The organism is Rhodococcus sp. 5A-K4 (assembly GCF_046097995.1).
In the GTDB taxonomy this organism is placed as follows: domain Bacteria; phylum Actinomycetota; class Actinomycetes; order Mycobacteriales; family Mycobacteriaceae; genus Rhodococcus_F; species Rhodococcus_F erythropolis.
In genome coordinates this window covers 1-57671 of sequence record NZ_JBJURM010000027.1, presented here as the reverse complement: position 1 = coordinate 57671, position 57671 = coordinate 1, and the positions used below count along the sequence as shown (strand labels likewise).

54 protein-coding genes and 1 tRNA gene (1 of these 55 running past the window's edge) are annotated in these 57671 nt (G+C 62.1%); 41 read left to right on the top strand and 14 right to left on the bottom strand.

Annotation, left to right across the window (positions count from 1 at the left end; translation table 11 throughout):
* The 18 genes in view from ACKAMS_RS27155 to ACKAMS_RS27070 are tightly spaced (at most 58 nt apart) and all read left to right on the top strand, a layout consistent with a single transcriptional unit that may run on beyond the window.
* On the top strand, nucleotides 1-279 hold the 3' portion of the coding sequence (locus ACKAMS_RS27155) for a cytochrome P450 (RefSeq protein ID WP_317832673.1). 927 nt of this gene lie to the left of the window's left edge; the window shows 279 of its 1206 coding nt (coding positions 928-1206); its start codon lies off the left edge, out of view; it ends in the stop codon at nucleotides 277-279.
* Nucleotides 279-1085 carry an SDR family oxidoreductase gene (locus ACKAMS_RS27150; RefSeq protein WP_317832675.1) on the top strand — a complete coding sequence of 269 codons (807 nt, stop codon included), beginning with the start codon at nucleotides 279-281 and terminating at the stop codon, nucleotides 1083-1085. The genes ACKAMS_RS27155 and ACKAMS_RS27150 overlap by 1 nt, the downstream gene beginning before the upstream one ends.
* A complete protein-coding gene (locus tag ACKAMS_RS27145) occupies nucleotides 1082-2476 on the top strand; it encodes a cytochrome P450 (RefSeq protein WP_019748680.1) in 1395 nt (464 codons plus the stop codon). The genes ACKAMS_RS27150 and ACKAMS_RS27145 overlap by 4 nt, the downstream gene beginning before the upstream one ends.
* Nucleotides 2477-2478: 2 nt before the next feature.
* A complete protein-coding gene (locus ACKAMS_RS27140; protein ID WP_020907945.1) occupies nucleotides 2479-2670 on the top strand; it encodes a ferredoxin in 192 nt (63 codons plus the stop codon).
* Between the two features lie 58 nt (nucleotides 2671-2728).
* Complete coding sequence (locus ACKAMS_RS27135) at nucleotides 2729-3280, top strand: hypothetical protein (RefSeq protein ID WP_020907944.1); 552 nt, start codon at nucleotides 2729-2731, stop codon at nucleotides 3278-3280.
* 5 nt (nucleotides 3281-3285) lie between these two features.
* A complete protein-coding gene (locus tag ACKAMS_RS27130) occupies nucleotides 3286-4533 on the top strand; it encodes a hypothetical protein (RefSeq protein ID WP_408989829.1) in 1248 nt (415 codons plus the stop codon).
* A gap of 26 nt (nucleotides 4534-4559) precedes the next feature.
* Complete coding sequence (locus ACKAMS_RS27125; RefSeq protein WP_408989828.1) at nucleotides 4560-6197, top strand: acyl-CoA synthetase; 1638 nt, start codon at nucleotides 4560-4562, stop codon at nucleotides 6195-6197.
* Nucleotides 6198-6250: 53 nt separating this feature from the next.
* Nucleotides 6251-7504 (top strand): cytochrome P450, encoded by a 1254-nt coding sequence (locus tag ACKAMS_RS27120; protein ID WP_408989827.1) that lies wholly within the window; start codon nucleotides 6251-6253, stop codon nucleotides 7502-7504.
* A 34-nt stretch (nucleotides 7505-7538) separates the two neighbouring features.
* Complete coding sequence (locus ACKAMS_RS27115) at nucleotides 7539-8279, top strand: ABC transporter permease (protein ID WP_021344419.1); 741 nt, start codon at nucleotides 7539-7541, stop codon at nucleotides 8277-8279.
* A complete protein-coding gene (locus ACKAMS_RS27110; RefSeq protein ID WP_003944051.1) occupies nucleotides 8276-9148 on the top strand; it encodes an ABC transporter permease in 873 nt (290 codons plus the stop codon). The genes ACKAMS_RS27115 and ACKAMS_RS27110 overlap by 4 nt, the downstream gene beginning before the upstream one ends.
* 9 nt (nucleotides 9149-9157) lie before the next feature.
* Complete coding sequence (locus ACKAMS_RS27105; protein ID WP_408989826.1) at nucleotides 9158-10327, top strand: MCE family protein; 1170 nt, start codon at nucleotides 9158-9160, stop codon at nucleotides 10325-10327.
* Nucleotides 10324-11346, top strand: coding sequence for an MCE family protein (locus ACKAMS_RS27100; protein WP_408989825.1), 1023 nt, complete (start codon nucleotides 10324-10326; stop codon nucleotides 11344-11346). Before ACKAMS_RS27105 ends, ACKAMS_RS27100 begins: the two co-directional genes overlap by 4 nt.
* Nucleotides 11343-12365, top strand: coding sequence for an MCE family protein (locus ACKAMS_RS27095; protein ID WP_408989824.1), 1023 nt, complete (start codon nucleotides 11343-11345; stop codon nucleotides 12363-12365). Before ACKAMS_RS27100 ends, ACKAMS_RS27095 begins: the two co-directional genes overlap by 4 nt.
* Nucleotides 12365-13627, top strand: a complete 1263-nt coding sequence (locus ACKAMS_RS27090) for an MCE family protein (RefSeq protein WP_211917814.1) — start codon at nucleotides 12365-12367, stop codon at nucleotides 13625-13627. Before ACKAMS_RS27095 ends, ACKAMS_RS27090 begins: the two co-directional genes overlap by 1 nt.
* Nucleotides 13624-14805 (top strand): MCE family protein, encoded by a 1182-nt coding sequence (locus ACKAMS_RS27085; RefSeq protein WP_408989823.1) that lies wholly within the window; start codon nucleotides 13624-13626, stop codon nucleotides 14803-14805. The genes ACKAMS_RS27090 and ACKAMS_RS27085 overlap by 4 nt, the downstream gene beginning before the upstream one ends.
* The gene (locus ACKAMS_RS27080) at nucleotides 14802-16121 is read left to right on the top strand and encodes an MCE family protein (RefSeq protein WP_408989822.1); all 1320 of its coding nucleotides are present in this window, start codon (nucleotides 14802-14804) and stop codon (nucleotides 16119-16121) included. Before ACKAMS_RS27085 ends, ACKAMS_RS27080 begins: the two co-directional genes overlap by 4 nt.
* Entirely contained in the window at nucleotides 16088-16624 is a 537-nt protein-coding gene (locus tag ACKAMS_RS27075; RefSeq protein WP_257209742.1) for a hypothetical protein, read from the top strand. The genes ACKAMS_RS27080 and ACKAMS_RS27075 overlap by 34 nt, the downstream gene beginning before the upstream one ends.
* Nucleotides 16621-17088, top strand: coding sequence for a hypothetical protein (locus tag ACKAMS_RS27070; protein ID WP_408989821.1), 468 nt, complete (start codon nucleotides 16621-16623; stop codon nucleotides 17086-17088). Before ACKAMS_RS27075 ends, ACKAMS_RS27070 begins: the two co-directional genes overlap by 4 nt.
* Here the strand turns inward: ACKAMS_RS27070 and ACKAMS_RS27065 are convergent.
* On the bottom strand, nucleotides 17085-17675 hold the full coding sequence (locus ACKAMS_RS27065; protein WP_003943994.1) for a TetR/AcrR family transcriptional regulator: 591 nt from the start codon (nucleotides 17673-17675) through the stop codon (nucleotides 17085-17087). The genes ACKAMS_RS27070 and ACKAMS_RS27065 overlap by 4 nt on opposite strands.
* 243 nt (nucleotides 17676-17918) lie before the next feature.
* On the opposite strand from ACKAMS_RS27065, the gene ACKAMS_RS27060 reads away from it, so the two are divergent.
* Complete coding sequence (locus ACKAMS_RS27060; protein WP_084325643.1) at nucleotides 17919-19457, top strand: FAD-binding protein; 1539 nt, start codon at nucleotides 17919-17921, stop codon at nucleotides 19455-19457.
* A gap of 29 nt (nucleotides 19458-19486) precedes the next feature.
* On the opposite strand, the gene ACKAMS_RS27055 is transcribed toward ACKAMS_RS27060, so the two are convergent.
* Nucleotides 19487-19996, bottom strand: a complete 510-nt coding sequence (locus tag ACKAMS_RS27055; RefSeq protein ID WP_408989820.1) for a MarR family winged helix-turn-helix transcriptional regulator — start codon at nucleotides 19994-19996, stop codon at nucleotides 19487-19489.
* Nucleotides 19997-20171: 175 nt separating this feature from the next.
* On the opposite strand from ACKAMS_RS27055, the gene ACKAMS_RS27050 reads away from it, so the two are divergent.
* Complete coding sequence (locus ACKAMS_RS27050) at nucleotides 20172-20954, top strand: dioxygenase (RefSeq protein WP_408989819.1); 783 nt, start codon at nucleotides 20172-20174, stop codon at nucleotides 20952-20954.
* Between the two features lie 39 nt (nucleotides 20955-20993).
* On the opposite strand, the gene ACKAMS_RS27045 is transcribed toward ACKAMS_RS27050, so the two are convergent.
* The gene (locus ACKAMS_RS27045) at nucleotides 20994-21452 is read right to left on the bottom strand and encodes a peroxiredoxin (RefSeq protein WP_020907928.1); all 459 of its coding nucleotides are present in this window, start codon (nucleotides 21450-21452) and stop codon (nucleotides 20994-20996) included.
* A 57-nt stretch (nucleotides 21453-21509) separates the two neighbouring features.
* Here ACKAMS_RS27045 and ACKAMS_RS27040 point away from each other — a divergent pair, with 57 nt between their 5' ends.
* The 12 genes from ACKAMS_RS27040 to ACKAMS_RS26985 all read left to right on the top strand — a co-directional run bounded on the left by ACKAMS_RS27040 (nucleotide 21510) and on the right by ACKAMS_RS26985 (nucleotide 37946).
* Nucleotides 21510-23096 (top strand): anthranilate synthase component I, encoded by a 1587-nt coding sequence (locus ACKAMS_RS27040; protein ID WP_019748660.1) that lies wholly within the window; start codon nucleotides 21510-21512, stop codon nucleotides 23094-23096.
* Entirely contained in the window at nucleotides 23093-23800 is a 708-nt protein-coding gene (locus ACKAMS_RS27035; protein ID WP_019748659.1) for a TIGR02234 family membrane protein, read from the top strand. Before ACKAMS_RS27040 ends, ACKAMS_RS27035 begins: the two co-directional genes overlap by 4 nt.
* Before the next feature lie 125 nt (nucleotides 23801-23925).
* On the top strand, nucleotides 23926-24735 hold the full coding sequence (gene trpC, locus ACKAMS_RS27030) for an indole-3-glycerol phosphate synthase TrpC (RefSeq protein WP_003944016.1): 810 nt from the start codon (nucleotides 23926-23928) through the stop codon (nucleotides 24733-24735).
* A 74-nt stretch (nucleotides 24736-24809) separates the two neighbouring features.
* Complete coding sequence (trpB, locus tag ACKAMS_RS27025; RefSeq protein WP_019748657.1) at nucleotides 24810-26159, top strand: tryptophan synthase subunit beta; 1350 nt, start codon at nucleotides 24810-24812, stop codon at nucleotides 26157-26159.
* Entirely contained in the window at nucleotides 26156-26959 is an 804-nt protein-coding gene (trpA, locus tag ACKAMS_RS27020) for a tryptophan synthase subunit alpha (RefSeq protein WP_003944010.1), read from the top strand. Before trpB ends, trpA begins: the two co-directional genes overlap by 4 nt.
* Entirely contained in the window at nucleotides 26956-28029 is a 1074-nt protein-coding gene (gene lgt, locus ACKAMS_RS27015; protein ID WP_408989818.1) for a prolipoprotein diacylglyceryl transferase, read from the top strand. The genes trpA and lgt overlap by 4 nt, the downstream gene beginning before the upstream one ends.
* Nucleotides 28026-28451, top strand: a complete 426-nt coding sequence (locus ACKAMS_RS27010) for a TM2 domain-containing protein (RefSeq protein ID WP_408989817.1) — start codon at nucleotides 28026-28028, stop codon at nucleotides 28449-28451. Before lgt ends, ACKAMS_RS27010 begins: the two co-directional genes overlap by 4 nt.
* Nucleotides 28452-28578: 127 nt before the next feature.
* Nucleotides 28579-29457 carry an NINE protein gene (locus tag ACKAMS_RS27005; RefSeq protein WP_408989832.1) on the top strand — a complete coding sequence of 293 codons (879 nt, stop codon included), beginning with the start codon at nucleotides 28579-28581 and terminating at the stop codon, nucleotides 29455-29457.
* A gap of 132 nt (nucleotides 29458-29589) precedes the next feature.
* A complete protein-coding gene (gene gltB / locus ACKAMS_RS27000) occupies nucleotides 29590-34068 on the top strand; it encodes a glutamate synthase large subunit (protein ID WP_408989816.1) in 4479 nt (1492 codons plus the stop codon).
* A complete protein-coding gene (locus tag ACKAMS_RS26995; RefSeq protein ID WP_408989815.1) occupies nucleotides 34061-35563 on the top strand; it encodes a glutamate synthase subunit beta in 1503 nt (500 codons plus the stop codon). The genes gltB and ACKAMS_RS26995 overlap by 8 nt, the downstream gene beginning before the upstream one ends.
* A gap of 82 nt (nucleotides 35564-35645) precedes the next feature.
* Nucleotides 35646-37064, top strand: coding sequence for a pyruvate kinase (gene pyk / locus ACKAMS_RS26990; protein ID WP_003944038.1), 1419 nt, complete (start codon nucleotides 35646-35648; stop codon nucleotides 37062-37064).
* The gene (locus tag ACKAMS_RS26985) at nucleotides 37065-37946 is read left to right on the top strand and encodes an acyl-CoA thioesterase II (RefSeq protein WP_019748651.1); all 882 of its coding nucleotides are present in this window, start codon (nucleotides 37065-37067) and stop codon (nucleotides 37944-37946) included.
* A 33-nt stretch (nucleotides 37947-37979) separates the two neighbouring features.
* Here the strand turns inward: ACKAMS_RS26985 and ACKAMS_RS26980 are convergent, their stop codons facing one another.
* Complete coding sequence (locus tag ACKAMS_RS26980; protein WP_003944006.1) at nucleotides 37980-38483, bottom strand: SRPBCC domain-containing protein; 504 nt, start codon at nucleotides 38481-38483, stop codon at nucleotides 37980-37982.
* A 278-nt stretch (nucleotides 38484-38761) separates the two neighbouring features.
* Between ACKAMS_RS26980 and ACKAMS_RS26975 the strand changes: the two genes are divergently transcribed.
* Entirely contained in the window at nucleotides 38762-39694 is a 933-nt protein-coding gene (locus ACKAMS_RS26975) for a bifunctional 5,10-methylenetetrahydrofolate dehydrogenase/5,10-methenyltetrahydrofolate cyclohydrolase (RefSeq protein ID WP_408989814.1), read from the top strand.
* A 169-nt stretch (nucleotides 39695-39863) separates the two neighbouring features.
* On the opposite strand, the gene ACKAMS_RS26970 is transcribed toward ACKAMS_RS26975, so the two are convergent.
* Complete coding sequence (locus tag ACKAMS_RS26970; RefSeq protein ID WP_408989813.1) at nucleotides 39864-40496, bottom strand: hypothetical protein; 633 nt, start codon at nucleotides 40494-40496, stop codon at nucleotides 39864-39866.
* A 75-nt stretch (nucleotides 40497-40571) separates the two neighbouring features.
* Nucleotides 40572-40648 (bottom strand) — tRNA-Leu (locus ACKAMS_RS26965).
* Nucleotides 40649-40755: 107 nt separating this feature from the next.
* Here ACKAMS_RS26965 and ACKAMS_RS26960 point away from each other — a divergent pair.
* On the top strand, nucleotides 40756-41373 hold the full coding sequence (locus tag ACKAMS_RS26960; protein ID WP_003944029.1) for an ANTAR domain-containing response regulator: 618 nt from the start codon (nucleotides 40756-40758) through the stop codon (nucleotides 41371-41373).
* 218 nt (nucleotides 41374-41591) lie between these two features.
* Complete coding sequence (locus ACKAMS_RS26955; RefSeq protein ID WP_003944031.1) at nucleotides 41592-42923, top strand: ABC transporter substrate-binding protein; 1332 nt, start codon at nucleotides 41592-41594, stop codon at nucleotides 42921-42923.
* 56 nt (nucleotides 42924-42979) lie between these two features.
* Here ACKAMS_RS26955 and ACKAMS_RS26950 read toward each other — a convergent pair whose 3' ends face one another.
* The 4 genes from ACKAMS_RS26950 to ACKAMS_RS26935 are packed head-to-tail and all read right to left on the bottom strand — an operon-like array spanning nucleotide 42980 to nucleotide 47127.
* Entirely contained in the window at nucleotides 42980-43786 is an 807-nt protein-coding gene (locus tag ACKAMS_RS26950; protein ID WP_007728720.1) for an ABC transporter ATP-binding protein, read from the bottom strand.
* The gene (locus ACKAMS_RS26945; RefSeq protein ID WP_020907906.1) at nucleotides 43783-44811 is read right to left on the bottom strand and encodes an ABC transporter ATP-binding protein; all 1029 of its coding nucleotides are present in this window, start codon (nucleotides 44809-44811) and stop codon (nucleotides 43783-43785) included. Before ACKAMS_RS26945 ends, ACKAMS_RS26950 begins: the two co-directional genes overlap by 4 nt.
* A complete protein-coding gene (locus ACKAMS_RS26940) occupies nucleotides 44804-45793 on the bottom strand; it encodes a branched-chain amino acid ABC transporter permease (protein ID WP_003944088.1) in 990 nt (329 codons plus the stop codon). Before ACKAMS_RS26940 ends, ACKAMS_RS26945 begins: the two co-directional genes overlap by 8 nt.
* 5 nt (nucleotides 45794-45798) lie before the next feature.
* On the bottom strand, nucleotides 45799-47127 hold the full coding sequence (locus ACKAMS_RS26935; RefSeq protein WP_408989831.1) for an ABC transporter permease subunit: 1329 nt from the start codon (nucleotides 47125-47127) through the stop codon (nucleotides 45799-45801).
* Between the two features lie 303 nt (nucleotides 47128-47430).
* Between ACKAMS_RS26935 and polA the strand changes: the two genes are divergently transcribed.
* Complete coding sequence (polA, locus tag ACKAMS_RS26930) at nucleotides 47431-50178, top strand: DNA polymerase I (protein ID WP_019748643.1); 2748 nt, start codon at nucleotides 47431-47433, stop codon at nucleotides 50176-50178.
* 74 nt (nucleotides 50179-50252) lie between these two features.
* Here polA and trxA read toward each other — a convergent pair whose 3' ends face one another.
* Both trxA and ACKAMS_RS26920 read right to left on the bottom strand, forming a co-directional pair.
* Nucleotides 50253-50624, bottom strand: coding sequence for a thioredoxin (gene trxA / locus ACKAMS_RS26925; RefSeq protein ID WP_003944106.1), 372 nt, complete (start codon nucleotides 50622-50624; stop codon nucleotides 50253-50255).
* A 74-nt stretch (nucleotides 50625-50698) separates the two neighbouring features.
* Nucleotides 50699-51694, bottom strand: a complete 996-nt coding sequence (locus ACKAMS_RS26920; protein ID WP_020969741.1) for a helix-turn-helix domain-containing protein — start codon at nucleotides 51692-51694, stop codon at nucleotides 50699-50701.
* Between the two features lie 213 nt (nucleotides 51695-51907).
* Between ACKAMS_RS26920 and ACKAMS_RS26915 the strand changes: the two genes are divergently transcribed.
* Nucleotides 51908-52837, top strand: coding sequence for a DMT family transporter (locus ACKAMS_RS26915; RefSeq protein ID WP_408989812.1), 930 nt, complete (start codon nucleotides 51908-51910; stop codon nucleotides 52835-52837).
* Here the strand turns inward: ACKAMS_RS26915 and ACKAMS_RS26910 are convergent.
* Nucleotides 52782-53357: a 2'-5' RNA ligase family protein gene (locus ACKAMS_RS26910; protein ID WP_223257901.1), complete on the bottom strand. Its 576-nt coding sequence runs from the start codon at nucleotides 53355-53357 to the stop codon at nucleotides 52782-52784. The genes ACKAMS_RS26915 and ACKAMS_RS26910 overlap by 56 nt on opposite strands.
* Between ACKAMS_RS26910 and ACKAMS_RS26905 the strand changes: the two genes are divergently transcribed.
* From ACKAMS_RS26905 to ACKAMS_RS26890, 4 genes are all read left to right on the top strand, one after another.
* Nucleotides 53323-54420 (top strand): isocitrate/isopropylmalate dehydrogenase family protein, encoded by a 1098-nt coding sequence (locus tag ACKAMS_RS26905; RefSeq protein WP_408989811.1) that lies wholly within the window; start codon nucleotides 53323-53325, stop codon nucleotides 54418-54420. The two genes, ACKAMS_RS26910 and ACKAMS_RS26905, sit on opposite strands and share 35 nt — an antisense overlap.
* A gap of 206 nt (nucleotides 54421-54626) precedes the next feature.
* Nucleotides 54627-55499, top strand: a complete 873-nt coding sequence (locus ACKAMS_RS26900) for an ABC transporter substrate-binding protein (protein ID WP_029255466.1) — start codon at nucleotides 54627-54629, stop codon at nucleotides 55497-55499.
* A complete protein-coding gene (locus ACKAMS_RS26895) occupies nucleotides 55499-56455 on the top strand; it encodes an amino acid ABC transporter permease (protein WP_081329090.1) in 957 nt (318 codons plus the stop codon). The genes ACKAMS_RS26900 and ACKAMS_RS26895 overlap by 1 nt, the downstream gene beginning before the upstream one ends.
* Entirely contained in the window at nucleotides 56452-57213 is a 762-nt protein-coding gene (locus ACKAMS_RS26890) for an amino acid ABC transporter ATP-binding protein (RefSeq protein ID WP_019748634.1), read from the top strand. The genes ACKAMS_RS26895 and ACKAMS_RS26890 overlap by 4 nt, the downstream gene beginning before the upstream one ends.
* Before the next feature lie 3 nt (nucleotides 57214-57216).
* Here the strand turns inward: ACKAMS_RS26890 and ACKAMS_RS26885 are convergent.
* Nucleotides 57217-57671: class I SAM-dependent methyltransferase (locus ACKAMS_RS26885; protein ID WP_408989810.1), on the bottom strand; the 455-nt coding region annotated here is incomplete at its 5' end.

The following is a 57671-nucleotide window of genomic DNA, read 5'->3' as shown; positions in this document are numbered from 1 at the left end:
CTGCTCCTGATCGGATCGGCCAACCGAGACGCCGACGTCTTCGAGGATGCCGACAGCTTCCAGATCGGCCGGAGTTCGTCGGGAAAACTCGCGAGTTTCGGTGGTGGCGTGCACTTCTGTCTCGGTGCCCACCTTGCCAAGCTCGAAGCCAAGATCGCCCTCGCAGAGTTCGGGCGTCGGGTCAGCGACTACGAAGTCGACGAGTCCGGAATCGAGCGTGTTCATTCGACAAACGTCCGGGGCTTTGCGGCCCTGCCGGTGAAAGTGCAGGTGCGCTGATGCCTCGTTTCGAACCCAATCCAGTTTGCCGGCCGGCATTGATCAGTGGTGCATCGTCGGGAATCGGCACCGCTACTGCGTATGCCCTGGCCGAACTCGGCCATCCGGTTGCGCTCGGTGCGCGTCGAGTCACCGAATGCGAAGCCATCGCCGAGAAGATCCGCAGCAATGGTGGTGAAGCGTTTGCCCACTTCCTCGACGTCACGGACGGTGATTCGGTCGACGGATTCGTCTCGGCCGCAGAGGCAGTCCACGGTCCCACCGAAATGGTCGTCTCCGGTGCCGGTGACCTCGAATTCGGGGCTGCGGACGAGATGGATCCAGAGGCGTTTTCACGGCAGATCCAAGTCCACCTCGTTGGTGCGCAGCGATTGGCGCATCGCGTACTCCCCGGCATGAGGCAACGACAGCGCGGTGACTTCGTACTGATCGGCTCGGATTGTGCCGAGCGCCAGCGTCCACTCATGGGTGCTTACGACGCGGCCAAGGCCGGGCTCGAAGCAATGGGGCGCCAGATGCGAATGGAGCTCGAAGGAACAGGCATTCGTGCGTCGATCGTGCGACCCGGGCCGACACTGACCGGCATGGGGATGGACACGACGCCGGAGATCATCGGACCGGTTGGGGAATCGTGGAGTAAGTGGGGGTTCGCCCGCCATGGTTACTTTCTGCGCGCCTCGGACATCGCCAATGCCATCGTCGCCGTTGTGTCGGCGCCGCGAGGAGCACACATCGTGCTCGTCGAAGTTCAGCCCGAGGCACCACTGGACAAACTTCCCACTGCGAACTCACAGGAGACGACATGACGCACGGAGTGCAGGAGACGTCGCGAACACTGCCCGAGCCACCGCGGGTGTCCGGCGGGGATCTCCCGCACGGGCATCTCGAGGAACTGCGAACCGACCCGATAGCGCTCATGCGCCGGGTGCGTGAGGAATGTGGTGACGTCGGCGCCTTTCAACTTGCCGACCGCACAGTGATCCTGCTGTCCGGAGCTGAGGCAAACGAGTTCTTCTTCCGCTCCACCGACGAGGATCTCGACCAACAAGCTGCGTACCCCTTCATGAAGCCGATATTCGGTGAAGGCGTCGTCTTCGATGCCAGCCCGGAGCGGCGCAAAGAGATGCTGCACAACTCGGCTCTGCGCGGCGAACAGATGCGTGGGCACGCCGCCACGATCGGCCGCGAGGTCGAGGCGATGGTCGCGCAGTGGGGAGACGAAGGCGAGATCGATCTGCTCGACTTCTTCGCCGAGCTGACCATCTACACCTCGTCGGCGTGCCTGATCGGCAAGAAGTTCCGCGACGAACTGGACGATAGCTTCGCCAAGCTGTATCACGAACTCGAACAGGGAACGGATGCATTGGCTTTCGTGGATCCGTACGCGCCGATCGAGAGTTTCCGCCGCCGCGACGAGGCCAGGTTGGCGTTGGTCGCTCTGGTACAGGACATCATGAACGGGCGCATCGCGAATCCTCCGCAGGGCAAGGAGGACCGCGACATGTTGGACGTGTTGGTCTCGGTCAAGGACGAGAACGGCGACCTCCGGTTCAGTGCCGACGAGATCACCGGCATCTTCATCTCGATGATGTTCGCCGGCCACCACACGACTTCCGGCACGGCAGCGTGGTCGCTGATCGAGATGTTGCGGCATCCCGACACCATGACGGACGTCGTCGACGAACTCGACAATCTGTACTCCGACGGCGCCGACATCAGTTTTCATGCCCTGCGCCAGATTCCGGTTCTCGAGGCTGTGGTCAAGGAAACCCTTCGACTGCATCCGCCGTTGATCATCCTGTTGCGGGTGGCACGTGGAGATTTCGAAGTGGGCGGCTTCGAGATCCGAGAGGGCCATCTTGTCGCCGCGACGCCCGCGATCTCCAATCGAATCGCCGAGGACTTCCCCCGACCGGACACCTTCGATCCCGGGAGGTACATCGACCCGAATCAAGAGGACATCGTCAACCGCTGGACGTGGATTCCGTTCGGAGCCGGCCGGCATCGCTGCGTCGGCGCTGCATTCGCCCAGATGCAGCTCAAAGCGATCTTCTCGATCCTGCTGCGGGACTTCGAGTTCGAGATGGCGCAGCCGTCGGAGTCCTACCGAAACGACCACAGCAAGATGGTCGTCCAGTTGCAGCAGCCGTGCGCGGTGAGGTACCGGCGCAGAACACGTCCCGGGCGTGAGGGGTGATCATGCACGTCGAAGTCGACCTCGACCTGTGCCAAGGCCATGCGGCGTGTGAGCTCGAGGCACCGGAGATCTTTGTCGTCCCGAAGCGGGGGAAGGTCAGTCTTCTGGACTCGGACCCACCCGAGTCGCTCCGCGGTGAAGCTGAGATGGCGGTCAGGTACTGCCCGACCGGCGCCCTGAGAATTGTCGACTGATTACAGCGGATTGTCGATTGATTGCAGCGAATTCAAGTACTCGAGGGAGGAAGTTCAGATGACGGGTTTCGACCGCGCAGAGCTCGACGAGATGGTCCAACGCTGGATCGAGGCGAACAAGAAGGCCGAAGCCGCCGGTGATTGGAAACCGTTGGCGGACATGTACACCGAGGACGCCACGTACGGGTGGAACTACGGTCCCAAGCAGGATTTCATGGCGGTGGGGCGCGAGGAGATTCGCGAAGTCGCGCTCGGCCTCGAGATGAAGGGCCTCGAAGGCTGGGAGTACCCGTATCAAGACTTTGTGATCGACGAACGTAGTGGAAACGTGATCGGCTTGTGGAAGCAGATTTCCGATGCCAAGCGTGAGGACGGGAGCAACTACTCCGTCTACGGTATCGGCGGTAGTTGGTTCCGCTACGGCGGGGACTTCCAATGGTCCTGGCAGCGTGACTTCTTCGACTTCGGGAACGTGTCGGCACTGTTCATGGAGATGATCGGCAACAACGCTCTCTCGAAGGGGATGCAGGGCCGGATCCAGCGATCGATCTCAGGCGACCCGCTACCGGGCTGGTATCCGGTGGGCACCGCGCCGGTCCCGCTGTGGTGAGTCCGATGACGGTGCGCGATTCCTTCGAGACACTCTCGCAGCGCGACCTTGCCGTGTTGGTGCCCGAGTTGCTCCTGTGCGGGCAGCTGATCGATCGCTCGGGCATGGCGCATCTGATCGTCGAATTCGGACGCGAGGGTATGGCGCAGGTGGCCGTCGAGGAGTGGGAATCGGCCAGCCCCTGGTACACCCGCCGCATGCAGAAGGCTCTCGGATACGAGGGCGACGACGTCGTGACGATCTTCAAAGGGTTACAACTCGACATCGGCGCTCCGCCACAGTTCATGGACTTTCGATACCGGGTCGACGATCCGCTGCACGGTGAATTCTGGCTCGATCATTGCGGAGCACTCATGGACGTCGAGCCGTTGGGCGATGAGTTCGTGACCTCGATGTGTCACGACATCGAGGATCCGACTTTCGATGCGACGGCCATCGCGACCAACCCGCACGCCCAGATCCGTCCGATTCACCGACCACCGCGCAGGCCTGCGGACCGACATCCGCACTGTGCCTGGACCGTTTCCATCGACCCGTCGCACACGCCTCCCGTGATGACCGCGCACACCGAGCAGATCGGACGCACCGCCGCGGTGACGGTCGAGCTGAGCCCGATCGATCACGGTGGGGACGGTAAGGCGGACTACTCGGGTCCGTTGTTGTCCGACCTGAGATTTTCCGACTTCTCGCGATCGGCCTTGGTTCGTATCGCAGAGGAGATCTGCGTGCAGCATCATCTGTTGGCGTTGGGCTTTCTGGCAGCGGTTCGCCGCCGTGCCGACGAAGACAAGGCGCGCGAGATCACGCGAAAGCAATTGACCGGAATCGCGGGAGTTGCGGCACAGCGTATTCGAGATGCGCTCGGGCTTCCTTCGACTCTGGAATCGTTGGCATTGGTCCTGTCCGTGCATCCCTTGCTGAATCCGAAGCAGTATGTGGAGAGTGAGATCCGACGGGACGGCGGTGCTCTGGAGCTGTGGATCTCGCGAGACGCTCTTGTCGACCGCGACGGCGGTTGGCCGACCTTGCTCGGCAGCGAGCACCTCGATCCCCTCCAGGCTTTGGTCCGCGGCGTGAATCCGCACTTCACCGTGAGAGTGGTGGCCGAAGATGCCGCGGGGCTCCTTCTGGCCGTCGACATCACCGAAGCTCCCGCTCCGGAATGCGTCGAAGTCGCCATTACGAAGGTCAGTACCGGCGCGGCATTCGTATTCGAAGATCGCGGAATCCCTTTGCCTCTCTTCGTCGTCTGACCGGCCGAACCCGAAGGACTCAACCTATGGCGTACACGTTTGCAGACCTGTTCGAGCATTCCGTCGATGTGATGCCCGATCGCCTCTCGCTGATCGTTTCCGGCGAGGAGGTGACATACCGTGAGCTCGACGAGCGGGCCAACCGATTGGCGCATTACTTCCAGTCCGTCGGGTTGGGTGTCGGTTCGCACATCGGTATTCAACTGCACAACTCGATCGAGGCGATGGTTGCTGTCCTCGCGGCCTTCAAGATCCGCGGCGTTCCCGTCACGGTGAACTACCGCTACACGAGCGACGAATTGGTTTACCTGTACGAGAATGCGGATCTCACGGCGTTGGTTTTCCATCGTGGTTTCGCTGAGCGGGTCGCCGAGGCGTTGGTGTCCGCGCCGCGGGTCAAGTACGTGATCGAGGCGGCGGACGAACTCGCTCTCGGGAACGAACCGTCGATTCCGGGGGCAGTGGCGTACGAGGATGCGCTCGGCAACCAATCCCCGCTGCGCGTAGGTGAACATGCTTTTCCCGAGCGTTCCGGCGATGACGTCTACGTTCTCTACACCGGCGGAACAACCGGACGACCGAAAGGCGTCGTCTGGCGGCAGGAAGACATCTGGCGCGTGTTGGCCGGCGGTTACGACTTCTATTCGGGTGAGCCGATCGCCGACGAGTACCAGCAGTCGCGCGGTGGCGCCGCGGCAGCCGAACCGATGCGGTGGTGCATGCTTCCACCGCTGATCCACACCTCGGCACTGATGCCGACGTTCAACGCTCTGTTCTCCGGAAACACTGTCATCTTCGAACCGAAGTTCGATGCGGCACAGGTCTGGAAAGTCGTCGCCGAATATCGCCCGCAGGTCATGGTCATCACCGGCGACGCCATGGGCCGTCCACTGGTCGAAGCCCATCACGAATTGCAACCGGATGCGTCGAGCCTGGCCGTGCTCGCCTCCGGCGCTGCGCTCTTCTCCGGATCGGTCAAAGACGCGTTCTTCGACGTCTTTCCGAATCTGATGATCTCCGATTCGGTTGGATCGTCCGAAACAGGCTTCGGCGGAATCGGATTCGCAACCAAAGGGCTCGAGCAGCGTGGCGGACCCAAAGTGGGCGCCAACAGATTCACGGTCGTCGTCGACGACGACAACCGTGTGTTGGAGCCGGGTTCGGGGGCCGAAGGATGGTTGGCGAAACTCGGCAACGTCCCACTGGGCTACTACAACGATCCGGTGAAGTCGGCGGAGATATTCCGAGAGGTGAACGGCGCGCGGGCAGTGGTGACCGGAGACCGAGCGCGGATCGAGGACGACGGCTCGGTCACTCTCCTCGGCCGGGGAAACATGGTGGTCAACACCGGCGGTGAGAAAGTCTTCGTGGAAGAGGTCGAAGCCGTGGTGAAGGCCCATCCCGACATCTACGACGCAACAGTGATCGGCATTGCCGACGAGCGGTGGGGCAATCGGGTGGCGGCGGTGCTCCGCGTCCGCGATGGTGTGGAACCGGATTTCGATTCCATCGAAAAACACACCCGCACTCAGCTTGCCGGCTACAAGATTCCGCGTTCCTTCTGGATCGCCGACGAGGTCGTTCGAGCGCCGAGCGGCAAGCCGGACTACCGCTGGGCCAAGGAGTTCTCACAGAACAGCGACCCGGTCCACCGGATCGACTAGCGCTCACACGCAACACCCGGCACCCGGCACCCATCCGTAAAGGAGCATCTGCAATGCCTGAGATCGACCTTCCCGACGGGTTCGACGTGACCGACCCGCATCTGTACGGCGAGCGCGTCCCGCTTGCCGAGTTCGCCGAACTACGACGATGCGCTCCGGTCTGGTGGAACGCCCAGGAACCGGGTACCGGCGGATTTCACGACGGTGGTTGTTGGGTTGTCTCCCGCCACGCAGACGTCCGCGACGTCTCGTTGCGCAGCGAGGAGTTCTCGAGCAACGTCAACGGCTGCATTCCGCGGCATGAAGACAACATCTCGGCGGAGGAGTTGGAGGCGACAAAACACGTCCTCATCAACATGGACGCCCCTGAGCACACACAGCTGCGCAAGTTGGTGGCGCGCTTGTTCACTCCGCGGTCGGTGGAAGCGATGCGGGCCGGGCTGGAAGCGCGGGCAGAAGACATAGCGTCGGCTGCCGTGGCGGAAGGTAGCGGTGATTTTGTCAGCCAGGTCGCCAGCGAGTTACCGATGCAGGCGATCTCGGAGCTGATCGGTGTACCGCAGGACGGGCGCCGTCAGCTGTACGAATGGTCGAATCAGATGACGGGATACGACGACGAGTCGCTCGCCGGCGAGTCGCGGATGGCGTCGGCGCAGATCCTGGGCTACGCCTATCAACTGGCCGAGGCGAGACGGGAGGAACCGCTCGACGACATCATCTCGCGCTTGGTGCATGCCGACATCGACGGGCAGAAACTCACCCCGGAACAGTTCGGTTTCTTCGTCATCATGTTGGCTGTCGCGGGCAACGAAACGACGCGCAACGCAACGACACTCGGCATGATGGCATTTCTCGAGCATCCGGATCAGTGGGAACTGTACAAGCGTGAGCGTCCGCGCACCGCCGCGGACGAGATCATCCGCTGGGCTTCGCCACTGACGTCCATGCAACGAACAGCAGTGGTGGACACACAGATTGCCGGCACGGCGATTGCGAAGGGGCAGCGTGTCGTACTGCTCTACGGCTCGGCGAACTTCGACGAAACCGTCTTCGAGAACCCCGACGTCTTCGACATCACCCGAGACCCGAACCCGCACCTCGCGTTCGGAGGAACCGGACCGCACTACTGCGTCGGCGCCAACCTGGCCAGAATGGAGGTCGATCTGATCTTCGGCAAGATCGCCGATCACATGCCCGACATCAGCAAGCTCGGCGATCCGAGCAGGCTCTCGTCCGGTTGGCTCAACGGGATCAAGGAATTCAAGGTCGACTACGGCAACTCCACGTCATGTCCTTCGGGGCATTGACGTGTACAGCGGAAGAGTTGCACTTGCGGGCCCGATGCGCGAACTCGGCCAGTTCTACCGGATGGGCGCCGATGTCGCAGTGGGCTTGTTCCGCACCCGCTTTCAGGTGCAGGAGTTTCTCGAGCAGAGTTGGATGATCGCCCGGGTGTCGATCGTGCCGACAGTGTTGGTAGCCGTGCCGTTCACGGTCCTGGTGAGTTTCACCCTCAACATCCTTCTCCGCGAGATCGGTGCCGCCGACCTCAGCGGCGCCGGGGCCGCGCTCGGTGCCGTGACTCAGGTCGGTCCGGTGGTGACGGTGCTGATCGTGGCAGGTGCGGGCGCGACAGCCATCGCCGCCGATCTGGGATCGAGAACGATTCGTGAAGAGATCGACGCCATGGAGGTGCTCGGGATCGATCCGATCAATCGGTTGGTGATTCCGCGTGTGGTCGCGTCGACCGTGGTGGCTTTGCTGCTCAACGGACTCGTCTGCGTCATCGGCATCGCCGGCGGTTACGCCTTCTCGGTGTTTCTCCAGGGCGTGAACCCTGGCGCCTTCGTCGAGGGAATCACGTTGCTGACCGGCCTGCCCGAGGTGGCGTTGTCGATGGTCAAAGCTGCACTGTTCGGGATGCTGGCGGGATTGGTGGCCTGCTATCGCGGACTGTCGGTACGGGGTGGGCCGAAAGGCGTGGGGGAGGCCGTCAACGAAACGGTGGTGTACGCATTCATGGCGTTGTTCGTCGTCAACACCATCGTCACCGCGGTCGGCATCCGATTGACGGCGGGGTGATCGAGGTGACGCTGTCGGATTCGCTGGCACAAATCGGCAAGTTCGGACGCACGCGGGCGCGGGTGGCTCGAACGTCACGCTCGATCGACGACGTCGGGCGACAAGCTGTCTTCTTCGCGCGCGCCATCGCTCACATCCCGTGGGCAATTCGCAAACACCCGAAAGAAGTGTTGAGGCTGGTAGCCGAGATCAGCATGGGCACCGGAGCTTTGGCAGTGATCGGCGGCACGGTTGCGGTCGTAGGATTTCTGACTCTAGCCTCGGGCGGCACCATTGCGATCCAAGGTTTCAGCTCGCTGGGAAATATCGGAGTCGAAGCGCTCACCGGATTCTTCTCCGCCTTCATCAACGTTCGTATCGCTGCGCCGGTCATCGCGGGAATCGGCCTGTCGGCCACGATCGGAGCAGGTTCGACCGCGCAGATCGGTGCCATGCGCATCAGTGAGGAAATCGACGCCCTCGAATCGATGGCGATCAGTTCGGTCCCGTACGTCGTCAGCACCCGCGTCACCGCAGGGATGATCGCGATCTTGCCGCTGTACTCACTGGCGCTCGTAGGATCATTTCTGGCCGGACGATTCACCACGGTCGTGCTGTTCGGTCAATCCTCCGGTCTTTACGACCACTACTTCACGACGTTCCTCGATCCGGTCGACGTCGCATGGTCCTTCGTTCAAGTGCTCGTGATGGCACTACTTGTGATGCTGATCCACACGTACTACGGATACAACGCGTCCGGGGGACCGTCGGGCGTGGGAACTGCAGTGGGCCGCGGGGTTCGGCTCTCGCTGATCTGCGTCGTGGCGGTGACCCTGCTCGTCTCACTCGCGCTCTACGGCGGTTCCGGCAACTTCAATCTGTCCGGTTAGGGGTACTGCGTGCACAGATACGGCTACAAGTTGGCTGCTCTGGGCTTGGCTGCGGCGATCGTCGGGGTCATCGCTTTGTCGGTCGCGTCTTTCAACCAGGTGTTTGTCGCTCGCGTCCCGATCACGGTGATCGCGGAGCGCGCGGGGCTCGTGATGGATCCGGGCGCGCGGGTGAAGATGGCCGGGGCGACCGTGGGCTCGGTGGAGTCCATCACGCCGACTGACGACGCTACCGCACAACTGTCGTTGTCGATCGATCCCGAAGCGCTCGAATCTATTCCGTCAAACGTGGATGTGGCGATCACGTCGAACACGGCCTTCGGCGCGAAGTTCGTCAGCCTGTCCTCGCCGGAGCAGCCGAGCAGCGCGCGACTTGCCGCCGGGGCGACGATCGACGCGTCCCGGGTGACCGTCGAGCTGAACACGGTGTTCGAGAAACTCACCACCGTGCTCCGGACGGTGGACCCGGGCAAGCTCGATTCGACATTGGGTGCCCTCTCGACTGCTCTGCAAGGACGCGGCGAACGGCTCGGGGTCGCACTCGAACAAGCAGATTCCTCGTTGCTCGAATTCAACACTGCACGTGAGGCTCTCGATCATGTGTTGACGGATTTACCAGCCGTCACACAGACCTACCGCGACGCTGTTCTCGACTTGATGGACACCCTCGACTCGCTCACGACGACGGGAACCACTGTTCTCGACGAGCAGCAGAATCTTGATCTCCTCTTGCTCAACGTGATCGGGGTCGCCCGCACCGGAGAAGATGTACTGGGAGCCAACGCCGACGGTATCGACACCGTTCTGTCGTTACTGCGGCCGACCACCGCACTGCTCGAGGAATACTCCCCGGTGATTCCCTGCATGTTCCACGGACTGCAGGAGAGCAAGAAGATCGGCGACGGTGCCTACAACGGACAACCAGGAATCAAGATGTCGATCGGTCTGATCGCCGGAACCGAACCGTACCGATATCCCGACGACCTTCCGAAGGTCGCGGCAACAGGTGGCCCGCAGTGTATGGGTCTTCCACTGCGCGACCCGAACGTCAATGCTCCGTACCTGGTGACCGATACCGGGGTGAATCCGTTTGCGCCCGAGCGTCAGCCGAACGGTGGGCAACCGATGAACACGGTCCCGGATCTGATGAGCTACCTGTTCGGGACGGAGATCCGATGAAAGTTCGTGGGTACACCGTCAAGTTCGGAATTTTTGTTCTGGTGATGATCCTCGTCAACGCCGGGCTGATCCTCGTGTTCGGCCAGATGCGAGGTGGCGACGCGAGGTCGTACTCGGCGGAGTTCGTCAACGCCTCCGGGCTCAGAGCCGGCGACAAGGTGCGCATTGCGGGTGTGCCGGTCGGTTCTGTCGGCTCCGTCGAATTCGGTGGGAATCACCGTGCCCACGTGAGTTTCAGTGTGGATACGGGTGACACCGTGACTGTATCGACCAGAGCCGCTGTTCGATATCAGGATCTGGTGGGTAATCGATACCTCGAACTGCTCGACGATCCGGGGATCGCGGAACCGCAGCCACAGGGCGAGAGCATTCCCGTCGATCGCACCGCGCCGGCACTCGACCTCGATGCGCTACTCGGTGGTTTCAAGCCGCTGTTTCAAGCCCTGGACCCGGAGCAGGTCAACGCGTTGTCGATGTCCTTGCTCGAGGTGTTTCAAGGCCAGTCCGGAACTGTGGCATCGGTGCTGGCGCACACCGGATCGATCACGAACACTCTCGCGGACCGCGACCAACTGATCGGTCGAGTGATCGGCAACCTCGACGGTGTGCTCAGTGAATTGCGCAGCCGCGGTGGTCAGTTCAGTGACACTCTCGATCACCTACAACAGCTGGTCAGCGGGCTCGCGGCGGACAGGGAGATGATCGGGACTGCCGTCGAGAGTGTGAACACCGCATCAGGCACCTTCGCCGATCTCCTCGCCGGAATTCGCCCGGACATCGCGGGAAACCTGTCGAAGCTGGACGCAAGCCTGAATCCGCTGATCGAGCAACAAAGTGAGCTCGATCGGATTCTCGCGTCCATGCCCTCGAACTACAAGCAGCTGATCCGAGTCGGCTCGTACGGGTCGTTCTTCAACTTCTATCTGTGCGGAATCGCATTGAAGGTCGACGGTGCCGACGGTACGCCGCTCACTGTCGACCTGGTGGATCAGACGACCGGAAGGTGCGCACCACGATGAGAGAGATGGCACCGAGCCAGGCCGTACGCGTGGGGGTCGTGGGATTGGTCGTCACGGCCGCCGTCGTATTGGCATCGCTCCAGTATCAGAATCTGCAGTTCCTGAAATCGGGTGTCGGGTACAGCGCGGTGTTCGCCGACGCCAGCGGTCTCGCGCCGGGAGACGAAGTCAACGCCGCCGGAGTGAAGATCGGAACGGTGGACCGGATCGAGGTCGAGCACGGACTCGCGCGCGTGGATTTCACACTGGAAGGCTCGATCGGTTTGGGAGAAAGCACGTCGGCAGCCGTCACCACGATGTCGTTGCTCGGCAAGCGAGCGGTATCGCTCGATCTGGACGGTCCGGGAAGGATCGCGGTCGGCGGCGAGATCCCGGTCGAGCGAACAAGATCGGCGTACTCGCTGACCGACGTGCTCGGTGACCTCACCACGACGGTCGAGGACATCGATCTCGACCAGCTCTCCGAATCGCTCGACGCAGTGGGGCAGGTGATGTCCGACAGTGCGCCGAACCTGAGGCCGGCGCTGGACGGTGTCGCACGGATCTCCGACAGCGTCAATAGACGCGACGACATGTTGCGCACCTTGCTGTCCGATGCAAACGACGTCGCCGGGACGCTGGCCGAGCGTGGACCACAGGTCAACGCGCTACTCGTCGACGGCAACGCCTTGTTGGGAGAACTGGATCGGCGACAGGCGGCGCTGGGGGAAGTGATCACGAACATCTCGGCGTTGTCGACCCAGCTGAGCGGACTCGTCCACGACAACGAGGCGCAATTGCAACCGGTCCTCGGCAAACTCGACACGGTTGTCGGCATTCTGCAGAACAACAAGGACAACCTCTCTCAGGGAATCGACGGTCTCGGTACGTACGTGGGCACGCTCGGCGACACCGTGGCCAGCGGTCCCTTCTATTACGCCTACGTCCAGAACCTGGTACCGGCGCAATACACCCAACCGTTGATCAACGCGATGTTCGGGCTACCACCTGCGCCGCTACCGATTCCGGAGGTTCGATGATGGGTGCCTTACGAGTTCGCAAACCGGTGAACTGGCGTCGAATCGCCGTCGTCGGTGGAAGCGTCGTCGGCGCGGCGATCGTCGTCTTGTCGGGATACCTTGCGGTGCAACATCTGCGCTACTACAACGTGACCGCCTACTTCACCTCGACGACCGGCCTGTATGTCGGTGACGACGTTCGTGTCGTGGGAGTCGACGTCGGCCGCGTCACCGAGATCGCCCCACAGGGAGATCGAATGCGCGTCGAACTGAAATTGGCGCGCGAGGTTCCCGTCGCCGAGGACGCGAAAGCGGTGATCGTTGCCCAGTCGCTGGTCTCGGCCCGCTTCGTGCAGTTGACGCCGGCGGTGACTGACGGCGCCGACGCACTGAATGACGGTGCGGAGATCGGGCTCGACCGAACAGCCGTCCCGGTCGAGTGGGACCAGATCAAGGAACAGCTGGGCCGGGCTGCCGATGCTTTGGGTCCCGACGGGGACGATCGCGGTCCCGCCGCCAACTTCCTCGACGGTGCCGGATCCGCACTGGCCGGCAACGGGGAAGCGCTGGGGCGCTCGGTGACCGAACTCTCGGAGGCTATGAGCACACTCGACGAAGGCGGAGCCGATCTGTTCGGCACCATCCGCGGCCTGCAGACCTTCACGACCGCACTCGCCGCAAGCGACGAACAGATCGTTCAGTTCCAAGGACGACTGGCAAATGTCTCGAGTGTGCTCGCCGAGAGCCGGACGCAATTGGCTCCGGCTCTCGCCGATCTGGACGCCGCCGTCGTCGACGTACAGCGGTTTGTCGAACAGAACCGAACCGGCTTGACGGAGCAGATCGCGAAGTTGGCCGACGTGTCCCAGGTATTGGTCGACAAGCGCGCAGGTCTCGAGAAGGTACTGCATCTGGCTCCGACAGCGTTGTCGAACTACTACAACGTCTACCGGCCGGCCCAAGGAGCGATGGTGGGTGTGCCCGCATTCCAGAACGTCGGCAACCCGATCGACTTGATCTGCGGCGGAATCGCCGGCCTGGCCAACGACACCTCGAAGAAGGGCGCGGATTTGTGCATCGAATACCTCGGCCCGTTGCTCAACACGATCAAGGCGAACTACCCGGACCTGAGCATCAACCCGACCCGGGCGCTCGGCGCTCTTCCGGACCAACTGGTGTACAGCGAGCCTGATCTGGAACCGACTGGCGCCTTGAGCTTTCCGACGGTACGGGTGGCGTCTGATCTGACCGGCTTGCTCATGCCGTCGACAGGATCACGATGACTGGCCGCCGGTGGGGAACAGTGTGTGTGGCGGCGAGCGCCGTGCTCGTTCTGACGGGTTGTCAATGGAGCGGGCTGAATTCGGTGTCGCTGCCGGGCGCGGCCGGCCGCGGTGAGGGAAGTTTCTCGGTCGTGATCGAGATGCCGGACGTCACGTCGATCAGTCCCAACTCTCCGGTCATGGTCAACGATGTGACAGTCGGAAGTATCAGTGCGATCGAGACCGACAACTGGCACGCACGGGTGACGGTTGCGCTCGACGGTTCGGTGTCGCTGCCCGCCAACGCGACTGCCAAGATCGGCCAAACCAGTCTGCTCGGATCCAAACACGTCGCGCTCGCGCCGCCCACCGAGGTGGCGCCGGAAGGGCGGTTGTCGGAGGGATCCGTGATTCCCCTTGCATCGGCCAGTGTCTATCCCACCACCGAGGAAGCGTTGACGGCACTGTCCTTGGTGCTCAACGGCGGTGGGCTGGCCCAGATTCACAGCATCACCACGGAACTGAACACTGCTCTCGGCGGGCGGACCGATGCGGCGCGCGACCTGCTGAGCCAGATGGACACCGTGACCGAGACACTCGACCGTCAACGCGAGGCGATAGTCACGACCATGGAGAATCTCGACGTGTTCGCCGGCGAGATCACGGCTCAGCGAGACGTTCTCGGTGAGGCGTTGGAGACCCTTGATCCGGCCTTGGCGGAACTGAGCGCCCAACGCGTCGACCTGACCACCGCCCTCGATGCGGTCGGCAGGTTCGGGGACGTCGGTACCGATCTGGTCGACCGGACCCGCGACGATTTGAAAGCCAATTTGAGCGCCTTGGAATCGACGCTGCAGAAGGTGGTCGAAACAGGACCGGACCTGATCAACAATTTGGGCAATCTGAGTACCTTCCCCTTCCCTCAGACGACCATCGACGACGGAATGCGCGGTGATTACACCAATTTGTGGGCGCTGATCGACCTCACGAGTAATCGCCTTCAGTCAGGTCTGGGCTTCGGTACTCCGTTCGGGGCGCCGCAAACTCCGGTGGAGAACGGAATACTGGTCGATCCTTTGACCGCGCCTCTGGGTACCGGGCGGGCCGCCCCAAATGACACCGGGCGGGCCGCCCCAAGTGACACCGGGCGGACCGACCCAAGTAGCACAGGGCGGACCGCCCAGGACGGTGGACGATGATTCTCACGAAGTTGGTGCGAAGGCAATTGACGATCTTCGCGATCCTGGCGGTGATAGGCATGAGCGCAGCGGCTATCTCGTACCTGAGAGTTCCGACCATGCTCGGCATCGGGCGCTATTCGGTGACAGTCGAACTGCCCGACGCCGGCGGCCTGTATCGGAACGCGAACGTGACCTATCGCGGCGACACCATCGGTCAGGTCAGGTCGGTGCGTCTCACTCCGGGAGTGGTACGCGCCGAATTATCTTTGGAGAGTGCGGTTCCCGTTCCCTCCAGCGGACTCACAGTAGCGGTGCGAAGCGTGTCGGCAATCGGTGAGCAATACGTCGACATGCAACCGAGCACCGTGGACGGACCCTTTCTGGCCGACGGAGACGTGATCGGCCCCGAAGCTGTCACGATCCCGACCGAGATCGGACCGGTCCTCGATCAGGCGCAGGCGATGCTCGCATCCGTACCGCAGGACAAGTTGCGATCGGTGATCGACGAGTCAGCGGCAGCTTTCGGAGGCAGGGGAGAGGATCTGGCTCGTCTGCTGGATTCGACCACTTCGTTCGTCGATCAGATGTCCGCTGCCACAACGCCGGCTACGACGCTCGTACAGCAGTTGGATCCGCTCCTGCAGACACAGGTGGTGACGGGCGATCAGATTCGCCAGTGGGCGTCCAGTGTCGCTCAGCTCAGTGGACAGTTGGAGGTCGCCGACGGGTCCGTGCGCAATATCCTCGAGACCGGACCGGGCTTCGCGACTGAAGCCGACCTGCTGTTTCAAGGCCTCAAACCCACTTTGCCTGTGCTGCTTGCCAATTTCACCAGCACCGCTCAGGTGGCTTTGACGTACAACGCCGGGTTGGAACAGGTGCTCGTCATCTTGCCGCCACTGGTCGCGGCACAGGAAACCGTCGTACAACGCGGGCAGGTGGACGGCGCCGCGAACGTCAACTTCCATCTCCAAGCGCAGGACCCTGCGGCGTGCTCGACCGGTTACCTTCCTGCCGATCAGCGACGGGACCCGACCCAGACGAGTGTGCCGGACACCCCGGCTGATCTGTACTGCAAAGTGCCACAGAACTCGGTCTTCGCCGTTCGTGGATCTCGGAACATTCCCTGCATGGAGGTACCGGGCAAACGAGCACCGAGCCCGGAGATCTGCCGGAGCCCCGAAGCGTACGTGCCGTCGGGGACGAATGCGCCCGGCGAGTTGTACACCGGGCCTGACGGAGTCGACTATCAACACACGGAGTTGACTCCGACTGACTCCGGTCCGGGGGAGGGTGAGCCGTGGCAACAGTTGCTGACGCCGACGAATCGCTGAGAGGTGAGGTGCTGGATCCGGTCGGAGGGAAGCGCGGTGTACTCACTGCCCTGGTCTGGATTGCACTCGCGGCTCTGAGCGTCGTTGTCGTCTTCGGTTGTCTGGCAGTTCGATCGGACCGCGCGCGAGAGTCCCAGCGTCAAGGGTTCGTCGACGGTGCTGTCGCAGGAACCCTTGCTCTGATCGACGTTCACTCTGCCACGCTCGACGAGGATCTCGCGGAGCTGAAGTCGCTGACTACGGGAACTTTTGCAGACGAACTGAAGTCCGGTGAATCTGCGTTCGTCGCATCGATCCGTGATTTCGCCGTCGATTCCGACGGTCGTGTCGACACCGCAGCCCTGGCATCGGAATCCGGAACCTCGGGGGTGGTACTGATCGCGGCATCGGCTCAGGTCGGCAATTCGGCGGGAGAATCTTCGGCGCGAACCTACCGTCTTCGCGTCGGTGTCGAAGAGGTCGACGGTCGGGTACTGATGTCGAGTGTGGAGTTCGTCCCGTGAAGCGCGTGGTCTTGGCGTTTGCAGCGCTGATCTTGGTGGGAGTCGGCGGGACTCTGCTCTGGAGTCACCACCGTTCGGCAGCCGCTGAAACCGCACGTGTAGAGGTGATCGGTGTGGCGCCGATGCTCGTCGAGAATCTCTTGACCTACAACAGCGACACGGTGGACGAGGATCTTGCACATGCTGCCGAGGGCGCAAGTGGAACATTTCAGGACCGCTTCGCTGAATTCGGATCGAAAACCGTTGCACCCCAGTCGAAGGAGCAAGGAATCAGCACGAAGGCGCGAGTAGTCGACGTGGGAGTGCTCTCCGCTGCTGCAGACCGAGCGGAATTGCTCCTGTTCGTCGATCAGATCACGACGAGTATCGCGCGGCCGGCACCAGCGTCGACGTCGAGCCGAGTCGAGGTGACACTCGATCGAGTCGACGGCACATGGTTGGTGAGTGCCATGACTCCCGTCTAGTGAAGGTTGTCGCGGCCCGCCATGATCAGCCTGGCAGTGACTTCGAGCCGGTCTGCGATCTGCGAATAGGACTCGTATCCCATGCCGGCTCGGACAAGCGCTCCGGACCAGGAGATTTCGAGTGCTTCGAGTACGTCGGGATCGTATGACGGCCCCAGCGCCTCGATGAGCCGCTCGCGGATGTTCTTGCCGATACGTCCCCGAAGGTGTTCGACGTCGGGATCGTTGCCCATCATCGCCGTGGTCACGGCCGCGGCCAGCTCCGGTTCGTCGGAAACGAGGAGTGCGACGCTTCGAAGGACCGAGCAGACCTGCGCTTCTCGTTCCGCCTCGGGGGAGGGTTCGTGAGGTACCGCGTCGAGTCGGCGCCAGAACAGTTCTGCCACAAGGTGACTCTTGGACGAAAAATAGGTGTATGCCGTGGCTGCTGCGACACCGGCTTCCGCTGCCACCATTCGCACAGTCAGATCGGCAAACCCTTTGTCGCGCAGGACCGTGATCGCTGCCGCGGTCAATCGATCGACGGTTTCGGCTTGCTGCTGTGTGAGCCGTCGACGAGTGGACTCGAACTTGGTCTTACCAGACATGTGTCCAGACACTACGGGATCAGACCCGTGCGGGCAAAGTGTGCGCTATCACCGCTCGTTCTCGCTCTCCGCTCGGTGTCATGTCTCGCTCCCGCTCGGCGTCATGTCTCGCTCCCGCTCGGCGTCATGTCTCGCTCCCGCTCGGTGGGACAGAATTTCGATCCCCCGCGATCGCTAAGTCCATGTGTTAGAACGATTTCTAGAACACGTTCGGAAATGTGCCCAGGATCGGAGAGGCTGATTATGACGAAGTGGGACGAGACATGCGACGTACTCGCTGTGGGATCGGGCGGCGGACTCGCCGGCGCGTACACGGCAGCACGCGAAGGCCTCGACGTCATTGTGATCGAAGCGACCGACAAGTACGGCGGAACAACGGCGTACTCGGGCGGCGGCGGAATGTGGTTCCCGTGCAACGCCGTTCTTCGCCGGGGCGGGGACGACGACACCATCGAAGATGCGCTGGAGTACTACCGTTCGGTGGTGGGTGATCGGACACCTGCCGACGTCCAGGAGGCATACGTTCGAGGCGGCGCCGGGTTGATCGACTATCTCGAAGAGGACTCGAATTTCGAGTTCCAGATACTGCCGTGGCCCGACTACTTCGGGGAAAAACCCAAGGCTCGCGCGAGCGGTCGACACATCGTTCCCAAGCCGATGAACGCTAAGAAGCTTGGTGTGCTTCGTGATTCACTTCGATCGCCGCTCGCGACGGAGCGGTTGGGTGAAGAGTTGCCGGCGTACCTCGTCGGCGGGCAGTCGTTGATCGGTCGATTCTTGCTGGCACTTTCGACATTCGCCAACGCCGCCATGCACCTGAACACCACCCTCGAAGAATTGGTCGTCGAGGACGGATCGGTCGTCGGCGCGGTCGTCGAACAAGGTGGTCGGCGTCGAACCATCCGAGCCCGCAGAGGAGTGATTCTGGCCGCGGGCGGATTCGAACAGAACGAGACCCTGCGTGCCGAATTCGGTGTTCCCGGCTCGGCGCTCGACACGATGGGTTGTCCCGGCAATCTCGGCAAGGCGCATCAGGCGGCCATCGCCGTGGGCGCCGATACCGACCTCATGGGGGAGGCCTGGTGGTCGCCGGGGCTCACCCATCCGGATGGCCGCTCCGCGTTTGCGCTGTGGTTCACCGGCGGAATCTTCGTGGACGACAACGGTCGTCGATTCGTCAACGAGTCTGCGCCGTACGACCGCTTGGGTCGCTCCGTCATCGAACACATGCTGGCACGAGAAGTAACCACACCGTATTGGATGATCTACGACAACAGGGAAGGTGCAGTGCCGCCGGTGAAGGCGCCCAACGTGCCCATGGCGCAGACGGAGCAGTATGTGGATGCGGGGTTGTGGAAGAGTGCCCAGACGCTCGAAGACCTCGCCGCCCAGATCGATGTTCCCGCAGCGGAACTGGTGCAGACCGTGAAGCGATTCAACGAGTCTGCGGCGACCGGCGTCGACACGGACTTCGGCCGAGGAGACACTGCGTACGACCGTGCCTTTTCGGAGGGGGCTTCACCGCTCGTACCGATCGACCAAGGACCGTTTCACGCGGCCGCTTTCGGTATCTCCGACCTCGGGACCAAAGGTGGTCTACGTACCGACGCAACCGGGCGGGTGCTCAAAGCCGACGGTACGGCGATTGCCGGGTTGTACGCGGCGGGGAACACGATGGCAGCGGCCAGCGGGACTACGTATCCCGGAGGTGGAAACCCGATCGGAGCGAGCATGCTGTTCAGTCACCTGGCTGCACTCGACCTCACGAAGCCGCCGTCGTAAGGATCGGGCCGCTCGTGTCGGGAAAGGGGTCAGGCCTTGCCGAGTCCGGCGGCGATTCCCTTGTCCAGTTGGCTGAGCATTGCAGTCCCCAAGGACGAAAGCTGGGCGACCTGGCGATCATCGAGGCCCTCGAAGAGGAGACCTTGAACCGAGGCGACGTGTGGCGGCGCGGCCGCGACGACCTTTGTCATTCCTTTGTCGGTGAGTACTGCGTTGGAGCCGCGGCTGCCGCGAATGACTTCCCGTTTCACCCAGCCGGCTTTCTCCATCTTCGTGACGACGTGCGAGAGGCGGGACAGGGAAGCGTTCGCGCGCTGGGCCAGTACCGACAACTGGAGCTTGTGGTCGGGGGCGTCCGAGAGTGCGGCGAGCACGAAGTATTCGAAGTGGGTGAGTGCCGAATCGCGTTGCAGTTGAGTGTCGAGTGCGGCAGGCAACCGTGTCACGAGAGCGATCAGTGTCAGCCAGGCTTCCTGCTGCTCGGCTGTGAGCCACTTCGTCTGAGACTGCGCGTCGGGCTGCGCGGTCGGTTCACTCATCGGTGACTTCTCCTTCGGGTCGAGCATTCTTCGTGCACGGAGCGTGCTGGTGTACAGCGTCTCAGACGCATGTCCAGAAGAATATTGCGGGGAATAGTTGCGGGACGCAAGTGTTGAGTCCTATATTAGGTTGAACCTTCAACTTAACGACGAATGTCTATCCCGAGGAGCCCATATGTCCACCACAACCATGCCTGCGCTGTATCTCAGCCACGGTGCTCCGCCGCTGGTGGACAGCGCGTTGTGGGTCGACCAATTGGGGGCGTGGGCCGGCGATCTTCCGCGGCCGACGGCAATCCTCGTCGTCTCGGCGCACTGGGAATCAGCACCGCTGACGATCGGTTCGACGACCACGGGCACCCCGCTCATCTACGACTTCGGTGGTTTTCCCGAGAGGTTCTACCGCGCGAAGTACAACTCTCCCGGCGCTCCGGAACTCGCAGCTCAGGTCGCCGCGTTGATGCCGGACAACGAACGAGTGGTTCAGCAGCCGAATCGAGGACTGGATCACGGTGCCTACGTGCCGCTCACGGTGATGTACCCGGACGCAGACATCCCGGTACTGCAAATTTCGCTGCCAACCCTCGATCCCGAGCGTTTGCTCCATCTCGGAGAACGCCTACGGTCACTCCGTGAGCAAGGTGTGCTGATCGTGGGATCCGGATTCACCACGCACGGGCTGCCGTTCCTGCGCGATCCGTCACCGGAGGCGCAGGCCCCGGGATGGTCGGCGGAATTCGACGCGTGGGCAGGGGAGAGGTTCGCTGCCGGAGACGTCGATTCGTTGATCGACTTCCGCGCCCAAGCTCCCGGGATGCCGTACGCGCATCCGACCATCGAGCACTTCGCCCCGTTGTTCGTCACGCTCGGTGCGTCGTCCGATCCGGAGCAGGTGCCCACCCAGGTGATCGACGGATTCTGGATGGGACTTGCGAAGCGCTCGATTCAGGTCGCCTAGAGAATCAGGTTGCTCAGAGAATCATTTCGCCCAGGTGAGTCAGCTTCGATTGCGAAGGAACTCGAGTGCCTGGTCGCCGTGCGTGTTGGCGCGAAGTTCACTCGAGATGACTTTGAGAACGGTGCGGTCGGTGTCGATCACGAAGGTCGAGCGTTTGACCGGAGCCAGCTTGCCCAGGAGTCCGCGCTTGACGCCGAACTGTTCGGCTACCTTGCCGTCGGTGTCGGCGAGCAGGGGGTAGTCGAAGGATTGTGCGGTGGCAAAGGTGGACTGAGCTTCGACCGTATCGGTGCTGATACCTGCCCGCGAAGCGCCCACCGCGGCGAATTCGCTGCCCAGGTCACGGAAGTGGCACGCCTCGGCGGTGCACACCGGCGTCGAGGCTGCCGGGTAGAAGAAGAGGACCAAGGGGCCGTTCGCGAGCAGGCTCGTCAGCGAGCGCGGAGTTCCGTCCTGGTCGGGCAGCGAGAAATCGGGGGCGAGTTGGCCTGGTTTCATTCGGCCGAGGTTACCCGCGCACGACGACCGTGTGGGGGAGCCTGGGATGATGGAGGCATGCACGGCGAGCCCACCTCCATGTCCGCACGGTCGTCCGACACCGCGATCGTCGGTGACGCGTCCGATTCCACCACCACTCGGGAGCAGTTCCGTGCCCTCGCAGCTGAGCACCGGGTCGTTCCGGTCACTCGGAAAGTGTTGGCGGACTCCGAAACTCCGCTCTCGGCGTACGAGAAGTTGGCCGGCAATCGTCCAGGCACCTTCTTGCTCGAGTCGGCCGAGAACGGTCGTTCGTGGTCGCGGTGGTCGTTCATCGGCGTCGGGAGTCCGGCTGCACTGACCGTCGTGGACGGAGAGGCGGCTTGGTACGGCAATGTTCCGGCCGGTGCTCCGGCCGGCGGTGACCCGATCGATGCACTCGGTGCCACCCTCGAACTACTTCGTTCGGAGCGACTTCCCGACCTACCCCCGCTGACCGGCGGAATGGTCGGGTTCCTCGGTTACGACGCGGTGCGGCGCCTCGAGAGATTGGGTGACTCCGCGGTCGACGACCTGCAGATACCCGAGATGGTCATGCTGCTTGCTGCCGACATCGCCGCTGTCGATCACCACGAAGGGGCGATCACCCTCATCGCCAATGCGGTCAACTGGGACGGCACCGACGAGCGTGTCGACACGGCGTACGACGACGCGGTCGCCAGGTTGGACGCGATGACTCGCGCTCTCGCGGCGCCGGCGAAATCGACGGTGTCGACATTCTCGAAAGCGACTCCGAACTACCGTCGTCAACGCACCACCGAGAGCTTCGGTGTCGACGTCAAAAAGTTGATCGGCGACATCGAAGCGGGCGAGGCATTCCAGGTAGTTCTCTCGCAGCGATTCGAGATCGATTGCACTGCAGCACCGATCGACGTGTACCGGATGCTGCGCGCGTCGAACCCCAGCCCGTACATGTATCTGCTCAACGTGCCGAACGGTGACGGAGAGACGGCGTTTTCGATCGTCGGTTCGAGCCCTGAAGCACTGGTCACCGTCGCCGAGGGCGTCGCGACGACACACCCGATCGCTGGAACCAGATGGCGCGGTGCCACAGAGGAGGACGACATCCTGCTCGAGAAGGACCTCCTCGCCGACGAGAAGGAAAACTCCGAGCACCTCATGCTCGTCGATCTGGGGCGAAACGATCTGGGTCGTGTCTGTCGCCCGGGCACGGTGAAGGTGCACGACTACCGGCACATCGAGCGGTACAGCCACGTGATGCATCTCGTATCGACCGTCACCGGTCATCTGGCCGAGGGAAAGCACGCTCTCGACGCGGTCACCGCATGCTTCCCCGCTGGAACCCTGTCAGGGGCACCCAAGGTGCGTGCGATGCAGCTGATCGAAGAACTCGAGCCCACCAGGCGGGGTATCTACGGCGGCATCGTCGGCTACCTCGACTTCGCCGGCGACGCCGACACCGCGATCGCGATCCGAACGGCATTGATCAAGGACGGGATCGGATATGTCCAGGCGGGCGCCGGCGTCGTCGCCGACTCCGATCCGGTCTACGAGGACACCGAGGCCCGCAACAAGGCGATGGCAGTGCTGAGCGCCATCGCGTCGGCGCACACCCTGCGCACCATCGGAGGTGACGATCAGTGAGTGAGAACGAGTCGATTGCAGCGGAGCAGCCTACAAGGGCTTCTCGTGGCACCGCTGTGCCGAGGACGCTTTTGCTTGCACTGTCGGCAGCAGCTCTGTGGGGCAGCTCACGAATGACGTGGGTTCATCTGACCTCGAGCGACGGCAAGACGCTGGAGCGGACGACGGACCTCGACGGCAGCACCTGGGCGGCGGCGATGACTCCGCTCGCGCTCGCGCTTCTGGCGGCGATCGCGGCGTCGTTCGCGGTGCGAGGTTGGGCGCTTCGTGTGGTCGGACTGTTGGTGGCACTCGTCGCCGTCGCGGTAGCGGTTCCGGCGGTGCAGTTGTTGGTGTCCGGAGCCTCTGCGGACCGAGCGGTGGAGTTGGCCGAGTTGTCCGGTCACCCGGAAGATCTCTCGACGACTGTTTCGGTACTGCCTGCCTTGCTTGCGTTGCTCGGAGCGGTGGCGGCGCTCGGCGCAGCAGTACTTCTGATGCGCAAACCTCCAGTGCGAGGCGGGTTGTCGTCGAAGTACGACAACCCGGCCGCGCGCCGCGAAGCTGCAGCCAAGCTCGGTCAGGGAGACACGCCCGCGTCGGACGAGCCTGTGACACAACGGATGTTGTGGGACGCGCTCGATGCCGGAGAGGACCCGACAGTGGCTGACGGGGACGACGGAGCTGGGGGAGGCAACGGTGCGAAACCGGGGTCGTCGCACTGAGTAAGACTGAACCCTCACCTGCGTGGGTACCCCGGCGGAGTAGCAAAATTTCGTCCCACTAGGCTGAGACCACCCTGATGACGTATCTCACATCGGGCTCTTGCCCAGAAAGGATTCGGGCCACGATGACCGTACTCGACTCGATTCTCGACGGGGTGCGCGCTGATGTCGCCGCCCGCGAAGCCGTACTCGACTTCGCTGCAGTCAAGGCTGCTGCGGCCGCTGCACCGCCTGCACTCGATGCTGCAGCAGCACTTCTGGAATCGAGCATCGGCGTCATCGCCGAGGTCAAGCGAGCGAGCCCCTCAAAGGGTGCGCTGGCCGACATTGCCGATCCCGCAGAGCTTGCCGCGGCTTACCAAGCCGGTGGCGCACGCATCATCAGTGTTCTCACCGAAGAGCGCCGTTTTCACGGCTCGTTGGCCGACCTCGACGCAGTCCGTAAAGCGGTCACCATTCCGGTGCTGCGCAAGGACTTCATCGTGGGGCCGTACCAGATTCACGAAGCTCGCGCTCACGGCGCCGACGTCATCTTGCTGATCGTCGCGGCACTCGAACAGCAGGCGCTCGCCTCGCTGATCGATCGCACCGAATCTCTGGGAATGACTGCCCTCGTCGAGGTGCACACCGAGGAAGAAGCCAACCGCGCGCTCGAAGCCGGCGCCAAGGTGATCGGTGTCAACGCGCGCAATCTCAAAACCCTCGAGGTGGACAAGAACACCTTCGGTCGCATTGCTCCCGGTCTGCCGACCGAGACGATCAAGATCGCCGAATCGGGTGTTCGCGGAACTGCCGATCTGTTGGCGTACGCCGGTGCGGGCGCCGACGCAGTGCTCGTCGGTGAAGGCCTCGTGACCAGCGGCGACCCTCGCAAGGCCGTCGCAGATCTGGTCAATGCCGGTGCACACCCGTCCTGCCCCAAACCGTCTCGATAAAGCGCTTCACCCGCCCGGCGTGCTTTGATGCACCCGGGCGGTGACCAGCGACACCGTTGGGGCAGACTGGTGGGGTGACTTCACGTACTCAGGAACCAGGCTCCGGTGCAGTATTCAAGGGCGGCAATCTGCCGCCGGCCAGCGCGGGACTCACCGAGCGCTCTCACGACCCGGATGCCGGAGGGCATTTCGGCGTCTATGGCGGACGGCATGTGCCGGAAGCCCTCATGGCGGTTATCGAGGAAGTCACTGCGGAGTACGAAAAGGCTCGCGCGGACGACACGTTCTTGAACGAACTCGATCGCTTGCAGCGCGATTACACCGGGCGTCCGTCGCCGATTTTCGAGGCAACACGAATGAGCGAGTTCGCCGGTGGTGCGCGCATCATTCTCAAGCGTGAAGATCTGAACCACACCGGTTCTCACAAGATCAACAATGTTCTCGGTCAGGTTCTGCTGGCGAAGCGTATGGGCAAGACCCGCATCATCGCCGAGACCGGAGCGGGCCAGCACGGTGTGGCATCGGCCACCGCCTGTGCACTGCTCGGTCTCGAGTGCGTCATCTACATGGGTGCTGTCGACACCGAACGTCAAGCACTGAACGTCGCACGCATGCGCCTGCTCGGCGCGGAGGTCGTCTCGGTCGAGACCGGTTCGCGCACGCTCAAGGACGCGATCAACGAAGCCTTGCGCGACTGGGTTTCCCACGCGGACAACACCTATTACTGCTTCGGTACCGCGGCAGGCCCGCACCCGTTCCCCACCATCGTTCGCGACTTCCAGCGAGTGGTCGGCCTCGAAACACGCGTCCAGGTTCAGGCACTGACCGGCCGCCTGCCCGATGCAGTCACAGCCTGCGTCGGAGGCGGCTCCAACGCAATCGGAATCTTCCATCCGTTCATCGACGATCTGTCGGTACGTCTGGTTGGCTACGAAGCAGCCGGCGACGGTGTCGAAACCGGAAGGCATGCAGCAACGTTCGCCGGCGGTACCCCTGGCGCATTCCAGGGTGCCTACTCCTACCTGCTCCAGGACGAAGACGGTCAGACCATCGAATCGCACTCGATCTCTGCTGGTCTGGACTACCCGGGCGTCGGACCCGAGCACGCTTACCTGAGCGATATCGGGCGTGCCACCTACGAACCCGTCACCGACAGCGAAGCGATGGATGCTCTACTGCTGCTCTCGCGCCGCGAAGGCATCATCCCGGCCATCGAATCCGCCCACGCCGTTGCCGGCGCGCTCCGACTGGGCAAGGAACTCGGCGAGGGCGCGATCATCGTCGTCAATCTCTCCGGTCGCGGTGACAAGGACATGGACACCGCCGCAAGCTGGTTCGGTCTCTTCGACGGCGCCTCGAGTCAGGCAACCGCTCCGGCTGATGCAGCAGACCAGAACGACAACACGGAAGGCTCGGACAAGTGAGCGAACGACCATCACGCCTCGCACCCACCTTTGCAGCGTGCAAGGCTGACAAGCGTGCCGCCCTCGTCGGTTACCTGCCTGCCGGTTATCCGACCGTTCCCGAATCGATCGACGTGTTCAAGGCGATGGTCGACGGTGGCTGCGACATCATCGAAGTCGGTGTCGCGTATTCCGATCCGGTCATGGACGGTCCGACCATCCAGCGTGCAGCCGAAACCGCACTCACCAACGGCGTTCGCCTTCGCGACATCTTCACCGTGATCGAGCAGATCAGTTCGGTCGGCGGCAAGGCCGTCGTGATGACCTACTGGAACCCGGTACTGCAGTACGGCGTCGACAAGTTCGCACGAGACCTCGCTTCCGCCGGCGGGCTCGGACTCATCACCCCCAACCTCATTCCGGAAGAAGCAGGCGCCTGGATGGAAGCATCCGAGGAGCACCACCTCGACCGGATCTTCCTTGTCGCCCCGTCCTCGACGGAAGAACGGCTCGCGATGACACTCGACGCGAGTAGTGGATTCATCTACGCGGCCTCGACAATGGGTGTCACCGGCGCTCGAGACGCCGTGTCTTCGATGGCTCCGGAACTGACCGCACGAATCCGCGCGCATTCCGACATTCCCGTCGGCGTCGGATTGGGTGTTCGGTCCGGCGCACAAGCTGCCGAAATCGCGGCGTACGCCGATGCCGTCATCGTCGGCTCGGCTCTGGTCTCCGCGGTCGAGAACGGCTTGGGAGCGGTTCGCTCGCTCACCGAAGAACTCGCCGAGGGCGTCCGCTCGGCTACCGTGGCGTCGTGACCTCAACTGTGGACCTACTGGCCTATATCCCCAGCCCGCCCCAAGGCGTCTGGTACGTCGGACCGGTAGCGCTGCGCGCCTACGCGCTCTTCATCATCCTCGGCATCATCGTCGCGATCGTGTGGGGAGATCGTCGTTGGGTCGCCCGCGGCGGCGAGAAGGGGACCGTTCTCGACATCGCGATCTGGGCTGTTCCGTTCGGTCTGATCGGTGGCAGGCTCTATCACGTATTGACCGACTGGCCCGTCTATTTCGGCGAGAACGGTCAGCCTCTCGATGCACTCAAGGTGTGGCAGGGAGGCCTCGGAATCTGGGGAGCTGTGTTCCTCGGCGGCATCGGTGCGTGGATCGGCTGCCGTCGACGCGGCATTCCGGTTTCCGCGCTCGGTGATGCGATTGCGCCCGGAATCCTGCTCGCGCAGGCCATCGGTCGTATCGGCAACTACTTCAACCAGGAGTTGTACGGTCGCGAGACCACCGTCCCATGGGGCCTCGAGATCTTCGAGCGTGTGAACTCCTCCGGCCAGCTCGATCAACTGGCAGGTGTCTCCAACGGAGAAGTCATTCGGGTCGTTCACCCGACGTTCCTCTACGAAGCTGTGTGGAACGTCCTGATCGTGATCCTGCTGGTCCTCGTCGACCGCCGATTCAAGATCGGTCACGGACGCCTGTTTGCTCTGTACGTCGCGGGTTATTGCCTGGGCCGGTTTGTCGTCGAACTGATGCGCGACGATTTCGCATACGAGATCGCCGGCATTCGAGTCAACACATTCACTTCGGGGATCGTGTTCTTCGCCGCACTGGCCTACTTCTTCCTGGCGAAGAAGGGTCGTGAGGATCCGGCTGATTTGAAGTCGAAGGACTACGTCGCTGCGGTAGCTGCCGGCGAAGCAGGAGTCGCGGCGCCAGTTACCGAAACTGATTCGGCGAAGGCCGACGCGAAAGGCACCGACGCTGAAGATTCTGAATCCGATGCTGCTGAATCCGCTTCCAGTGAGGCAAGCGCCTCCACGGCAGCGTCGGATGAGTCGTCGGACGCGGTGAAGCTGTCGAAGAAAGACAAGCCGTGACAGGTCCCTATTCGCAAGGGGGATTCCCCGAGGATCAGGGACCGGTCTACGGCGCGCCCAATCCGTACGGATATCAGCAGCCACCGCCCGCTCAATCGATGTACGGGTTCGGAGATCCCTATGCGCCGTACGGTCGGCACCCGGTAACGGGGGAACCGTATTCCGACAAGTCGAAAGCTACAGCTGGACTGTTGCAGATCTTGCTGGGCTTCTTCGGAATCTGTGGAGTCGGTCGTCTTTACATCGGGAGCGTCGGCATTGGACTGTGCCAACTGCTCGGCATGTTCTTCGCGCTGTTCATGTCCGCGTTCCTCATCGGAATTCCATTTGCCATCGGAATTTGGATCTGGGCGTTCGTCGACGGCATCGTGATACTTTCGGGCAATGCGCGGGACGGTGTTCGCCGGCCGTTACGAGGATGATCCGGGAGCACGAACCGAGGAAAGATCTGTGGGGGACCGGCCACGCGAAGGCCGAACCCGTCTCGTGGCCCGATAACAAAAGCTATTACGTACCGTCGTCGAATCGAAGGAAAGTACGTTGCCTAACTTGAACAAGAATCCGGAACCGTCCGAGTCGGGGGACTCGTCAGGATCGCAGCCGCCGGTTCCACCCCAGTTCGGGTCGCCGTTCGACTACGACGCGACGGCGGATGCGTCGTTGACGGAAACCTCGGCGCCAACGGAAAAGACTCCGTCGACGGAGACCACCGGCACCGGTCCAGGCTGGGACACGTATTCGGGAGTCGGGAACGGCCCGGGCTGGGGAAACCACCCCATCTACCCGCCGCCGACCGGAACCGAATCGACTACAGCGTTTCCCACTGCCGATTCTGATTCCACCCCGAATCAGCCCACGGCGCCGTACACGTCGCAGGAAAGTTACGCCGCCCAGAACTATCCGGCGACCGACTATCCGGCGCCGGACTACTCGAGGTCGACCCAAACCCCGACGGACGGTCCCGTCTACGGTGCGCCGGCAGATCAGACTCCGAATCCCTACGCGGCTCCGCCGCAGGACTACCCCGCGGCTCCGCCGCAGGGAAGCCAGAATTACGGTCAGCAGCAGGGCTACCCCCAGCCTGGATATTCGCAGCCCGGTTACGGCCAGCCTCAGGGATACCCTCAAGCTCAGGGTTATCCTCAGCCTGGTTTCGGCCTTGTCGACCCGTCCGCACCCTACGGACGTGACCCGATGACCGGCGAACCGTATTCGGACAAGTCGAAGACGACCGCCGGATTGCTGGGCATTCTGCTCGGCGGTTTCGGAGCAGGACGTTTTTACCTCAACCAGCCCGGCATGGCTGTCGCACAGATCGCGGTCACTTGGTTGACGTGTGGAATCGGTGGCATCTGGCCGCTCATCGACGGAATCATGATGTTGACCGGCAGTGTGCGCGATCAGTACAACCGACCTTTGCGTAGCTGATCGAAAACGATGTTCGGAACTGTGGCCCCCTGACGCTCGTCGTCAGGGGGTCACAGTTTTACTCTCGCGACCTGCGGTTATGTGCTGATAAACTAGCGAACGTCGGCTGCATGACCGTGTGGAGGTCGCCGAGTGCCGTTTTCTCGAATACCTGATCCTCGAGGCCTGTACGACCCCGATCAGGAAACCGATTCATGTGGTGTAGCCGTGGTAGCAGACACCTCTGGACGTCACCTGCATTCCATTGTCGACGAGGCGCTCGCGGTCCTGACCAATCTCACCCACCGTGGCGCGGTCGGGCGCGAGTGCAACAGTGGTGACGGCGCGGGCATCCTTCTTCAGCTGCCGACGGAATTCTTCGACGCGGTGACCGCGTTCGAGCTTCCACCACCCAACGCGATGGGTGAGAACACCTACGCAGCCGGAAACTGCTTTCTCCCGGTGGATCAGGAAGCACGTCGGCGGGCGGTAGTTCGGATACACCGGTACGCAGCGGCAGAAGGACTGCGGATTATCGGGTGGCGGGAGGTCCCAGTCGACCGTGACTGCGTCGGAACCGTTGCCGCGCAGTGCGCTCCGTACATCAGTCAATGTTTTGTGACGTGCGCCGAGCCAAGAGATCGCAGTGTGGGCGGAATTGCCTTGGACCGACGAGTGTTCGCGCTCAGGAGACAAGTCGAGCGAATTCATTCGGCCGATGATGCAGTGTATTTCCCCTCGTTGTCCGCCCGAACCATCGTGTACAAGGGCATGCTCACGCCGACGCAGTTACCCGGTTACTTCACCGACCTATGCGACGCCCGAATGCGAACTGCCTTGGCAGTCGTGCACAGTCGGTACTCCACGAACACTTTTCCGTCGTGGTCACTTGCTCAGCCGTATCGCTGCATCGCTCACAACGGCGAGATCAATACGATTGTGGGAAACAGGAATTGGATGCGCGCTCGCGAGCCGATGTTGCGGAGCGCACTTTTGGGTGGGGACATCGATCGCATGTTTCCGATCTGTACCCCGGGTGGATCCGACTCTTCGTCGTTCGACGAAGTGCTCGAGTTTCTGACGCTCGGGGGCCGCACTATGCAGCACGCCATCGCGATGATGATTCCCGGTGCCTGGGAGAACGATTCTTCGATGCCAGACGAGATGAGGGCCTTCTACCAATTTCACGCTTGCCTGATGGAACCATGGGACGGTCCGGCGTCGGTGACGTTCAGCGACGGCACTGTTGTCGGGGCGGTGTTGGATCGCAACGGTCTTCGCCCAGGGCGATGGTGGCGGATGAGGAACGGCCGTATCGTGTTGGCGAGTGAGAGCGGTGTGTTCGACGCTCCGACGTCCGAGGTGATGGAGAAGGGGCGCCTCGAACCGGGTCGAATGTTCCTCGTCGACACCGCTCGCCGTGGCATCGTTTCCGATGCGGAGATCAAATCCGAACTCGCGAGCACAGCCCCCTACCGGGAATGGGTCGACGGGGGATTGGTCGATCTCGAGGAAATCCCGGAGTCGGCGCCTGCCCGAGGCGATCCGGCTCCGCTGTTGCAAAGGCAGCTGCTCTTCGGATACCAGGCAGAGGACTTGCAGGAAGTTCTCCTTCCAATGGCTCGCTCAGGTTCGGAGCCGTTGGGATCGATGGGAGTCGACACACCTCTCGCCGTTCTCTCGGATCGGCCGAAGCTGTTGTACGACTACTTCGTCCAGCTCTTTGCTCAGGTGACGAACCCGCCTTTGGACGCGATTCGCGAGGAAGTCGTCACTACGCTTGGTGTCACCCTCGGCGCTGAGCAGAACTTGTTCGAAGCGTCGGCGCTGTCGTGCCGAAGGATTGTTCTCGATAAACCGGTGATCGGACCGGGGAAGATGGCGAAGGTCGCCGAACTATGCGGCGCAAGAACTCCGAGAAGCGCTGTCCTACGGGGAGGTTTCGATCCGAGGGGCAGTCTCGGCGAAGGCGTCGAGAGGCTTCGTGAGTCCGCCCGAACGGCCGCCGCAGCCGGAATCGAGATTCTGGTGATCTCCGACCGTGGATCGGGCCCTGAGCAGGCTCCCATTCCGTCATTGCTCGCAGTATCTGCCGTGCACCACGATCTGGTTCGGCATGGCCTGCGAACCAAGGTTTCCCTCGTCGTCGAGTCGGGTGACGCGCGCGAAGTTCATCACATCGCGCTGCTGATCGGCTACGGTGCGGCGGCTGTCCACCCCTATCTTGCTCTCGAATCGGTAGAAGCACTCAGCGAGCAAGACGAGCTTCCCGGGATAGATTCGAAAATGGCATCGGACAACTATCTGAGAGCGGCAAATTCCGGTGTGCTCAAAGTGATGTCGAAGATGGGAATCGCTACGGTTCACTCCTACACGGGCGCACAGGTATTCGAGGCAGTGGGCTTGGGCCGAGAATTGGTCGACGAATACTTCTGCAACACACGGAGCCGGATCGGCGGGATCGGTATCACCGAAGTCGCGCGAGAAGTTCTGATGCGTCACGCGGCCACGTATCGTACGGTGCAGCATCGTCAGTTGAGCAGCAGTGGAGAGTTCCGGTATCGCCGCGGTGGTGAATTGCATGTGTTCACACCCGAGTCCGTGTTCTTCCTTCAGCATGCGACCCGGACGGGGCGAACTGAGATGTTTCGTCGCTACAGCGATGAAGTCGATCGACTGAGCGCGCAGGGCGGAACACTTCGGGGATTGTTTCGATTTCGGCGTGAGATTCGTCAGCTGATTCCCCTCGATCAGGTCGAACCCGTCGAGTTGATTCTCGCTCGATTCAACACCGGTGCGATGAGCTACGGTTCCCTCTCTGCCGAGGCGCACGAGACGATGGCGGTTGCGATGAATGCTCTCGGCGGACGTTCGAACACCGGTGAGGGCGGAGAGTCACCGGAGCGGTTGCGTGACAACAAGCGTCGAAGCGCAGTCAAGCAGGTCGCGAGTGGTCGCTTCGGGGTGACCAGCGATTACCTGGTCAATGCCACTGACATTCAGATCAAGATGGCCCAGGGCGCCAAGCCCGGTGAAGGAGGGCAGCTTCCGGGGTCCAAGGTGTACCCGTGGATCGCGGAAACCCGGTACTCGACACCTGGAGTCGGCCTCATCTCTCCGCCCCCGCACCACGACATCTATTCGATCGAGGATCTCGCCCAATTGATCTACGACCTCGCATGCGCAAACGATCGTGCGCGGATACACGTGAAGTTGGTCAGCGCAGTCGGAGTCGGGACAGTTGCGGCAGGTGTGGCCAAAGCGCACGCCGACGTGGTGCTGATCTCCGGTCACGACGGCGGGACGGGCGCGGCGGCACTCTCGTCCATCCACCACGCTGGTACGCCCTGGGAGATCGGGCTGGCCGAAACTCAGCAGACCTTGGTGCTCAACGGGTTGCGCGATCGGATCGTCGTCCAGTGTGATGGGGGTCTGCGCACGGCGCGGGACGTCGTCGTCGCCGCGTTGCTGGGGGCGCAGGAGTACGGGTTTTCCACGGCGCCACTGATCGCGGCCGGCTGCGTCATGATGCGGGTATGTCACCTCGACACCTGCCCCGTCGGAGTAGCGACGCAGAATCCCGAACTGCGAGAGCGATTCACCGGCCGGCCGGAGTACGTCGAGAACTTCTTTCGCTTCATCGCCGACGACGTACGACGTTTGTTGGCAGAACTGGGGTTTCGAAGTATCGACGACGCTCTGGGCCACGCAGACGTATTGGAAATGTCTCCGGCGGTGGCGCATTGGAAGAGTCGCACGTTGGACCTCTCACCACTCTTCGACGTTCCGGCCGCGCCGACCGGCGCGGCCTACCCGCCGTGTGTCCCTGTTTCGAGCGAACTCGAACGCACCCTGATCGAGTGCGCCGCGAACTCACTCGAGGACGCTCGACCCGTGCATATCGAACTGCCAGTACACAATACGGATCGGGCGGTGGGGACGAGGCTGGGCGCAGAGGTGACCAGACGCTACGGCGCCGTCGGGCTACCTCAAGGCACCATCGACGTCGTGCTCAGTGGAACGGCAGGCCAGTCACTCGGTGCGTTCCTGCCGCCCGGCATCTCGCTGGTCGTCGTCGGCGATGCAAACGATTACGTGGGGAAGGGGCTCTCCGGTGGACGAATCGCGCTTCGGCCGAGTGAGGACGCGCCCTTCGTGGCGGAGGATCAGGTGATTGCCGGCAATACGCTGCTGTACGGCGCTACGAGCGGTGCGCTGTATGCCAGGGGGCGTGTCGGGGAACGATTCGCAGTGCGCAACTCGGGCGCGGTCGCTGTGGTGGAAGGCGTCGGAGACCATGCGTGCGAGTACATGACCGGGGGTCGCGTCGTCATCATCGGTCCAACTGGTAGGAACCTTGCTGCGGGAATGTCGGGCGGAATTGCCTTCGTACTCGACGTGAAGGCAGAGAAGGTCAACGGCGACATGGTCGTTCTGGAGCGGCCTTCGGCGGAAGACTGCAGTCAGCTGGTCGAAATTCTCGGCGAGCATTTGGCTGCGACCGGCTCGCCCGTGGCGGCAAAACTTCTCGACGACTGGGTTGGCCAGAGTCCGAGATTCACCAAAGTTTTGCCTGTCGACTACCGGAAGGTCGTGGAAGAGAACGAACTGGTGGAACCGGCTCATGCCTGACGCACGCGGGTTCCTCAACGTGAAACGATCCGGCTCACCGACCAGATCGACCGATGTGCGTGTCGGCGACTGGGCGTCGGTATACGAGTCGCTGGATCCCGTCGTGCGAAATCGAGACGTATCTGCACAGGCCTCGCGTTGCATGGACTGCGCTGTGCCGTACTGCCATTCGGCCGACGTGGGGTGTCCGCTCGGCAATCTCATTCCGGAATGGAACGACCTGGTTCGGCGTGGACGGTGGTCCGAAGCCTCGGAGAATCTGCATTCCACCAACAATTTCCCCGAGTTCACCGGACATCTGTGCCCCGCACCGTGCGAAACGGCGTGCGTTCTCGCACTCGACGGCGAGCACACGTCGGGGGGTGTCACCATCAAGCGCATCGAACAGGCAATCGTCGACAACGCCTGGGAGTCGGGTTGGTTGGGGCCGCAGGCACCGGTAGTTCACAGCGGAAACCGTGTTGCGGTTGTCGGTTCGGGACCGGCGGGACTGGCCGCGGCTCAACAACTGACACGAGCCGGACACAGTGTCACGGTGTTCGAGCGGAGCGATCGGATCGGGGGACTGCTTCGCTACGGAATTCCGGAATTCAAGTTGCCCAAGGCCCTCATCAACCGGCGGCTGGAACAACTGACCGCCGAGGGGACCAGATTCGTCACCGACTGCGCCGTCGGAGTGAACGTGAGCGCGCACGACCTCTCGACGGAATTCGAGGCGGTAGTCCTGGCGGTCGGGGCTGACCGTGCCAGAGACACAGACGTACCGGGTCGTAGTCTTCGCGGAATCCATCGTGCGATGACGTACCTGCGTGCGGCCAACCGCAAATGCGAGGGTGACGGAGCCTCGAGCATCTCGGCGCGAGGTAAGAACGTCGTGATCATCGGTGGCGGCGACACGGCCGCCGACTGCCTCGGCACGGTGCATCGCCAAGGCGCCCTCTCGGTGACGGAATTGGATTACCACGTCCCACCTCCGGCACGCCGCGATCGAGATCGCGACCCATGGCCGTTGTGGCCGCGGGTCCTACGCAGCTCGCCGGCAGACGAGGAGGGCAGTGACAAACGATTCCGATGGGCGGCGCAGGAATTTCTCGACGACGGTGGGGGTGCGGTCCGCGCAATCCGGATGGTTCCGGTAGCCGTGTCACGAGCGAAGGACGGACAACGGACCCTGGTGGAGACCGGCGACGCGACGGATCTGGTGTGCGAGATGGTCCTGCTCGCTCTGGGTTTCGACGGCGTCGAAACCGCCCCACTGCTCACCGACCTTGATGTCGGCACCGATCCACTCGGCAGAATCGAGTGTGATGTCGGGTGGCAGACCCGGACACCCGGCGTATTCGTCTGCGGCGACGCGCATCGCGGGGCGTCGCTGGTCGTTTGGGCGATTGCCGAGGGACGGTCGGCCGCACGTGCCGTCGACGTGTTTCTCACAGGCGAGTCGGCGCTTCCGGCTCCGGTTCATCCAAAGGCATTTCCGCTGTTCGTGAGCTGACCAACTGAATCGAGTAAGTACAGAAAGTGCAGGTCGCAAATGCCGGATAGAAGTGCGGTGGGGTAGCGACTAGGCTCGAGCCGTGAACCGACGGACAAAAATTGTATGCACACTTGGACCTGCGACAGCTTCTGGCGACCGCATCCGTGAGCTCGTGGAGAGCGGCATGGACGTGGCGCGCCTCAACTTCAGCCACGGCGAGCATGCCGATCACGAAGAAAACTACATTCGCGTCCGCGCCGCGTCGGACGCCACCGGAAAGGCCGTCGGTGTTCTCGCCGACCTTCAGGGGCCCAAGATTCGCCTCGGCCGATTCAAGGACGAGCGGACCACCTGGGCCAACGGTGAAGAGGTTCGTATCACCGTCGACGACGTCGAGGGAACGCACGATCGCGTCGGGACCACGTACAAGGAATTGGCGCGCGACGCCAAGGCCGGCGATCGACTGCTGGTCGACGACGGAAAGGTCGGCCTGGTCGTCACGTCCATCGACGGCAACGACGTCGTCTGTCGGGTCACCGAAGGCGGTCCGGTCAGCAACAACAAGGGCCTCTCACTGCCCGGTATGAATGTCTCCGTTCCAGCCCTGTCGGGCAAGGACATCGCCGACCTCGAGTTCGCTCTCAAGCTGGGTGTCGACTTCATTGCACTGTCCTTCGTTCGCTCACCGGCGGACGTCGAATTGGTTCACGCCATCATGGATCGAGTCGGGCGCCGCGTTCCCGTCATCGCGAAGCTCGAGAAGCCCGAGGCCATCGACAATCTCGAGGCCATCGTGCTCGCGTTCGACGCCGTCATGGTCGCCCGCGGTGACCTCGGTGTCGAGTTGCCGCTCGAGCAGGTCCCGCTCGTTCAGAAGCGCGCAATCCAGATTGCTCGTGAGAACGCGAAGCCGGTCATCGTCGCGACGCAGATGCTCGAGTCGATGATCGAGAACTCACGTCCCACTCGTGCAGAGGCATCCGATGTCGCCAACGCCGTTCTCGACGGCGCCGACGCAGTCATGCTCTCGGGCGAGACTTCGGTGGGCAAGTACGTCATGGAAACCGTTCGCACCATGGCCCGCATCGTCGAGGCCGTCGAGAACGAATCAACCCGTGTCCCACCGTTGACCCACGTCCCGCGCACCAAGCGCGGAGTCATCTCGTACGCAGCACGCGACATCGGCGAACGTCTCGACGCCAAGGCCTTGGTTGCGTTCACTCAGTCCGGTGACACGGTGCGTCGACTGGCTCGTCTGCACACGCCGCTGCCGTTGCTCGCCTTCACACCGCTGCCCGCGGTGCGCAGTCAGTTGACGCTGACGTGGGGAACCGAGACGTTCCTGGTCGATGCGGTGGCCACCACCGACGAGATGGTGCGTCAGGTGGACAGTGCGTTGCTCTCCCTCGGGCGGTACGTCAAGGGTGACCTCGTGGTCATCGTTGCCGGATCCCCTCCGGGAACTGTCGGTTCCACCAACCTCATTCACGTCCACCGTATCGGCGAAGAGGACCACTGAGTGACCCACGCGAACGCGTCCACCGACCTCGGTACTCTTCTCGGTCTGTTGGATCTGGAGCAGATCGGTGACGACGCGTTCCGTGGATACCACCCGAAACAGGTAGGTTCGCGGACGTTCGGCGGTCAATTGGTGTCTCAGGCACTGATGGCCGCCGGACGGACTGTCGACGGTGATCGCCCCATCCATGCCGTGAACGCCCATTTCATTCGGGGCGGAGATGTGAAGGCGCCTATCGAGTACCGGGTGGAGCGTCATCGTGACGGGAGGGCATTCGCCAACCGTCAGGTGACTGCCTATCAGGGTGAGAACGAATTGTTCGTGATGCTCGCGGCGTTCCAGGACTCCGGCAAGGGGCTCGACCATGCTGTCGAGATCCCGGATGTTCCACTTCCGGAGTCGTTGCCTCCCATCGGCGATCATCTGGTGGGGTACGAGGAAAAACTGCCGCATTTCAGCGCGGCGCTCAAGCCGATCGACATGCGGTACGCCAACGATCCGGCGTGGATCCTCAAGGGCACCGGCGAGAAACTCAACCACAATCGGGTGTGGATGCGCCCCGACGGTGATCTGCCGGACGATTCGCTCATTCACGCTGCGACGCTGGCATATTCGTCCGACACCACCGTACTCGATTCGATTCTGACCACTCATGGTTTGTCCTGGGGTCATGATCGTATCGTCGCGGCGACGGTCAATCATTCGATCTGGTTCCATCGCCCGTTCCGGTTCACCGACTGGGTTCTGTACGCCACCGAATCGCCGGTCGCCGCAGGTTCGCGCGGTCTGGCAACCGGACGGTACTTCTCGGTGGAAGGACTGCTGTTGGCGACGGTGGTCCAAGAAGGAATGATCAGGCATTTCCCGCGTAAAGGGGAATGAGATGCGGGCCCGAGACTGAACTCGGGCCCAGAATCAAGCAGACTTGCGATATTGCGGTGAGAGTTCGTCGGCGCGGTCCCACGGAGACCAGTCGACTTCGCGTCCATCGAGTTGGGCCGCAACAACTTCCAAGCCCGCGTGCCAGCCGGCGGCGTGGGCGTACGCGGACTCTTCGTCTTCCATCGTGTGGGTGAGGGTCAGCCAGCAACCGCCGGTGCCGTCCGGTGCCAGTTCCCAATGCAGAGTATCTGCGTCCCAGAGGAATTCGAGAATTCGGTGCGGGTGGACGCTGATGACCGTCCCGCGCGTCACGTGATCTGCGGGCAGTCCGAATCGCTCGACTTGTTCCGGGGTCACCTTGAACAGCAGATCCGCGCCTGGAGTGAGATTGAAATCGACGTCCGCCGGGAACCAGGCGTCGAGGTACTCGCGTTCCGTTATCACTTTCCAGACCTTGTCCGGTGCGTGCGGAATTGCCAGTTGGAAGCTCAGTGACACCCGACCGTCATAGGTCAGGTTTATCTTGCCGTTGTCCATCGGTGCCTCCAATGCTTGGTGCCCGTGCGGTTGCCCCCATCGTGCCATCTAATTGCTTGGGATGGAATAACTGCAGGTCAGATCGTTACCTATTGATAGGTTATGTCGATTTGTCTCGTTTTGAGAGCGGCGTTCCGGATGCGTTTCGTGGCAGTGAGACAAACGCGCGGTACGCTGACCAAGCACGACTGGCGCGGGTGGGAATTACCACCGGGGAGTGCACATCGCGAGGCATCGACCGCCTGGGTGCTTCACACATCTTGTGTGAAGGGGGATTCATGTCTACCGAAGATCTGTCTACTGAAGATCTGTCTACCGAAAATCTGCCCAGCCAGAACGTGGCCGCTCGAATAATCGACGGACGCGCAATTGCCGATGCTGCGCTCGCGGACCTGTCAGTGCGCACGAGGCAGTTTCGTGATGAGACGGGGCACGTTCCTTGCCTGGCCGCCGTCATCGTGGGAGCGGACCCGGCCTCGAAGGCGTATGTACAGATGAAGGCCAAACGGTCTGTCGCCGTCGCAATGACGTCGCGGACGGTCGAACTCCCGGTGAGTACAACCACCGAAGAACTAGTCGACGTGCTGAGAGCGTTGTCGGCGGACCCTTCGATCGACGGCATACTGCTGCAACACCCGGTGCCAGGCCACATCGACGAACGGGTTGCGTTCGATGCCATCTCGGCCGACAAAGACGTTGACGGCGTTACCTCGGCAGCGTTCGCGGCAATGGCGTTGACCGGTGGGGGATTCGAATCATGTACACCGAGTGGCATCCTGCGCCTGCTCGACGCCACAGGCGTCGAACTCTCCGGGAAGCATGCTGTCGTGGTCGGCCGGAGCCCGATACTCGGATTGCCGATGGGAATGCTCCTCCTGCGTCGAGGCGCAACGGTGACGTACTGCCATTCGCGAACCGTCGGGCTGGCCGCCCACGTCGCTTCGGCAGACGTCGCTATCGCGGCCGTCGGTGTTCCGGAACTGATCAAAGGGGCGTGGATCAAGCCGGGGGCAGTGGTGATCGATGCGGGGTACAACGAGGGCAACGTCGGAGACGTGGAGTACGCCGCTGCGCTCCCACATGCCGGTGCGATCACACCGGTGCCGGGTGGCGTCGGCCCCATGACGGTTGCCGTCCTGCTGGAACAAACACTGGCAGCAGCAGTTCGAGCAGCGGAAGTTCGGGCATGCAGTGAGAGTTCGGGCATGTAGTGAGAATCATGACAGTCGTGTTGGACCGGACCCAGCAATCGCCTCGGATCGATTGTGAGACCTCGGTTTCGAGACGGAGTATTCATCCGCCCCTCGATAACCGAATTACCGCGTCGAGCACCGCTGCGCTGGAATGGCTGAGCTGAGCGCGCAATTGGGTATTCGACAGTCAGCTGTCTGCCGTGGGGATGTCGATCATCAACTGGGACGGTGAATCGGATGTCGATACGGTGTATGCCGGATGGATGTCGACCGTGCCGACAAACGACTGCAGGATCGCACTGTTCCTGGCCGCACTGTCTATGCGCGTGATGTTTTCGCCCTCGTGAGATACGGAGTTGAGCGACGAATCCGATTGGACTCCCATCAGGTCGACTTGAAGTATCGATCGACTTCCGACGTCCACGACTGTGCTGTCACCCGCTCGGATTGCTTCGCTGACGTATTCGGTTTTCCAGAACACTGATCCATTTCCGTCGAATCGGTAGGTGATTCGGGTGAAACCGTCGTGATCGGTTACGTCGATCTCGGTCACGTCGACGCGCGGATTCGGTGAAGGGATCTCCGTGTCGTTCGGGAACGGAGCAAGCGTGGAGATCTCGGTTGGTGGGGCATCGATCGGGGGAGTGCCGACCTGAAGGGTGCCTGTCTGTGTTTCAGCATCGAGGACGGTCTGGGTGGAAGATTCGCCTGCAGTGTTGGATTCGCCGGCCGTGTTGGATTGGTCGTCAGTCTGACACCCGGTGAGCAGCGCGAAAACAGATATGGCTCCGAGCAGAGCAATCAGGCGACGACCGTTCATTGATCGAATCTAACTGCGGTCGATCTGGGGTACAGCCGAATGCCGAAACCTTGCGGTACGGCCAACTGCGGCAGGTGGTGCCCTCGGTGAGACTCGAACTCACACTGGACGGGTTTTGAATCCGTTTCCTCTGCCAATTGGGATACGAGGGCTTGTTGCGATGACTACATTAGAAGATGCGATTTCAATGTCAAACACCGGTACCCTCTAATCGTTCGCGTCTCGTGTCGGGGCGGTTCGATGGAGGAGGATGGTGGCCATGAATTCGCCGCAGCCGCAAGGCAATCAGCTCGCACCCCGTCGTGTTGTCGTCGCTGAAGACGAGGCGTTGATCCGCATGGATCTGGTCGAGATGCTCCGCGAAGAGGGCTACGACGTCGTCGGTGAGGCCGGTGACGGGCAGGTTGCGGTGGAGTTGGCCGAGTCGCTCAAGCCTGATCTGGTCATCATGGACGTGAAGATGCCCAGGAGAGACGGCATCGACGCCGCTTCGGAGATTGCCGCCAAGCGGATCGCTCCTGTTGTCATTCTCACAGCGTTCAGTCAGCGCGAGTTGGTCGAGCGCGCACGCGATGCCGGCGCCATGGCTTACTTGGTCAAGCCGTTCTCGATCAGTGACCTCGTTCCCGCTGTCGAATTGGCGGTCAGTCGTTTCCGCGAGGTGACGGCGCTCGAGCGTGAGGTCGCTGATCTTTCCGACCGGCTCGAAGCACGCAAGCTGATCGAGCGAGCCAAGAGTGTTCTGATGGTTCGCCAAGCGCTCACCGAACCTGAGGCGTTCAAGTGGATTCAGCGCGCCGCGATGGATCGGCGCTCCACGATGAAGGCGGTCGCACAGGTCGTACTGGAAACTCTGGGCGGTGAACCGGACGCTTGAGCAAAGTGTCCGGGTTATCCGGCTGCACTGAGTGGCTGCGTCGACCGTCGAAACGTCGCGCAGCGCTACAGCCGTGTAAACACTGTGCGCCTTCAGATAACAGTCAGGTCACAGGGCTTTCTTGAAGGATCGCGAAACGGTTCCAAGGTCTAGCGTCTGATCCCACAGCGAGCGCCAGTTCGGGTGGCGCGAGCACCGGCTGATCTTAGGAGCGTGGGATGGCTAGACGAACACTTGTGCGTACTGCTGCAGTTCTCGGCGCGGCATCACTGGCACTTGCAGGCTGTAGCTCGGACAAGTCGGATGACTCGTCTTCGAGTGGCTCTACGTCCGGCGCTTCCGCCGCGACGACATCCGTCACGACTGATTGCACCCCGGAGCAGGCCAAGGCCGGCGCCACCCCGTCCACGGAAGCGCTGCGTATCGGTACGCTTCTTCCCGATACAGGCAGCTTGTCGTTCCTCGGGCCGCCGATGGTCGCGGGCACCCAGCTGGGAGTCAACGACGTCAATGCTGCCGGAGGCGTTCTCGGCCAACCGGTCCAGCTGATTCCCGGCGATTCGGGTGACACCACAACGGACACCGCCAACACCACCGTCGACCGTGAATTGGCTGCAGGCACTCAGGTCATCGTCGGCGCCGCGTCGTCTTCGGTCTCGCTCAAGGTGATCGACAAGATCGCCAGCGCAGGCGTCGTGATGTTCTCGCCTGCCAACACCTCGGACCAATTCGTCTGCTACCCCGACAAGGGCATGTACTTCCGCACCGCTCCGACGGACGTACTGCAGGCTCAGGCCGTCGCACAGCTCATTTCGGACGACGGTGGTCAGCGCGTAGCGATCATGGCCCTCAACGACCCGTACGGGACGGGTCTGGCGGACAACATCGAAAAGAATCTGATCGATTCGGGCGTCCCCTCCGATCAGATCGAGAAGATCATCTACGACCCGAACGCGCAGTCGTTCAACTCCGAAGTCGATCAAGTCAAGAACTTCAATCCGGATGCAGTGGCATTGGTGGGCTTCGAGGAGTCGGCGAAGATCATCACGCGCATGCACGAAGTGGGCATCGGCCCGTCGGACGGAATGGCGATGTACGGCGTCGACGGCAACATGGGTAACGCGCTCGGCGAATCCGTGGCGAAGCCGTTGCTCGACACCATGCAGGGAACCACGCCCCTGACGGACGTCGGAGCTGCCTTCCAGGATCGTCTGAAGGCTGTGAACCCCTCTCTGATCGACTTCAACTACGCCGGAGAGTCGTACGACGCGGTGGTGATCTCAGCGCTCGCTGCCGAGCAGGCGAAGTCGACGGCCGGTACCGACATCGCAGCCAACATCAACAGCGTCACCGAAGGCGGCACCAAGTGCACGTCCTACGTCGAGTGCCTGCCGTTGGTGAAGGCGGGAACCGACATCGACTACGACGGCATCACCGGTGAGTTGGACTTCAACGATTCGGGAGAACCGTCCATCGGTTCGTACGGAAAGCTCAAGTTCGGCCCTGAGAACACGCTGACCACAGAAGGATTCGTGGTGGTGGGCAAGTAAGCAGCCAACGAGAATGGGCCAGGGTCGAGAGACCCTGGCCCATTCTCGTGTCTGTCCTACTTCTCTTTGCTTCCGGCGAGCGTTCCCAAGTACAACTCGATCACCTTGGGGTCGTTCATCAGATTGGCGCCGGTGTCGGTGTACGCGTTCTTACCCTGATCGAGTACGTAGCCGCGGTCGCAGATCTGAAGGCAGCGGCGCGCGTTCTGCTCGACCATGATGACCGAGACACCCGCAGCATTGATCTTCTTGCAGCGGATGAACACCTCGTCCTGGAACATGGGGGACAGGCCCGCGGACGGTTCGTCGAGCAGCAGCACCGACGGATCCATCATCAGGGCCCGGCCCATCGCGACCATCTGGCGTTCGCCGCCGGAGAGTGCGCCGGCCTTCACCTTTCGCCGTTCACTCAGAAGAGGGAACAGTTCACTCACGAAGGCGAATCGTTCCGCGAATGCCTTGGGACGCAGATAAATGCCCATTTCGAGGTTTTCTTCGATGGTCAGAGTCTGAAAGACGTTCTGTGTCTGAGGGACGTACCCGACTCCCTTCTGAACGAGGACGTGAGCGGGCGCAGACGTGATGTTGTCCTCGCGTAGGGTGACCGACCCTTCGCGTACCGGTATCAGTCCGAACAGCGATTTCAGGAGTGTCGATTTGCCTGCGCCGTTCGGTCCGATGATCCCGACGATTTCCCCTTCCTTCAGGAAGAAGTTGCATTCACGCAGGATGTTGACGCCGGGAATGTAGCCCGCGACGAGGCTGTCGGCGCGGAGTAGGGCACCTGCCGACAGTCGCTGATGCTCCTCGGCCGTCGCGGCGAACTCTGCAGGCGTCAGTGAACGTGCGTGGTTCTCGCTCATGGCTTCTCGTGCCTTCCGCGCGGTTCCTCGGGACTCGATTCCAGCGTCGCGGCGAGATCGGCCGGAAGGCTGTCGACGTCGGGTTCCGACAGGTCCCCGCCCGACTCGAGGGTTTCGACCTCGGCTTCAGCCAGGGCGGCGGCCAGAACGGCCGTCTCGCCCACCGGATTTCCGTTGTCGTCGAACTCGAGGGCCTGGTCATGGTGGCTGCCCAGATATGCGTCGACGACGGCTGTGTTGGACGAGAGTTCGTCCGGGGTGGATTCGGCGATAACGCTGCCCTGCGCCATGACCACCACCCAATCGCTGATATCCCGGATCACGTCCATGTCGTGTTCGACGAACACGACCGTCATTCCGTCGTCGCGCAATGATTTGATGTGTCCGAGCAGGCTTTGCGTCAGAGCAGGATTGACCCCCGCCATCGGTTCGTCGAGCATCACCACCGAGGGCGAGGTCATGAGTGCGCGAGCCATTTCGAGCAGTTTGCGCTGCCCACCGGAGAGTGAACCGGCGAGGTCGTCTGCCTTGGTGTCGAGTTTGAATCGTGCGAGGAGTTCGTTGGCGCGTTCGGTGATCTCGCGTTCCTGCCCTTTCCAGATCCACGGAACGAGGGATGCAAAAATGCGTTCACCTCGTTGGCCGGTGGCACCGAGACGTACGTTGTCCAGCACGGTGAGTTTGGAGAGCGCCTTGGTCAACTGGAACGTCCGTACCACTCCTTTCCTGGCTACCTGGTGGGGATACATGCGGCCCAGCGATTGACCGTCCATCGACCACGTACCGGTGTCCGGCCGGTCGAATCCGGTGAGGAGGTTGAAGAGCGTCGTTTTTCCGGCACCGTTTGGACCGATCAGACCCGTGATGCACCCTCGTTGAATCTCGAGGTGATCGACGTCGACGGCCTTGAGACCGCCGAACGTCCGCGAGACGTTGTCAGCGACCAACACCGGGTCGGGTTTCGCCGATCCGGGAAGGTGAGGAACGTCGGCAAAGATCTGTGCTCTGGTATCGGCGTCAAGCATTGAGTTGCACCTCCCGCTTGTTACCCAGTATTCCCTGCGGTCTGAAGACCATCAGGAGAGCAATCATCAATCCGAGCAGGACATATCTGGTGGCCCCGACTTGCTGTTCCGTGAGTGAAAGCAGCGGATTTTCGCCGGAGATCGCCTGACGCAGCAAGGCATCAGGGATGGCGAGGAGGAACCAGAACAACATTGCGCCGACCACCGGGCCGAATACCGTTGCCGCCCCGCCCAGAATCAGTGCGCCGAACGCGAAGAACGTCTGCGCGGTCGAGTAGAAGTCCGGGTTGATGGACTTGGTCTGCAGGGCGTTGAACACACCGGCCAGGCCACCGATCACGCCGCCGAGAACCAGAGCCTGCATCTTGTACACGAAGACGTTCTTGCCCAACGATCGCGCTGCGTCCTCGTCTTCGCGAACCGCCTTGAGGACGCGCCCCCACGGACTGTGCGTCAACAGGTAGACAAATCCGCACAAGATCAAGACCAGCGTCCACCCCACGACCATCGACCAGAGGTCGTCTCCGTAGAACTTCACGCCGAGAAATGAGTACTGCTTGGCCGAGTCGAAGGGGCTCAGTGCGGTGAACGGGTCTGCGAAACCGAACAGGCCATTGGTGGAACCGGTCACCGAATCCGACGCGGTCGAGCGGAAGATCAGACGCAGGATCTCCGAAGCGGCGATGGTCACGATGGCGAGATAGTCGGCGCGCAGACGCAGCGTCGGGATACCGAGCACGAGCGCGAGGAGCCCGGCTGCGGTAAGTCCGACGAGGATGCCGAGCCACAACGGCTGGTCGTAGGTCACGGTCATGATGCCGACGCCGTAGCCGCCGAGGAGGGCAAAACCGATCTGACCGAAGTTGAGCAGTCCGGCGTAGCCGAAGTGCAGGTTCAGCCCGATTGCCAGCAGTGCGTAGAAGATTGCCGACGGCCCGATCAACTGGGCGAAGGAAACCTGGAAAGCTCCCATGATGTCCATGTTCGTCACCCGATCCTTTGTCTGGATCCGAGGATGCCCTGGGGGCGAACCACGAGGATCACGATCAAGACGAGAAGTCCGCCGATGTATTTGAGATCGGGGTTGATGATGAGCGTCGAGAGTTGGACCAGAAGTCCCACGATGACGCAGCCGAGTAGCGCCCCGTACGCGGTTCCCAGACCACCGAGGGTGATTCCGGCGAACATGAGCAGCAACAGTTTGAAGCCCATTTCCCACTGGACGCGTCCGCCGAGTTCGGAGATACCGAACAGCACACCGCCTAGGGCGGCCAGTCCGCCGCCGAGACCCCAGACGAACATGATCACGCGCTCGACGTTGATACCGGACGAAGCGGCGAGATCACGATTGTCGGAGACGGCACGCATGGCCTTTCCGATGCGAGTCTTCTGCAGAAGCAGTGCGACGCCGACCAGGACGACAAGACTGACGATCATGACTATCGCGTTGGCGTCGGTCAGTGCGATCGGGCCCCAGTTCTTCTCGACCTGGCCCTGGTAGTCGTGGAACGGTTCGGCGCGGTCGGAGAAGAAGATCAGGATCAAGTAGCGCAATGAAATCGCGAGACCGATCGAGACCACCAATTGCGCGATCAACCCGGTCTTGCGCTTACGCAGTGGTTTCCAGACGATTCCGTTGGTCAGCAGGCCGATGCCGATGCCGACGAAGATCGCGAGGATCGTGGCGGGAATCAGCGGAACGCCGAAGGACGTGTTGATCACCCAGGCAGCAACGGCTCCTAACGTCACCATCTCGCCGTGAGCGAAGTTGGTCAGGCCAGTGGTGCCGTAGATCAGGCTCAAACCCACACCGGCGATCGCGATCACGAGGCCGAACCGCAGACCGTCGACCGTCGTGCGGATCAGCTTCTCGCCGAAGCTGACATTCGAGGCGGTACGTACCTCGCCGAACGAGAAGATCACGGTGTTCGCGCGGCCGGCCACCACCTCGCGTTCGACAGCGGCTTGCACACTGACCCCGTCTGGAAGTGTGTCGGCAACGATCTCGAAGGTGTAGGTGCCCGGTGCCACGGCCAGTTCCCAACGGCCGTTCGATGCCGATTCTCCGGTGGCGACTTCCGTACCGGAAGAATCGAGCGCACGGACGGTGACGCCCTCGAGGCGTGTGCCGCCGTTGTTGAGATTGCCGCTGACGGGGACAGCGTTGTCGGGAACCGGTGCTGTCGGTGTTGCGGGTGCTGTCGGTGTTGCGGATGCTGTCGGGGTCGGCGGTGTAGGGGAAGTGGTCGGTTCCTGAGCCGAAGCAGTTCCGGCCAGGCTGAGTAATGCGAAGAACGTCAGTAATGCAAAGGCCAGTAGTCGGCTGAGTGTCGCGAGGGTCTGCCGTTTCACTACGGGTGGGGCCACGTACGTCCTCCGAGCGGGTCGGGAATAGCGCGTCTGGACAAAGGTGCCGCGCAGCACAGGGATTGTTTCGTTGCTGCGATTTCCGGACTCTAACGGCTCCGTTCGCTTCAGATGGGGTTCTGCGATTTCCGGGATGTTTCGGTTCCGTATCGAAGGCCGAAGGCTGCATCAATTGTCCGATTCTTATGTCTGTTCCTGCGTAAACAACGGCGAAGGCGTCGATGTCGGTCGCGATCCCTAGACTGATGAACCGTGAGCCCCGCAACCACAACTCGGTCCAGCACGTCCACCGCTTCAGCCGGCACCACCGGCAAGGCGGACGATCGCCCTCTTCTGATGCTTCTCGACGGGCATTCGTTGGCATTTCGCGCCTTCTATGCGCTGCCTGCAGAGAACTTCAAGACACACAGTGGGCAGGCCACCAACGCGGTGTACGGCTTCACGTCGATGTTGATCAACCTTCTTCGTGACGAGCAGCCCACCCACTTGGCCGCGGCTTTCGACGTGTCGCGTCAGACGTTTCGCGCCGACCTGTTCCCCGAATACAAGGCGCAGCGCGCGAAGGCTCCGGACGAATTCAAGGGCCAGATCGACATCACCAAGGACGTTCTCGGCGCGCTGGGCATCCCGGTCATGGCCGAGGAAGGTTTTGAGGCCGACGACGTGATTGCCACGTTGACCACGCAGGCGGAGGCACTCGGGTACCGGGTTCTCGTCGTGACCGGCGACCGCGACTCGCTGCAGCTGGTGACCGACAACGTCACTGTGCTCTACCCGAAGAAGGGTGTCTCGGAGCTCACCCGATTCACGCCGACGGCCGTCGAGGAGAAGTACAGCCTCACTCCGTCGCAGTATCCGGATTTTGCTGCCCTGCGCGGCGATCCGAGTGACAACCTCCCCGGTATCCCCGGCGTCGGCGAGAAAACCGCTACCAAGTGGATCCGTGAGTACGGTGACCTGCAGGGACTGGTAGACAATGTGGACAAGGTCCGCGGCAAGGTGGGCGACTCACTACGAGAGAACCTCGCGAACGTCCTGCTCAATCGTCAGCTCACCGAGATGGTTCGCGACGTTCCGTTGCCGTACACGCCCGAGCAGTTGGTGTTGGCCCCGTGGGACCGCGAGAAGATTCATGCGTTGTTCGACGATCTCGAGTTCAAGGTTCTCCGCGATCGACTGTTCGCGACCCTGTCGTCGTCCGAGCCCGAAGCAGAGGAAGGGTTCGAGGTCAGCGGCGACGCACTTGCCCCGGGTGCGGTTGCCGCGTGGCTCGACGCCCACGCGCGAACCGGTGAGCGTCACGGCGTCACGGTGCTCGGAACCAGAACTCCGTTTGCCGGCGACGTCACTGCACTCGCGATCGCGGCCTCCGACGGTGAATGTGCGTACATCGCGGCGTCGACGGCAACACCGGAAGACGAAGCAGCTCTCGGTGATTGGCTCGCCGATGCATCGCAGCCGAAGGCGCTGCACGAAGCCAAGTGGGCGATCCATGCTCTGCGTGGGCGTGGTTGGACGCTCGGTGGACTGACCAGCGACACTGCTCTGGCCGCGTATCTCGTCCGGCCGGGCCAGCGCAGCTTCAATCTCGACGATCTCTCGCTCCGCTACCTCAAGCGTGAACTGCGCGCCGAAACATCCGGCCAGGAACAGCTTTCACTGCTCGACGACACCGAACAGCTCGATGCCGAAGCAGCCGAGACCGCGATGCTCAGCGCTCAGGCCGTTCTCGACTTGGCAGCTGCACTGGACACCGAGTTGGAGTCGATCGAGTCCAAGTCGCTCCTCTCCGACATGGAACTGCCGTTGACGATCGAGCTCGCTCAGATCGAGGCCACCGGCATCGCCGTCGACAGCGCGCATCTGCACGATCTTCAGAGCCGTTTCGCCTCCCAGGTCGCCGACGCCGCAAACTCCGCGTACGAGGTGATCGACAAGCAGATCAACCTGGGTTCGCCGAAGCAGCTGCAGGTGGTCTTGTTCGAAGAACTCGACATGCCCAAGACGAAGAAGACGAAGACGGGCTACACCACCGACGCCGAGGCGTTGCAGGGTCTGTTCGACAAGACAGGACACCCGTTCCTCGAACACCTTCTCGCGCACCGTGATGCGACGCGCATGAAGGTGACCGTCGACGGTCTTCTCAAGGCCGTGGCCGAAGACGGTCGCATCCACACGACGTTCAACCAGACGGTTGCCGCGACCGGGCGTCTGTCGTCGACCGATCCGAACTTGCAGAACATCCCGGTGCGAAACGACGCGGGGCGCGAGATTCGCGACGGATTCGTAGTCGGGCAAGGGTTCGACGTTCTGCTCACTGCCGACTACAGCCAGATCGAAATGCGCATCATGGCGCACGTGTCAGGCGACGAGGGACTGATCGAGGCATTCAACACCGGTGAGGACCTGCACAGCTTTGTCGGCTCGCGCGCATTCGGAGTTCCGATCGAAGAGGTCACTCCTGAACTGCGTCGCCGGGTCAAGGCGATGTCCTACGGTCTGGCCTACGGGCTCAGTGCCTACGGATTGGCGTCGCAGCTGAAGATTTCGACCGAAGAAGCGAAGCAGCAGATGGATGCGTACTTCGCTCGTTTCGGCGGCGTGCGGGATTACCTCCACGCGGTGGTCGAGCAGGCACGTAAGGACGGCTACACCTCGACGCTCTACGGCCGTCGTCGCTACCTGCCGGACCTCAACAGCGACAACCGTCAGCGTCGTGAGGTGGCCGAACGGGCTGCCCTGAATGCGCCGATCCAGGGCACCGCAGCCGACATCATCAAGGTCGCGATGATCAATGTTCAGAAGGCTCTCGCCGAAGCCGGATTGAAGTCGCGCATGCTGTTGCAGGTGCACGACGAATTGGTGCTCGAAGTGGTCGCCTCCGAGTTGGAGGAAGTCACCGCACTGGTCAAGGACAAGATGGCCACAGCCATCGAGTTGTCGGTACCCCTGGATGTTTCGGTGGGAACCGGTCGAAGCTGGGACAGCGCGGCTCACTGAGTCGGCGTCAAGACAGTCTGGCTACGAAAAGAGCGCGCTCCGAATCGAATTCGATTCGGAGCGCGCTCTTTTCGCTATTCAGCTGAAGCGGTCTGCTCTGCGATCTGCTTGCGGACCTCGTCCATGTCGAGTGCCTTGACCTGAGTGACGAGCTCTTCGAGTTGAGCGGCGGGAAGAGCGCCGGCCTGGTTGAACACGAGTACGCCTTCGCGGAAGGCCATGATCGTGGGGATGGAGCGGATGTTCGCGGCCGCTGCGATTCCCTGCTCGGCCTCGGTGTCGACCTTGGCGTGAACGACGTCGGCGTGCTTCTCCGAAGAGGCTTCGAACGTCGGTGCGAACTGGCGGCACGGGCCGCACCAGGAGGCCCAGAAGTCCACGAGGACGACGTCGCTGCCGTTGATCGTTTCGTCGAAGTTCTGCTGGGTGAGTGTCTGGGTGGCCACAGGGGTCCTTTCCATTGTGCGGGCTGTTGGTGTGTGCAACGCCCCGGAACCGCTGATTCTTCCCTGAGCCGATTTCAGCTTGCGTTCTCGGTCGCCCGAAACGTCCGGCGGTAGGCCTGGGGCGTGGTGCAGCGAAGCCGGATGAAGTGCTGGCGAAGCACGGCGCCGCCGCCGAAACCGACGCGTTCCGCGATGACATCGACGGAGAGGTCCGAATTCTCCAGGAGTTGCTGGGCGGCCAGTACTCGCTGATCGCTGAGCCAGCGGGCGGGAGTTGTTCCCGTTTCCGCTTGGAAACGGCGGGCAAATGTGCGAGCGGACATGTTCGCTCGGGCCGCGACCATTCCGACAGTGAGGTCGAGGGCGAGATTCTCCGTCATCCAGTCGAGGAGTGGGGCAAGGGTTGCACTCGGCGTCGAGGTGAGGGGAGTGGCGACGTACTGGGCCTGCCCACCGTCACGGTGGGGTGGCACCACCATCCTTCTCGCGATGCCGTTGGCGACACGAGAACCCTGTTCCTTTCGCACGATGTGCAGGCACAGATCGATTCCTGCCGCGGTGCCTGCGCTGGTGAACACCGGATCTTCGTCCACGTACAACACGTCCGGATCGACCTTGGCTTCCGGATACGTCTGGGCAAGCCTCTCTGCGTGCCGCCAATGCGTCGTGCATCGCCTTCCGTCCAGTAGTCCAGCCGCGCCGAGGACAAACGCTCCGGTGCACAGGCTCGCCACCTTGGCGCCCCGGGCTACGGCCTCGTTGAGTTTCACCAGCAGGGGATCGACACTCGAGTCGGGACTCGGTGAGCACATGTACGCGTCGCCGGCGTCGTAGGTTCCGCCGGCGGAAACGACGATGAGGTCGGCGTCGTCGAGAGAATCGAGGTTGTACGGAACATCGATGTTGTAACCGAACCGCGTTCGGATCGGGCCCGGAACTGCGGCGATCAGCGAGAAGTCGTACGTGGGGAGGCCGTCGTCGGATCGGTCGAAGCCGAAGACTTCACATGCCACGCCGAGTTCGAACGCCTCGGTCATCGGCATCAGTGGGACCACCACTTTCGCGAGCATCTTTCGAGTGTGACAGAAAAACGGGAAAGTGGCAGAAAATCGTCCAAGTCTGGCTTTTCTGCCACTACTGCCACGTGGGACATTCCGTCAGGCTGGACACATGGCAATCATCGTCGTCAGCCTCTTGGTCCTAGTGGTCCTGAACGTACTAGCTCTTGCCGGCCGAACGCCCGACACTCGTCACGACGTCAGTCCGCACGGAGACTTCACCCTTTGAGGGCAAGTCTGGCCTTTCAATACACCGCAGCTGCGGTTGTGTGGGGAGCCAGTTTCCTCTTCATGAAGATCGGGCTCGAAGGTCTGTCCTTCACGCAGGTAGTTCTGTGGCGCTTGGTCTTCGGTGCGCTCGCGCTGGTTCTCGTGTCAGCGGTCAGCCGGATCGGCCTACCGAGGGAATTTCGTGTCTGGAAGCACCTGGCTTTTCTCGCAGCGACGCAATGCATCGTGCCGTGGCTGCTGTTCAGTTGGGCGGAGCAAAACATGTCCTCGGGACTCGCGAGCATCTACAACGCCACCACGCCACTGATGACTATGGCTGTCTCCCTTGCCTTTCTGCCGGGGGAGACGCTGACACGATACAAGTCGCTGGGGTTGCTTCTCGGATTCGGTGGGGTGCTGATCGTGTTGGCGCCGTGGAATCTCGGCGTTGGCGGAAGTGTGAGTGCTCAGGTCGCTTGCCTGGGAGCGACTGCGTCGTACGGGATTTCGTTTGTCTACCTCAGGCGTTTCGTGCTTCCTCTCAGCATCGACACTCGTACGGTCGCGCTTGTGCAGATCAGTATCGGTGCTTTCGTGATGGTTCTGGCCTCTCCGGTCGTCGCAAACACGCCGATGCACCTCACGCCGGCAGTTGTACTGTCGATGATTGCTCTAGGCGCACTGGGGACCGGGCTCGCATTCATCTGGAACACCAACGTCGTTCAGGGGTGGGGGCCGACTGCGGCGTCCACCGTCACTTATCTCAGTCCAGTGGTGGGCGTCGCTCTCGGCGCAATAGTCTTGGACGAAAGCGTTGGCTGGAATCAGCCGGTTGGTGCGCTGGCGGTGATCGCGGGAATCCTGGTGACCCGATGTGCAACCCGCTCTGTCACACCGGCGGTGTCAGTAACCATTCCGTCTTCTGTTCGCCGTCCCAGCGCCTGATCCCGCCGCTGCGCCCTTGAATCACGTCGGTGCCGAGCAGGGCGATAGCTTCACCCAGACGTGCAGGTTCGACGCGTCGGGCGAGCGTCACATGAGGCGTCCACGCGCCGGGCTCGACGTGGGCGGGAAGTGCCGTCGAGCCAACCGTTGACTCGGCTATTTCTCGGTGCAGGTGAAGGAGTGCACGCGAAGGAACAACCGAGCGCGCCAAGACCATCTGCTTGCCGCCGAACACGACGTAGCCACCCAGCCGGACCTCGAAGTCCGGGGCCGAGAAGCGCCGCACCAACAGTTCGTCGATCTCCGCGGGGATCTCACGGGCGACGAACAGCGTGATGTGCGGACGGTTGGACGGGCTGTGATGAGAGGCCTGACTCGGTAATCCGGCGTCGGCGAGTAGCTGCCATTGTGCTCGCACTGCCGACTCACTCACCGGATCGAGGAGCAATTCCACCGACTGGACCATGGTGAGCAATGATTGCCTGATGACAGGTGCGAGCGCAATCGGTACTCCGGCCATGCGGCTGGGACTCATGCACGGCGACGGAATCGGCCACGAAATCGTCCCGGCGACACGGCAGATCGTGGATGCGGCGCTGTCATCGGTTCACGCTCCGCCCGTCGAGTGGGTCGAGCTTCCGCTCGGGAGTACGGCCATCGACACTCACGGCACGCCAATTCCCGACGAAACCATCGATGGGTTGGGGCAGCTGCAAGGCTGGATCCTCGGACCCCATGACAGCGCGTCGTATCCCGAGAGGTTTCGCGGACAACTCACCCCCGGCGGCGTCATCCGGAAAAAGTTCGAGTTGTTCGCGAACATCCGACCGGCAGTAGCGTTCCCCGGCGTCAAGGCGATGGTCCCCGACATGGATCTGGTGATCGTCCGCGAGAACACCGAGGGGTTGTACGCGGATCGGAACATGGCAGTCGGCAGCGGCGAATTCATGCCGACGCCAGACATCGCCCTGGCCGTCGGTGTGTTCACCCGCGCTGCATGCGAACGGATCGCACGCACTGCCTTCGCGTTGGCGTCGCATCGGCGCAATCACGTCACGATCGTCCACAAGGCCAACGTCCTGACACTGACCACCGGCCTCTTCCGCGACGCCTGCCGAACCGTCGCCGCGGAGTACCCCCACGTAGTCGTCGACGACGAGCACGTCGACGCGATGGCGGCGCACCTCGTTCGACGCGGCGGAGACTTCGACGTCGTGGTGACCGAAAACATGTTCGGCGACATTTTGTCGGATCTGGCGGGCGAGCTGTCCGGTTCACTCGGAACCGCGCCGTCGATCAACGCTTCCGAGACGCAGGTCATGGCTCAGGCTGCGCACGGTGCAGCACCCGACATCGCCGGGAAGAACCGGGCGAACCCGACGGCACTGTTCCTCTCGAGTGCGATGATGCTCGACTGGCTCGGTGATGCGCGCGGAGATCGGTTGTTGTCTGCGGCGGCACGCCGCATTTCAGACGCGGTTCGCACGACCATCGCGTCGGGTATCGCGACCGCCGACCTCGGCGGTTTGGCATCGACCAGCGAATTTTCCGAAGTCGTGTACGCACACACTCTGCGTCGCTGATTCTTGTACGACAGGCCGGAATCTTGCGAAGTCGGCGACGGTGGAACTCCTGCCGTAACCTACCGTTCGACTGAATTTCGGATGGACGTTGCAAGTGCGGCGATCGACGAGTGGAGAGCAGAGTCGTGGTCGATGAAAACGCACGGGCACCAAGGCCACGTGGCGTGGGTTATGGCTCGAGCAGTGGCGGGCGTATCCGCACCAACGTGGTGCGAGTCCTGTTGGTGGGCTTGATCGTCGCACTGTGCGGCGGATGTGTCACCAACAACGAGGGTCTCGTTCCGGAAGGGCCGCCACTTGATGTCCAGAAGGTGCCCGAGATCGCCGCACTTCTGCCGTCCAAGGTCACGGATTCGGGCAAGCTGCAGGTCGGCGTCAACATTCCGTACGCGCCAAACGAATTCAAGGACGCGGACGGCAACATCGTCGGTTTCGACGTCGACCTGATGAATGCCGTTGCCGCCGTGCTCGGTGTCGAAGCTGTCTTCAACCAAGCCGACTTCGACAAGATCATCCCCGCTATCCAGTCGGGAAGCTACGACCTCGGCATGTCTTCGTTCACCGACTCCAAGGAACGCGAGAAGACGGTCGACTTCGTCACGTACTACAGCGCAGGTATCCAGTGGGCGCAACGGCCGGACAAGCCAGTCGATCCGAACAACGCATGCGGGCTTCGGGTGGCGGTGCAGACCACGACCACCGAGGACATCGACGAGGTGCCTGCCAAGAGCGAGGTATGCGTGGCCGAGGGCAAGCCCCCGATCGACAAGATCAAGTACGACAGCCAGGACGACGCGGCCAACGCGCTCATCCTCGGTCGAGTCGACGCGCTGTCCGCTGATTCGCCAGTGACCGGCTATGCGATCAAACGGAGCAAGGGCCGGATGGAAGCTGCCGGAGAACCCTTTGATTCGGCGCCGTACGGCTGGCCGATCGTGAAGGGTTCCGCCCTTGGGCCCGCTCTGCAGCAGGCAATGCAGTACCTGATCGACAACGGCGTCTATCAACAGATCGCGCAGACCTGGAGTGTCGAGGCCGGCGTCATCGAAGTATCCAAGATCAACGGCGCGGAAAGCTGATGAACATGACAACAACTGAGACCGGCGATCCGGTGCCGATCAAGGCGATTCCACTACGCAGACCTGGTCGTTGGATTGCCGCGGTCGTCGTCGTGGTCCTCTTCGGACTGTTCGTTTACGGCGCGGCGACCAACGAAGCCTTTGCATGGGGGACTTACGGTCAGTATCTGTTCGACAAACGGATCTCCGCTGGTGCGTGGACAACGATCCAGCTGACGGTGCTGGCAATGGTGATCGCGATCGTCCTCGGTGTGATTTTGGCAGTCATGCGACTTTCTCCCAACCCGGTGCTTCGTGCCGCGGCCTGGGGCTATCTGTGGATCTTTCGAGGAACCCCTGTCTACGTGCAGTTGGTCTTCTGGGGCCTGTTCCCGTCGATCTACAAGAGCATCGATCTCGGTATTCCCTTCGTACATCAGTTTGCGCACATCAATCTCCAGGACGTGCAGGCAGCGTTTCTGTTTGCGGTGATCGGTTTGGCACTGAACGAGGCTGCATACATGGCCGAGATCGTCCGTGCCGGCGTGAGTTCGGTCAACGAGGGCCAGACCGAAGCATCTGTTGCATTGGGTATGACGTGGAGTCAGACGATGCGCCGAACCGTTCTACCGCAGGCGATGCGCGTCATCATTCCGCCGACCGGTAACGAAGTCATCAGTATGCTCAAGACCACCTCGCTCGTGACGGCGGTCCCTTACAGCTTCGAGTTGTACGGTCGAGCGCGCGATATCTCGGGCGCCAACTTCGAGCCGATTCCCCTGTTGATGGTGGCGGCAACGTGGTACCTCGCGATCACGAGTCTGCTCATGATCGGGCAGTACTACGTCGAGCGTCACTATTCGAAGGGCGCAACCCGAGCACTGACCACACGCCAGCTTCAGGCACTGGCCGACGCGCAAGGAAAAGCTACGGTAGTGGAAACGCTTCCGGATACCCCCGGAGGAGAACGCAAATGACACCCATGGTGAAAGCAGACCGAGTTTGTAAGAACTTCGGCGCACTGGAGGTCCTGAAAGGGATTTCGCTCGAAATCGACCCTGGCCAGGTCCTCTGCCTGGTCGGTCCGTCCGGGTCGGGCAAGTCGACGTTCTTGCGCTGCATCAATCACCTCGAGCAGGTCAACGCCGGCCGACTGTACGTCGACGGCGACCTGGTGGGTTACTCGGAGAAGAACGGCAAACTGTACGAACTCCACCCGCGAGCAGCGGCCAAACAACGCCGCGACATCGGGATGGTGTTTCAGCACTTCAACCTGTTCCCGCACCGCACCGCTCTCGAGAACATCATCGAAGCGCCGACGCAGGTGAAGCGCGTCAGTAAGAAGAAGGCTGTCGAACGAGCGAAGGACCTCCTCGATCAGGTCGGGTTGAGCGCCAAAGCCAACGCCTACCCGGCCCAGTTGTCGGGTGGTCAGCAGCAAAGAGTTGCCATCGCCCGCGCTCTCGCGATGGACCCGAAGCTCATGCTGTTCGACGAGCCGACGTCCGCGCTCGACCCCGAACTCGTCGGTGAAGTTCTCACTGTGATGAAGCAATTGGCCAAAGAAGGCATGACGATGGTGGTCGTCACCCACGAGATGGGTTTCGCCCGCGAGGTCGCAGATCAGTTGGTGTTCATGGACGGGGGAGTTGTGGTCGAGGCGGGCGAGCCCCGGGAACTCCTGGCCAATCCGCAGCACGATCGGACCAAGGCGTTCCTGTCGAAGCTGCTGTAGCCGTCAGGGTTTGACGGCGCTGAAAATTGCAGTGCCCGGAAAGAGTTGGCCGCGCAGGGGACTCCACTGTCCCCATTCGCGGTCCAACCACTCCGGCCATTCGGGCTCGATGATGTCGCGCACCTGAAGTCCGGCCGCGACGATCTCACGAACCCGGTCGCCGATGGTGCGGTGATGCTCGACGTAGGTGGGGACTCCGTTGTCATCGACCTCGACATACGGAGTGCGGTCGAAGTACGGGAGGGTCGCGGTCAAGCCCTTCGGCCCGGGATCGTCGGGGAAGATCCATCGGATCGGATGGTTGACGGCAAAGACCCACGATCCGCCGGGACGCAGAACCCGGGCGACTTCGTTCATCACTCGCTGCGAATCGGCAACGAACGGGACGGCGCCGAACGCAGAACAGACGATGTCGAAACTCTCGTCGGCAAATGGCAGGAGTTCCGCACTTGCCTGAA

What these genes read in the sequence shown, in the direction of transcription:
- ACKAMS_RS27150 (WP_317832675.1), top strand. Translation starts at nt 279, where the DNA reads ATGCCTCGTTTCGAACCCAATCCAGTTTGCCGGCCGGCATTGATCAGT.
- ACKAMS_RS27145 (WP_019748680.1), top strand. Translation starts at nt 1,082, where the DNA reads ATGACGCACGGAGTGCAGGAGACGTCGCGAACACTGCCCGAGCCACCG.
- ACKAMS_RS27140 (WP_020907945.1), top strand. Translation starts at nt 2,479, where the DNA reads ATGCACGTCGAAGTCGACCTCGACCTGTGCCAAGGCCATGCGGCGTGT.
- ACKAMS_RS27135 (WP_020907944.1), top strand. Translation starts at nt 2,729, where the DNA reads ATGACGGGTTTCGACCGCGCAGAGCTCGACGAGATGGTCCAACGCTGG.
- ACKAMS_RS27130 (WP_408989829.1), top strand. Translation starts at nt 3,286, where the DNA reads ATGACGGTGCGCGATTCCTTCGAGACACTCTCGCAGCGCGACCTTGCC.
- ACKAMS_RS27125 (WP_408989828.1), top strand. Translation starts at nt 4,560, where the DNA reads ATGGCGTACACGTTTGCAGACCTGTTCGAGCATTCCGTCGATGTGATG.
- ACKAMS_RS27120 (WP_408989827.1), top strand. Translation starts at nt 6,251, where the DNA reads ATGCCTGAGATCGACCTTCCCGACGGGTTCGACGTGACCGACCCGCAT.
- ACKAMS_RS27115 (WP_021344419.1), top strand. Translation starts at nt 7,539, where the DNA reads ATGCGCGAACTCGGCCAGTTCTACCGGATGGGCGCCGATGTCGCAGTG.
- ACKAMS_RS27100 (WP_408989825.1), top strand. Translation starts at nt 10,324, where the DNA reads ATGAAAGTTCGTGGGTACACCGTCAAGTTCGGAATTTTTGTTCTGGTG.
- ACKAMS_RS27095 (WP_408989824.1), top strand. Translation starts at nt 11,343, where the DNA reads ATGAGAGAGATGGCACCGAGCCAGGCCGTACGCGTGGGGGTCGTGGGA.
- ACKAMS_RS27090 (WP_211917814.1), top strand. Translation starts at nt 12,365, where the DNA reads ATGGGTGCCTTACGAGTTCGCAAACCGGTGAACTGGCGTCGAATCGCC.
- ACKAMS_RS27085 (WP_408989823.1), top strand. Translation starts at nt 13,624, where the DNA reads ATGACTGGCCGCCGGTGGGGAACAGTGTGTGTGGCGGCGAGCGCCGTG.
- ACKAMS_RS27080 (WP_408989822.1), top strand. Translation starts at nt 14,802, where the DNA reads ATGATTCTCACGAAGTTGGTGCGAAGGCAATTGACGATCTTCGCGATC.
- ACKAMS_RS27065 (WP_003943994.1), bottom strand. Translation starts at nt 17,675, where the DNA reads ATGTCTGGTAAGACCAAGTTCGAGTCCACTCGTCGACGGCTCACACAG.
- ACKAMS_RS27060 (WP_084325643.1), top strand. Translation starts at nt 17,919, where the DNA reads ATGACGAAGTGGGACGAGACATGCGACGTACTCGCTGTGGGATCGGGC.
- ACKAMS_RS27055 (WP_408989820.1), bottom strand. Translation starts at nt 19,996, where the DNA reads ATGAGTGAACCGACCGCGCAGCCCGACGCGCAGTCTCAGACGAAGTGG.
- ACKAMS_RS27050 (WP_408989819.1), top strand. Translation starts at nt 20,172, where the DNA reads ATGTCCACCACAACCATGCCTGCGCTGTATCTCAGCCACGGTGCTCCG.
- ACKAMS_RS27045 (WP_020907928.1), bottom strand. Translation starts at nt 21,452, where the DNA reads ATGAAACCAGGCCAACTCGCCCCCGATTTCTCGCTGCCCGACCAGGAC.
- ACKAMS_RS27040 (WP_019748660.1), top strand. Translation starts at nt 21,510, where the DNA reads ATGCACGGCGAGCCCACCTCCATGTCCGCACGGTCGTCCGACACCGCG.
- trpC (WP_003944016.1), top strand. Translation starts at nt 23,926, where the DNA reads ATGACCGTACTCGACTCGATTCTCGACGGGGTGCGCGCTGATGTCGCC.
- ACKAMS_RS26995 (WP_408989815.1), top strand. Translation starts at nt 34,061, where the DNA reads ATGCCTGACGCACGCGGGTTCCTCAACGTGAAACGATCCGGCTCACCG.
- ACKAMS_RS26980 (WP_003944006.1), bottom strand. Translation starts at nt 38,483, where the DNA reads ATGGACAACGGCAAGATAAACCTGACCTATGACGGTCGGGTGTCACTG.
- ACKAMS_RS26975 (WP_408989814.1), top strand. Translation starts at nt 38,762, where the DNA reads ATGTCTACCGAAGATCTGTCTACTGAAGATCTGTCTACCGAAAATCTG.
- ACKAMS_RS26970 (WP_408989813.1), bottom strand. Translation starts at nt 40,496, where the DNA reads ATGAACGGTCGTCGCCTGATTGCTCTGCTCGGAGCCATATCTGTTTTC.
- ACKAMS_RS26960 (WP_003944029.1), top strand. Translation starts at nt 40,756, where the DNA reads ATGAATTCGCCGCAGCCGCAAGGCAATCAGCTCGCACCCCGTCGTGTT.
- ACKAMS_RS26955 (WP_003944031.1), top strand. Translation starts at nt 41,592, where the DNA reads ATGGCTAGACGAACACTTGTGCGTACTGCTGCAGTTCTCGGCGCGGCA.
- ACKAMS_RS26950 (WP_007728720.1), bottom strand. Translation starts at nt 43,786, where the DNA reads ATGAGCGAGAACCACGCACGTTCACTGACGCCTGCAGAGTTCGCCGCG.
- ACKAMS_RS26945 (WP_020907906.1), bottom strand. Translation starts at nt 44,811, where the DNA reads ATGCTTGACGCCGATACCAGAGCACAGATCTTTGCCGACGTTCCTCAC.
- ACKAMS_RS26940 (WP_003944088.1), bottom strand. Translation starts at nt 45,793, where the DNA reads ATGGACATCATGGGAGCTTTCCAGGTTTCCTTCGCCCAGTTGATCGGG.
- ACKAMS_RS26920 (WP_020969741.1), bottom strand. Translation starts at nt 51,694, where the DNA reads ATGCTCGCGAAAGTGGTGGTCCCACTGATGCCGATGACCGAGGCGTTC.
- ACKAMS_RS26905 (WP_408989811.1), top strand. Translation starts at nt 53,323, where the DNA reads ATGACAGGTGCGAGCGCAATCGGTACTCCGGCCATGCGGCTGGGACTC.
- ACKAMS_RS26910 (WP_223257901.1), bottom strand. Translation starts at nt 53,357, where the DNA reads ATGGCCGGAGTACCGATTGCGCTCGCACCTGTCATCAGGCAATCATTG.
- ACKAMS_RS26895 (WP_081329090.1), top strand. Translation starts at nt 55,499, where the DNA reads ATGAACATGACAACAACTGAGACCGGCGATCCGGTGCCGATCAAGGCG.
- ACKAMS_RS26890 (WP_019748634.1), top strand. Translation starts at nt 56,452, where the DNA reads ATGACACCCATGGTGAAAGCAGACCGAGTTTGTAAGAACTTCGGCGCA.